The sequence below is a fragment of the Arthrobacter sp. NicSoilB4 genome, assembly GCF_019977335.1.
Taxonomy (GTDB): domain Bacteria; phylum Actinomycetota; class Actinomycetes; order Actinomycetales; family Micrococcaceae; genus Arthrobacter.
In genome coordinates this window covers 3,776,585-3,832,452 of record NZ_AP024653.1, presented here as the reverse complement: position 1 = coordinate 3,832,452, position 55,868 = coordinate 3,776,585, and the positions used below count along the sequence as shown (strand labels likewise).

The window sequence follows — 55,868 nt, the reverse complement described above, 5'->3', positions numbered from 1 at the left end:
GCCGATCCGGAGGCCCGGCGCGAAGATCTTCGAGAAGGACCCCATGTAGATCACGTCGTCCGGGTTGGCGGCCCGCAACGGGGTGAGGGGCTTGCCGTCGAACCGGAGGAGCCCGTAGGGGTTGTCCTCCAGCACCAAAATATTCGCATTTCGGCATATATCCACGACCTGCTGCCGCCGCTCGGCGGACAGGGTGATGCCGGACGGGTTGTTGAAGCTCGGGATCGTGTACAGGAACTTAACGTTCTTGCCGGCCGTCTGCAGGGCGGCGATCTTGGCCTCAAGGAGGTCCGGGACAATGCCGTCGCCGTCCATCGGCACGGTGGCGACCTCGACCTGGTAGGCCTCGAACGTATTCAGGGCGCCGACGTAGGTGGGGTCCTCGACCAGGACCACGTCGCCGGGGTTGCAGAAGACTTTGGTCGCGACGTCCTGGGCGGACTGTGAACCCGCGGTGATCACCACGTTTTCCGGTTTGGCGTCCAGGATCCCTTCGGCGGCCATGACTTCGCAGATCTGGGTCCGGAGCTCCTCGGTGCCCTGCCCGCCGCCGTACTGCAGTGCGGTCATGCCCTGTTCGGCGACGATCTTCGCGGCGGTCTGGCCGAGCCGTTCCAGCGGCAGTGACTGGAGGTACGGGCTTCCGCCGGCCAGGGAAACCAGGCCGGGGCGCATCGAGATGTCGAAGACATCGCGGACTGCCGATTGCTTGATATTTGCTGCGCGCTCCGAGAACAGGTCCTCGTGGCGGTGGGCGGACGTAGCCGCACGTTCGATTGCGTCAATTGCCTCGGCCGGAAGTACTTCTGCGGCGGCATCAAGTGTTTCGTGGGTCACATCTCCCAGAATACAACCCTTGTTGTTACAGGGGAAACTTTTGTTTCCAAGTCCGCCGGAAAGTCGAGCCGAAAGGCGTCCCGACGCGGAACACCCCCGCGCGGAGGACCGTGCGGGGGTGTCCGGTGTTTCCGGCAGTGCGCGAGGCTAGGCCGCGGCGACCGTGCGGGATTCTTCCAGCGCAGTGAAGACGCCCTTGATCTGTTCGACGACCTCGGCGTCGTCCTTCGGGTGGACTTCGGCGAAGCGGACCATGGAGCCCGGCACGGCCAGCTTGACGTTCTCCAGGACCTGGGCGCCGGCGATGCCGACGGCCTTGCGGGCCTCATCCTGGGCCCACACGCCGCCGAACTGGCCGAAGGCGGTGCCGACAACGGCGGTCGGCTTGCCGCTGAGGGCGCCCGCGCCGAAGGGGCGTGACAGCCAGTCGATGGCGTTCTTGAGCGAGGCGGGGACCGTGCCGTTGTGCTCCGGGGTGACCAGGAGCAGGGTGTCGGCGTCGCTCGCGGCGGCGCGCAGGGCGGCTGCGGCAGCCGGGACCTGGCCCTCGACGTCGATGTCCTCGTTGTAGAACGGGATGTTGCCGAGGCTGTCGTGAATCAGCACCTCAACCTGCTCCGGGGCGTTCAGCTGGATGGCTTCGGCCAGCTTCTGGTTGGTGGAATCGGCGCGCAGGCTGCCGACCAGGGTGAGTACGGTGGTCTTGGACATGTGAACTCCTAGGTGTCGCGCCGCGGGTGGTCCTGCGGTTGGCTGAATATGGAGGCTTTTTCGGCCTTCGCAGATCAAAACGGACTGCGGTCCGCTTCTATTCCCCGGGTCTAGAATGTGCGGTGTGAGCCTCATCCCAATCCGCCCGGGCCTGGAGCCTGAACGCCGCGACGCCGCACGGAACCGCGAACTGCTGCTCCGTGCCGCCCGCGAGCTAATCGAGGAATGCGGGGCCGACGGCCTCACCATGGGCACGCTGGCGCAGCGGGCCGGCGTGGGCAAGGGGACGGTGTTCCGGCGGTTCGGCAGCCGGGCGGGCCTCATGATGACGCTGCTGAGCGACGCGGAGGCCCAGTTCCAGGGGCGCTTTATGTTCGGCCCGCCGCCGCTCGGACCCGGCGCCCCGCCGCGGGAAAGGCTCATTGCCTTCGGTGAGGAGCGCATAGCCTGGGTGCTTGAATTTGGTGAGCTCGCCCGGGCCGCGGACGTGTCGGCCCACAACCGGTTCGACGTGCCGGCGGCAGTGCTCTGGCACCGGCACCTGGAGATGCTGCTGCGGGAAGCTGGCGTCACGACCGACCCCTGGCTGATGGCCACCTCGCTGAGCGCCGTCCTGGAGCCGGAGCGGATCCTGCATGCCGTCCGTGTGCACCAGATTGCCCCGCAGCGCCTCGCCGCGTCCTGGCGCGAGCTCGTCTCGCGCGTGGTGAGCGGAGCGTAGGCCACGCCGTCCCCGCCGGGCCGCGCCAAATCCATTCCCCTGAATTATTCATAACGATCTGATACCTGACTCGCGGAACGCCGGGGCGTGCGTCATTCGGCGGCAGTATCCATGTGATAGTTTCCTCTGGAATGTGACCTGCAACATAGTCCACAAGGACTCGCCGAAAGGCGCGCAGGCGGCCAGAAACCCGCTGGCCCAGATCCCGGATCGGCAGCGGTAATCCCCTGCCGGATGGGGACTACGGAAGGATCAAGTTGTGAATCTTGTCAAGAATCTTGCGCGCGCTGCGGCTGCATCAGCCGGTCCGGCAGGCACCGCACAGGCAACGGCGATCCAGAACTAGCCATCCCATGCTCCGATACCTCGCCAAGCGCGCCATCACGTATGTCTTCATGATCTTCCTGACCACCACTGCCGGGTATTTCCTGGCCGTGAACACCCTGCAGCCCGCGCTGTTGGAGCAGGAGCGGATCCCGCGGCCCACCCCCGAGCAGGTGGCCAACTCCTTCCGGCTGAAGGGCCTCGATCCGGAGCTCAGCGCCTGGGACCGCTATGTTGAGTGGCTCACGGCGATCGTCACCCGCTGGGACTGGGGACGCAGCCCGAACGGCGCGTTCATCAACGCCGAATTCGGCGACCGGGTGTGGATCTCCACGCGGCTGTTCCTAGCCTCCATCGTCCTGACCCTGATCATCGGCATCGCCCTGGGTGTCTACACGGCGGCCCGGCAGTACAAGGCCTCGGACCGGGTCATCACCTCCTACAGCTACCTCGTGTACATCGTGCCCGCGCCGATCGCCTACTTCCTGGTGCAGCTCGGTGCCATCAACATCAACGAGTCAGTCGGCGAACGCATCTTCTTTGTCACCGGCATTTCCACGCCGGGGCTTGAGGGCGACGGCTGGGCGCAATTCGTCGACATGCTGGCCCACTACGCAGTGCCGACCTTTGCCATCACGATCGTGGGCTGGGGCGCCTATCAGATCGCGCAGCGCCAATACCTACTGGACAACGTCAACGCCGACTTCGTCCGTACCGCGCGGGCCAAGGGGCTGACCCGCAACCAGGCCATCAGCCGGCACGCCCTGCGCGTGTCCTTCATCCCCGTAGCGCAAAGCATCGCCTTCACGATCCCGGCCATCTTCGCCGGCGGCTTCTTCGCCGAGAAGATCTTCGCCTGGCACGGCGTCGGATCCTGGAGCATCGATGCGATCGCCCTGCAGGACGTCAACGCCGCGACGGCGACCCTCGCCTACGGCTCCGTGATATTCGCGATCGGCGCCATCCTCGCGGACTTCGCCACCACCCTGGTCGACCCGAGAGTGCGGGTGCAGTAACCATGACAAACCTCAACACCATCGACCCGGCCGCCGTCGCCGGCGAGGCCAAGATCGAGAACAACGACGTCGTCATTGCGAAGTCCTCGATCATCCTCCGCCGCTTCCTGCGCAACAAAACAGCCGTCGTCGGCCTGGTCATCTTCCTGGCGCTGACCCTGTTCTCCTTCGTGGGCGGCTTCTTCACGAGCTGGGACAAGGAGACGATCGACCCCTTCAACATCGGCATGCCGCCGTCGTCCGAGCACCTGCTGGGCACCTCCCAGGCCGGAATCGACCTCTACGCCCTCACAGTCGAAGGCACCCGGATCTCGATCCTGATCGGCCTCGTCGTCGGCCTCGTCTCGGTCCTGATCGCCGCCGTGTACGGCTGCACCATGGCCTACTTCGGCGGGAAGGTGGACAAGGTGATGCTGTTTGCCCTCGAAGCCCTGATCATGATGCCGGCCCTGCTGGTCGTCGCCGTGGCCACGAGCGGCGGCGGCAACGGACTTCAGAAAAGCCTGCCCAGCTGGCTGCTACTGATCATCGTCCTGCTGGTCTTCAGCTGGATGGGCACAGCCCGCCTCATCCGCTCGCTCTCGATGTCCCTGATGTCGCGCGACTTCGTCAAGGCGGCCCAGTATATGGGGATCCCGCCGCGGCGCATCGTCTGGCGGCACCTCGTCCCGAACATCGGCTCGCTCCTCGTCCTCGACATCACCCGCGGCATCACCGGCGCGATCCTGGCCGAGGTGGCGTTCTCCTTCATCGGCATTGGCATCAAGGTCCCCGATGTCAGCCTGGGCGTGCTGATCGGCCAGGCCACCTCCCAGGTCTCCACCTTCCCGTGGATGTTCTGGGTCCCGCTGACCGTCATGTTCCTGCTGACCGGTTCGCTCGCCATGATGAACGACGGCTTGCGTGACGCGTTCGATCCGAGCTCCAGCTCCGTCGGCAGCGCCAAGAAGAAGGGCCTGACCGGCAAGACACAGAAGAGGGCCGCATGAGCCACGAAATGACCGCCAGCGCCGAATCGTCCGAACTCTCCGCTGTTGAGCGCCTGCACGTCGCCGGGCTGCACGCCCCAGGTGATGCCCCGGCGGATGCCGTACTCTCCGTCCGGGACCTGAACGTCCGCTTCAACACGGAGAACGGCGTGGTGCACGCAGTCCGCGGCATCGACTTCGACCTCCGCGCCGGCAAGACCCTGGGCATTGTGGGCGAGTCGGGCTCCGGGAAGTCCGTCACCTCCATGGCCATCCTGGGACTCCTGCCGGACACCGCCCAAGTCACCGGCTCCGTCCGGCTCCAGGGCAAGGAACTCCTGGGACTCAGCGACAAGGCCATGTGCCGGCACCGCGGCAACGACATCGCCATGGTCTTCCAGGATCCGCTGTCCTCCCTGACCCCCGTCTACACGGTGGGCACCCAGATCATCGAGGCGCTCACGGTCCACAACCCCACCATGAGCAAGCAGGCCAAGGAAGCGCGCGCTGCCGAGCTGCTCGGCATGGTGGGAATCCCCAGCCCCAAGGACCGGCTCAAGGCCTTCCCGCATGAGTTCTCCGGCGGCATGCGCCAGCGCGTCATGATCGCCATCGCGATCGCCAACAACCCGCGCGTGCTGATCGCCGATGAGCCGACGACGGCGCTCGACGTCACCATCCAGGCGCAGGTCCTCGAGGTGCTGCACACCGCCCAGGAGGAAACCGGCGCCGCCGTCGTGATGATCACCCATGATCTGGGTGTCGTCGCCGGCATGGCCGACGACATCATGGTGATGTACGCCGGCAAGCCGGTGGAGACCGGCAGCGTCGACGACATCTACTACAACCCGCGGATGCCCTACACGATGGGCCTGCTCGGCGCCGTGCCGCGCGTCGACGTGGCGGAGAAGTCCTCGCTGGTGCCGATCGAAGGCATCCCGCCGAACCTCATCCACACCCCCACGGGCTGTTCCTTCGCGCCGCGCTGCCCGCTGGTCAGCGACGCCTGCCTGCAGGGCGAACCGGAGCTGTGGCCCGTCGCCGGGGAGAACCTCGACGGCGGACTGCCGCACCAGGCCGCCTGCATCAAGACCGACTCCCTCGGCCTTGAAGTGGACGTCCGCGAGGTCTTCAAAGCCCCGGCCGTGCCGGTGTCCCGATTCGACGCGATCCCGCGCGCGGAACGCCGGACCGTGCTGGAGCTCCGGGACGTCAAGAAGCACTTCCCGCTGCTGAAGGGCGCCCTGATCAAGCGGCGGATCGGCACCGTCAAGGCGGTGGACGGGCTGAGCTTCGACATCCGCGAGGGCGAGTGCTTCTCGATCGTCGGCGAGTCCGGCTGCGGCAAGACCACCACCCTGCTGGAAATCATGGAGTTCCACAAGGACCAGGACGGCGAGGTTGTCATCGGCGGCCTCAGCAACAAGGAAGCCGCGGACGCCAGGACCAAGAGCGCCATGCGCAAGGAACTCCAGATGGTGTTCCAGGACCCCACCGGTGCCCTCGATCCGCGTTTCACCGTCTTTGAGGTGCTCTCGGAGCCGCTTGAGAACGCGGGCATGGCCAAGCCCCAGATCCGGAAACGGATCATGGAGCTGATGGAGCTCGTGGGCCTCCAGCCGGACCACGTCAACCGCTTCCCCAACCAGTTCTCCGGCGGCCAGCGCCAGCGCATCGGCATTGCCCGCGCCCTCGCCGTGAACCCCAAGCTCGTGGTCCTGGACGAGCCGGTGTCCGCCCTGGACGTGTCCGTCCAGGCCGGCGTGATCAACCTTTTGGACCAGCTCCGCGCGGAACTCGGGCTGAGCTACCTTATGGTGGCCCACGACCTGTCCGTGGTGCGGCACATCTCCAACCGGGTGGCCGTGATGTACCTCGGCAAGATCGTGGAGATCGGCGACGTGGACAGCGTCTTCGACAACCCGCGCCACCCCTACACCCGGGCCCTGCTCTCCGCGATTCCGGTCCCGGACCCCGTGCTGGAACGCACCCGCGAACGCATCATCCTGCAAGGGGACCTGCCGTCGCCGCTCGAAGCCCCCAAGGGCTGCAACTTCGCCACCCGCTGCCCGGTCTTCGCGGCACTGCCGCCGGCGCGGCAGGAGAAATGCCTGACCATGGAACCGCCGCTGCAGACAGCGGCTTCCGCCACACCGGCCCCCGGCCGTCGGGCCGCGCAGACGGCCCCCACAGACCAGCAATTCGCCTGTTTCTACCCGGACGGCGAACTGGACGCGGACATGCTCGTTGTCCACGAAACCATCTGACCTACCAGTCACACGCAGCACAAACTCGCACCAAAAATGGAATGAAGGGGAACACATGAAGAATCTGACCAAGATCGGCGGCGTTACCGCCGTCGTGGCAGCGCTTGCGCTCACCGCTTGTGGCGGTGGCGGCGGCGCCGCAACGGGTCCCGAGGCAGGCAAGGGCCAGGACGCAGGCAGCGACCTGGCCAAGCTCGTCAGCATCAACGCCAAGGACGCCAAGGACCTGCAGCCGGGCGGCACCATCACCCTGCCGCTGGGCAACATCGGTCCGGACTTCAACGGCTTCTCCAACAACGGCAACAGCGCGGACAACACCGCCCTGCACCGCCCCATCGACCAGGCAGGCACATGGGGCTGCTGGAACTTCGACTTCGACGGCACCGCCACGCCGAACAAGGATTTCTGCGAAGACGTCAAGAGCGAGGTCAAGGACGGCAAGCAGACCATCACCATCAAGGTGAACGAGAAGGCCACCTACAACGACGGCACGCCGATCGACGTCAAGGCTTTCGAGAACACCTGGAACATGCTCAAAGGTGAAAACAAGGACATCGACATCGTCAGCTCCGGCGCGTACGAGTTCGTTGAATCCGTCAAGGCCGGTTCCAGCAACAAAGAAGTCATTGTCACCACCACCCAGCCGGTCTACCCGCTGGACTCCCTCTTCACCGGCCTGATCCACCCGGCCGTGAACACCCCGGCGATCTTCAACGAAGGCTTCACCGGCGACATGCACCCGGAGTGGATGGCCGGCCCGTTCAAGGTGGGCCAGTACGACAGCGCCGCCAAGACGGTCACCCTCGCCCAGAACGACAAGTGGTGGGGCAACAAGCCCGTCCTGGAAAAGGTCGTCTTCCGCCAGCTTGAGAGCAGCGCCGCAATCGCCGCCTTCAAGAACGGTGAAATCGACGGCGTTTCCGCCAACACCATCACCCCGTACAAGCAGCTCGACGGCACGAAGAACTCCGAGATCCGCCGCGGCCAGCGCCTCTTCGCCGGCGGCCTAAACCTCAACGCCCAGAAGGCGCCGCTGACCGACGTCGCGATCCGCAAGGCGATCTTCACCGCCGTCGACCGCGAAGCGCTGCGCAAGGTCCGCTTCAACGGCCTGAACTGGGAAGAAACCAGCTCCGGATCGATGATGCTGCTGCCGTTCTCCAAGTACTACCAGGACAACTACCCGGTCAAGGAAACCGGCGCCGAGGCCGCCAAGAAGGTCCTCACCGACGCCGGCTACAAGGCCAACGCCGCAGGCATCATGGAGAAGGACGGCGTTCCCGCCGCCTTCAAGATCAGCAACTTCGGTGACGATCCCACCACCCTGGCCTTCGCGCAGACCCTGCAGAACCAGCTCAAGGCCGGCGGCATGGACGTCGGCATCGACCAGCGGGCTTCCGCCGACTTCGGCAAGGTCCTGGGCAGCCGCGACTTCTTCATGAGCGTCTCCGGCTACACCGTGGGCCCGGACGCGACCGACTCCGTGAAGCAGTTCTACGATTCCAAGACGAACGAGAACGAACTGGGCGACGCCGAGCTGGACGCCGAAATCAAGAAGCTCTCCACCATTGCCGACAACGCCGAGCGCAACAAGGCAGCCATGGAAGTTGAAAAGAAGCACATGGAGAAGTACTTCTCCATGGGTGTCGTTATGAACGGTCCGCAGATCTCCTTCGTGCGCACCGGCCTGGCCAACTACGGCCCGTCCCTGTTCAAGAGCCTGTCCCAGGTTCCGGACTGGACCACCATCGGCTGGGAAAAGAAGTAGTCCCAGCGAATAGGACCAGCTGAAACGGCAAGGCCGGCACCCCGTGGCTTCCAGGGGTGCCGGCCTTCGCCGCTTAATGCGGCGTGGGACGGGGCGCGCGGGAGTAGCGTTGGAGCCATGACAAATGACTCCCGGCCCATCCGAGCTGCCGTGGCCGGCTTCGGCCTCTCGGGCAGCGTCTTCCACGCCCCCCTCCTCGCGGCCAACCCCGCGTACTCGCTCGACGTGATCTCCACGTCCGACGCCGGCCGGCAGTCCGCCGCAACCGCCCGGTACCCCGGCGCCCGGATCGTGGACACCCCCGCGGACATTCTTGGGCTCGCCGGTGAACTGGACCTGCTGGTCCTCGGAACCCCGCCGGCCACGCACTACCCGCTCGCGAAGGCCGCGCTGGAAGCCGGGCTCGACGTCGTCGTCGACAAGCCCTTTACCGTGCGCAGCGCAGAAGGCGAGGAGCTCATCCGGCTCGCAGAGCGGCTGGGCCGGGTCCTCACGGTCTTCCAGAACCGGCGCTGGGACGGCGACTACTTGACCGTCCGCGGGCTGCTGGACAGCGGCGCCCTCGGCGCCGTCGCGCGGTTCGAATCCCGCTTTGAGCGCTGGTCCCCGACAGTCGCCAAGGCCTGGAAAGCAGAGGCGACGGCGGACGACGGCGGCGGCGTGCTGTTCGACCTCGGAACCCACCTGCTGGACCAGGCCCTAGAGCTCTTCGGACCCGCCACGGTCACGCACGCGGAACTGGCGGCGCGCCGGGAGGGCGAAAAGACAGACGACGACGTCTTCCTCGCCCTGCGGCACGAATCCGGCGTGACAAGCCATCTGTGGATGAACATGCTCTGCGCCCAGCAGGGACCGCGGTTCCGGCTGCTGGGCAGCGACGGCGCCTTCACCAAGCACGGGATCGACCCGCAGGAACCCTTCATCGTGGCCGGCGGCAGCCCGCTGGATGCCGATTACGGGATCGAGGACCGGGACTGGGCCGGGCTGCTCGGCCGGGACGGGCACCTGGACCGGCTGCCCACCGAGCGCGGCGCCTACCCGGAGTTCTACCGGATCCTGGCAGAGAAGATCAGCGGCGGCGGGGCGGGATCGGCACTGCCGGTCCCCGTGGACCCGGCCGGGCCCGTGGAGGTGCTGCGGCTGATCGAGCAGGCCCGGGCGCTGGTTTAAGGGGGGCAACAGCAGACTCATTTGCCCACAGGACTTCACAACTGTAACTTGCGTCACTATGGTCTAAGCCGTGGGTCTTCACCAATCTTGCTCGGGTGAACCCCGGAAGCGGCCCTCGGCAACGACGCCCTCGGCCGATTGGAAAGCGAACCCAGTGCGGCCGGCCGCTATCGTGTCCTGCTGCCCTGGCAGAAATGGAGCAGCATGATGCAAAAACTCAAAAGGCTCGTTGCACCGCTGAGCACAGTAACCCTTGCCGTGGGCTTGTTGGCCGGCGCGGCCTATCCTGCCGCGTCCGCCGAGACCCCCGCCGGCGCAATGCAGAACTACGTTGTCCTGTACAAGGCCAACGGTGTTTCGGAGTCCTCGCTGAAGTCGGTCGCCGCGGCCGGCGGAACCGTGGTCCACAGCTACCCGGAAATCGGAGTGGCGATCGTGAAGTCGGACCGAGCCGGCTTCGGCCCGGCCCTGAAGGCCCGGGACGGGTCGGTCCAGGGCGCCGCCTCCACGGCTGCCCTCGGCGTCGCCCTCGGCGACAGCGGCGCGGACGACGCCGCCCAGGCGCCTGTGGCACCGGGCGAGCCTGCCCCCGGAAACGACAATCTGTCAGCCCTGCAGTGGGACATGGACCAGATCCAGGCGCCCGCCGCCCGTGCCCTCAACGGCGGGAGTGCATCCGTGGTGGTCGGCGACATCGACACCGGCCTCGACTACACCCACCCCGACCTCGCCCCCAACGTCGACTTCGGCAAGAGTGTCTCCTGCGTCGGCGGCGTCCCCAACCAGTCCCCGTCCGCCTGGATGGACGACAACGGCCACGGCACGCACACCGCGGGAACCATCGCGGCCGCCAAGAACGGCATCGGCATGGTGGGCGTGGCGCCCAACGTGAAGATCGCCGGGATCAAGGCCGGCAACGCGGACGGCTTCTTCTACCCTGAAGCCATTGTCTGCTCCTTTATGTGGGCAGCCGCCCAGGGCATCCAAGTCACCAACAACAGCTACTTCGCGGACCCCTACCTCTTCAACTGCAAGAACGACCCCGAGCAGCGCGCGATCTGGGAAGCCGAACGCCGGGCCATCCGCTTCGCCCAGCAGAGCGGCACCACGGTGGTCGCTGCCCAGGGCAATTTCTCGGACGACCTCGCCCACCCCACCCGCGATGTCATGAGCCCGGACAACTACACGCCGGTTTCGCGTGAGATCAGCAACGCCTGCGCCGTGGTCCCGGTGGAGGTTGCCGGCGTGATCGGTGTGACGGCAAACGGCAACAAGGGCTTCAAGTCCTACTATTCAAGCTATGGCGTGGGCAGTGCCGACGTCGTGGCTCCCGGCGGCGACCGCCGCCTGCAGGTCACTCCGGCTGCCGTGAACGGGCGCGTCCTGTCCACCTGGCCGGCGTCCGCACCGTGCGCCGCATCGCTCAAGGTGGTCGACGCCGGCGCAGCCTACTGCTATCTCCAGGGCACCTCGATGGCCTCCCCGCACGTGGCGGGCATTGCGGCCCTGGTGGTCAGTACCGGCGTCACAAACCCGGGCGCGGTGTCGGCGCGGATCAGCGGCACTGCCGACGGCGTCGCCTGCCCGGACACCGCGATGTACGCCCCGTTCCCGTCGGCGTCCAACGGTGCACCGCAGGTATGCCAGGGCGGCACGGGCAACAACGGCTTCTACGGCAAGGGCCAGGTGAACGCCCTCCGCGCGATCGGGGGTTAAACAGCAATCGACTGCTCCCAAACCGCCCTTTTGGGGGTCCAAAAGGGCGGTAACGGAGCAGTCGATGCGGTTTTAGCGGCTGGTTACGCGGAGACGAGCTCGTGCCAGTCGGCCACGAGGGGCAGGTTGTGCGCCTCGGAAACCGAGCGGTGCGCCACCTTGCCGCCGGCGATGTTGAGCCCGGCGGCGAGGGCGGCGTCGCGTTCGAAAGCGGCCTTGACGCCGAGGTTGGCCAGGGCGACGGCGTAGCGCAGGGTGACGTTGGTCAGTGCATACGTGGAGGTGTTCGGGACCGCGCCCGGCATGTTGGCAACGCAGTAGAAGATCGTGTTGTGGACCTTGTACGTCGGCTCTTGGTGCGTGGTGGGGTGCGTGTCCTCGAAGCAGCCGCCCTGGTCCACGGCGATGTCCACCAGCACGGAGCCGGGCTTCATGCGGGAGACGAGCTCGTTGGTGACCAGCTTCGGGGCCTTCGCGCCCGGGATCAGCACGGAGCCGATCACGAGGTCGGCATCCACAACCGACTTCTCGATCTCGTAGGCGTTGGAGGCAACGGTCTTCAGGCGGCCCTGGTACTGGGCATCCAGTTCGCGCAGGCGGTTGATGTTGATGTCCAGGATGGTGACGTCGGCGCCGAGCCCCAGGGCCATGGCGGCGGCGTTGGTGCCGGCAACGCCGGCGCCGAGGACAACCACCTTGGCCGGGCGGACACCCGGTACGCCGCCGAGCAGCACGCCCTTGCCGCCGGCCGGAGCCATCAGCGACGTGGCGCCGACCTGGACGGACAGGCGGCCCGCGACCTCGGACATCGGGGCGAGCAGCGGCAGGGCGCGGCCTTCCTGGACGGTCTCGTAGGCGATGGCGGTGACGCCACTGTTGATCAGGGCCTGGGTCAGCTCGGGCTCGGCCGCGAGGTGCAGGTAGGTGAAGAGGACCAGGCCCTTGCGGAAGCGGTGGTATTCGGCCTTGACCGGCTCCTTGACCTTCAGGACCATGTCGGCGCGCGCCCAGACGTCGTCGGCGTCGACGACGATCTCGGCGCCGGCGATGGCGTATTCCTCATCCGTGATGCCCGAGCCCAGGCCGGCGCCGCGCTCCACCAGGACCGAGTGGCCGTGGGTGCGGAACTCGTGGACGCCGGCAGCCGTGATGGCGACGCGGAATTCGTTGTTCTTGATCTCTTTGGGGACACCGATGATCATTTGGGGGGCTCCATTGCTGGCGGCCTTGTGGGCCTGGGTGTGTGGGATGTCGTACTTCCAGAATAAATCCGGCCGTGAGGCACGCGACAGGTCCGCCCGGGCGGCAGGGCCGGGATTCCGCGGAATTCCGGGCTTTTGCAAATAGCCGGCTGGACATTTGTCGAACGGGCAGGCGTCAGGTGTCGCCTGCTGTCCGTTGGGGTGGTGTTCGCCTCCGTATTCCCAACCGGGAAGGAAACGGCAGTAATGTGGCAGGATGCAGCAGCAGGACGTCGAACAGCTCGTGGAGCAGGTCGCATTGAAACTGGGCCGCGGCCTCTCCCTTGAGGATCTCGACGGACTGCTGCTCGCCTACAGCTCCAACCAGTCGCAGGCGGACCGGGTCCGGGTTAACTTCCTGCTCACCAAGCGCGTTGCGGTGGACGTGAGTGCCTGGCAGCTCTCGCACGGGATCGCGACGGCGGTGCGGCCTGTGGTGGTGCCGGCCAATGAGGAGCTCGGGATGCTGGGCCGCGTCTGCGTTCCCCTGCTGCTGCGCGGCTTCCGGGTGGGCTACCTCTGGGTCCAGCTCGAAGCCGACGAACCAAATGCGACGTCTGTCCTCGCCCAGCTGCCCGAGGTGGCCCGGGAGCTTGAGCAGCTCTCCGCCCTGCTGCTGGAATCCAACACCGCCGAATCCGAGTTCCGCCGCCGCCGCGAGCAGGAATTCCTGGCCGCCTGCCGTGGCGAGTCCAACGCCGTCGCGGCCGTGGGGGGCTGGAAGGAGGTCCAGGGCCGCGGGCCCTGGCAGCTCGTGACGGTGCTGGACGCCGACGGCTGGGCGGAGGGATCGGACCCGATCGCCTCCACGCTGATCCACCGTTCCGCGGCGCTGCAGGCCACCATCGGGGTGGACGCCGCCCTTTTCAGTGCGGGGACGGAGACCCACTCGGTCGTCTTGTTCAAGGAGTCCACCGGCCGGGCGGACCACGCCCAGGTGCTGGTCCATTACCAGCTGGAGCTGGCCAAACGGTCCGGCAGGGCGGTGCATCGGATCATCCTCGGAACCTCCGAGGGCTTCGCGCGGCCGCGGGAACTGGCGGACGCCTACCGGCAGTCCCGCCAGGCCGCCCAGGCGGCGGCCGTGGATCCCCAGCTGGGGGAACTGGTGGACTGCCGTGCCACCGGCATCTACCAGCTGCTGGCCTCGGCGGGCGGCGGGGCAGGGGCCTGGGCGGATGCGGGCTCGGTCTACTTCCGCCTTCTGGAGGACCACGATCGGAATCATGAACTGCTGCCCGTGCTGGAACTCTTCTACGACAACGACGGTTCGGTCCAGGAAGTGGCGGACAAGCTGCATCTGCACCGGAGCAGCATCTACAACCGGCTGGGCCGGATCCGGCAGCTGCTTGGGGTGGATCCGCTCAAGGGGATGGCGCGGCTGGAACTCCATGCGGCCCTGAAAGCGCGGCGCTGGGCGGACCGGCCCCGGATCTAGTCCGTCGCGATCAAGCCCCAGCCGGCGGTTTCAGTTGCCGCGGCCCTCGCGGTTGGGAGGTTCGGCGCCCAACGGGCGGTCCGGCTCTGACCCGGCCGCCTCTCGGGCGGCCTCGCGCGCTGTCTCCCGCGCTCTTTCTCTCCGGTGGCGAGAGATCCGGCTGTCCATCCACAGTGAAACAGCCACAAACGCCACGCAGCTGGACATAAAGGCTGCCGTATTGGTCAGCCCCATTGCGGTCCCGAGGATGCCGGTGAGCACCATGGCGGCAATGCCTGCCACGATGTGCCACCCTCTGAACTTACCCACAATCCAAGCGTAACCCCGGCCTTCCCCGCGTCTCCGCGCAGGGCCGGGATCGTTGTTTGATCCTTATCACGCCGTCACGAAGCATCCGCGGCCCCGTCATCCCCGTGGTCCGGTACATCGTCGGCGGTATTGTTCTTTTTCTGCTTTTCCAGCCAGGCCATGATGTCGGCGAGCCGGATCCGTCGGTGCGTGCCCCGGTATTCCACCGGTATTTCGCCGCGGTCCGTCATGTTCCGCAGGTAGGTGTGCGAGATGCCCGCCAGCTCCGCGGCCCTGGACGTGGTCAGCATTTCCTCCACACTGCTGACCGTCACCGCCTCACCCCGGCTGAAGCGCGCCAGAAGGTCGACGACGGCGTCCCGCGCCTGGTCCGGCAGCCGGTGCACGGTACCGTCGACGAACACTGTGATGTCATCGCTGCCGTTGAGGGCGTACTGGAGTTTCTGCGCGTCCTGGGCCGCAAGGGCGGCGGCCACCCGGGGAGCAATCAGTGTCATGGAGTGCATCCTAGCGCCCCGGGCGGGGGTCCGTGCTTCGGTTACAGGCCCAGGTCCTCGAGGACCGGCAGCTTGGCCCGGACCCAGGCGCGGGCCTCGGTGGCACTCGGTGCGGAGAGGGCCAGTTTGGCCAGCTCCTGCGCGTCGGCCAGGGTGACGGTCTTCAGCACCGCGGCCACGGCGGCGAGCGACCGGGCCGTCATGGACAGTGTCGAGACGCCGAGCCCGGTCAGGACGACGGCGAGGGCCGGGTCCGCGGCGGCCTCGCCGCAGACGCCGACGGGTTTGTTGTGGCCCTCCGCGACGGAACCCTCCACGGTCAGGCCCACCAGCCGCAGGACGGCCGGCTGCCAGGGAGTGTTGAGGGCGGCAAGCGGGCCGAGCTGGCGGTCGGCAGCCATCGCGTACTGGGTAAGGTCGTTTGTGCCCAGGCTCGCGAACCCGACCTCCCGGAGGATGGCCTCGGCGGTGAGCGCCGCCGACGGGACTTCCACCATGACTCCGGGGGTTTTAATCCCGGCCTCGGCGCACATAGTGGCGAACCGGGCGGCTTCCTCCGCGGTGGAAATCATCGGCGCCATCACCCAGACGTCCGCCTCGGATTCCTGCTCCGCCCGCGCGATGGCCTGCAGCTGGCGTTCCAGCACCCCCGGCGTCGTGAAATCGGTGCGGTAACCGCGCACGCCCAGGGCGGGGTTGGGTTCGGTGGCATCGGTGAGGAAGGGCAGCGGCTTGTCCGCGCCGGCGTCGAGCGTCCGGAGCACCACCTTCTTGCCCGGGAAGGCGTCGAAGACGCCCTTGTACGCGGCGGCCTGTTCGTCGACGGTGGGCTCGGTGTCGCGTTCGAGGAAGCAGAATTCGGTCCGGAAAAGGCCCACGCCCTGCGCGTTCAGCTTCGCCGCGGCCACGGCGTCCTTGGCTCCGCCGACATTGGCGAGCAGCGGCACCAGATGCCCGTCCGCCGTCGCGCCGGTGCCGTCAAAGTCGGCCAGCAGCGAGGCTGTGGCGGCCCAGTGTTCAGCGGCGGCCCGCTGGGAGTCATCCGGGTCCACGGCGATCAGGCCTGCCGCGCCGTCCACGTACACCTCTGTGCCGTCAGGAAGCTGGTCCACGCCGACGGCGGCGACGACGGCGGGGAGCCCCAGTGACCGGGCAATGATGGCTGTGTGGGACTGCGGTCCGCCGCCGGCGGTGAGCAGCGCAAGGATCTTCTCCGGATCCAGGGTGGCGGTATCCGCCGGTGCCAGGTCTTCGGCGATCAGGATGAACGGGGTGGGGGAGGACGGAATTCCCGGGGCCGGGACGCCGCGCAGCTCGGCCACGATCCGGGCCCGGACGTCCAGGACGTCGGTGGCGCGCTCCGCCATGTAGCCGCCCAGGTTGTGCAGCATTTCCGAGACTGAACCGCCGGCTTCCCAGATGGCCCGCTGGCCGGACGTGCCGCGGCCGATCAGTTTGGCCGCGGACTTCAGGAGCATGGTGTCCGTCGCCATGAGTGCCGTGGCCTCCAGGACCGCCTTCCCGTCGCCGCTGACCGTCTCGGCCCGGGCCTTCAGCTCATCGTGGACGGCCTTGGCGGCGGCCTTCAGGGCTGCCGTCGCATCCTCGGCTGTGACGCCGGCCGGCAACTGCTCCCCGGCCGGCGGTTCGCTGACGGGTTTGGGCATCTGGCGGATCGTTCCGATGATGCGGCCGGGGCTGACGCCTACTCCTGGGAAGTTCTGCACTGAAGGTCCTCATTTTCTGCCGTGGGCCGGTAAGCCATTAAGTCAGGTGACGCCGGGGCAGTCCGAACCGGGCAGGAGGTTCCTTCCCGGATCGTCCGGCGGGCCGGCCGACGGCTACGTCGGCAAGCGGATCCGGCACCTGAAAAAATTGTATGTGATGCACTTCATATAGCGTTGCTATAGGTGCTAGGGTAGCGGTTATGAGTTTCGATGGCCAGCTTCCGCCTAAGACGCGGCTGCTCCGTGCAGCCGCCGAGTTGCTGGCCAACTCCGCCGGGGGTGCCGTTTCCACCCGCCAGATCACGCAGCTGGCCGGCGTCACCGCGCCGACCCTCTATCACCATTTCGGTGACAAGGAGGGGCTGTTCGACGCAGTCGTCGCGGCAGGGTTTGAAGAGTATGTGGCGGGAGAACGCGACTTCGCGCCGTCCGGGCAGCCGCTGGAAGACATCCGGCGGATGTGGGACAACCACGTCCAGTTCGGGCTCAATCAGCCGGAACTGTACCTGGTCATGTTTGGCAATATCCGCCCCGAGAGCCGCCCGGCCGTCGTCGCCGACGCCGAGGGCCTCATGGAGGAAATGCTGAACAAGGCCGCCGTCGCCGGCCAGCTGAACGTCCCTCCGCGCGAGGCGGCCAGGAGCATCCTGGCGGCCAACGTGGGCGTGACGCTGATGCTGATCACGGAGAAGGCGCCCGAGCGCAACCTCGAGCTGTCCACCATGACCCGGGACGCCATGATCTTTGCGGTGTCCTCGGACCAGGCCAAGAACAGCGGCCCGGAGGACTCCGGGAAATCCTCCGTGGTGGTGGCGGCCATCGCCCTGAACGCGGCGCTGCAGTCATCGCACTCGGACCAGCTCTCCAGTTCGGAACTCAAGCTTTTCCTCGAATGGCTCCACCGGATCTCCACCAGCTCCACCAGCTAGCTCGGCGAATGTATCGGACCATCCTGCGGTGCAGCAGGAACGACGGTTAGGAAATCACATGGCAACAGAGACAGTTGCGAAACCCCGCACCAGCGTGCGGGTGGGCGTCCAGAAGTTCGGGACGTTCCTGTCCGGAATGATCATGCCCAACATCGGCGCGTTTATCGCCTGGGGCATCATCACGGCGCTGTTCATCCCGGCGGGCTTCCTGCCGAACGAGGACCTGGCCAAACTTGTCGGGCCGATGATCACGTACCTGCTCCCGCTCCTGATCGGCTACACCGGCGGCCGGATGGTGTACGGGGTGCGCGGCGGGGTCGTCGGCGCGGTGGCCACCACGGGCGTCATTGTCGGCACGGACATCCCCATGTTCATCGGCGCCATGATGCTGGGCCCGCTCACGGCCTGGCTCATGAAGAAGCTGGACAAGATCTGGGAAGGCCGGGTCAAGCCGGGCTTCGAAATGCTCATCGACAACTTCTCGGCCGGCATCCTGGCCGCCGGCATGGCAGTAATTGGCATGCTCGTCGTCGGCCCGGTGGTGAAAGCCTTCAGCAACGGCGCCAGCGCCGTCGTCGAATTCCTGGTCATCAACGGCCTGTTGCCCTTCACGAGCATCTTCATCGAGCCCGCGAAGGTCCTGTTCCTGAACAACGCCATCAACCACGGCATCCTCACCCCGCTCGGCACGCAGCAGGTGCTCGAGCAGGGCAAGTCCATCCTGTTCCTCCTCGAAGCCAACCCAGGTCCGGGCTTCGGCATCCTGCTCGCCTACTCGATCTTCGGCACGGGACTGGCCAAGGCGTCCGCGCCGGGCGCCGCCCTGATCCAGTTCGTTGGCGGCATCCATGAGATCTACTTCCCGTACGTGCTCATGAAGCCCATCATGATCCTCGCCGCGATCGGCGGCGGCATGACCGGCATCTTCACCCTCGTGGTCACCGGCGCTGGGCTCCGGTCACCGGCCGCCCCCGGCAGCATCATCGCCGTCTACGCCGCCACCGCGCGCGACAGCTACGTCGGCGTGACACTCTCCGTACTCTTTGCCACTACCGTGTCCTTCCTGATCGCCTCGGTGATCCTGAAGGCCAGCAAGACCCCGGTGGGGGCCAGCGAGGAAGAGGCCCTCGGCGCCGCCACCGCCCGGATGGAGGAAATGAAGGGCAAGAAGAGCTCGGTGTCCTCCATGCTCACGGGCTCCGGTGCAGCCGCAGGCGGCGTCGCCGTCCTCGCCGGACCGGTCAAGAACATCGTCTTTGCGTGCGACGCCGGCATGGGCTCCAGCGCGATGGGCGCCTCGGTGCTGCGGAACAAGATCAAAGCTGCCGGCTTCCCGGACGTGAAGGTCACCAACTCCGCGATCGCCAACCTCAGCGACACCTACGACGTCGTCATCACGCACCAGGACCTGACGGAGCGCGCCAAGCCGGTGACCGCAAGCGCCGTGCATGTTTCGGTCGATAACTTCATGAACAGCCCGAGGTACGACGAGATCGTGGAACTGGTCAGGTCAAGCAACACGGACGGGGGAACCGACGCTGCCGCTCCCGCCGCCGCCGCGGCTACGGAAGCGGCCGAGGAGGCCGGTCCCGCGGGCATCCTGGTCGCAGAGAGCGTCGTCCTCAACGGCACGGCAACCACCCGTGACGCAGCCATCGACGAGGCCGGCCGGCTCCTGCTGGACCGCGGCGCCGTCGACTCCGGCTACCTGGACGCCATGCACGAACGCGAGGAATCCGTCTCTACGTACATGGGCAGCTTCCTCGCCATCCCGCACGGCACCAACGCCGCGAAGGACCACATCATGAAGTCCGCGGTCTCCGTGGTGCGCTACCCGAACGGAATCGACTGGAACGGCAAGGAAGTGAAGTTCGTGGTCGGCGTCGCCGGCATTAACAACGAGCACCTGCAGATCCTTTCCTCGATCGCCAAGGTCTTCACCAACAAGGCCCAGGTGGCGCAGCTTGAGGCGGCCACGACGGTCGAGGAAGTCCTGGACCTGTTCGGAAAGGTCAACTCATAGTGAAGGCGGTCCATTTCGGAGCCGGAAACATCGGGCGCGGGTTCGTGGGCCTGCTGCTGCACGAGGCGGGGTATGAGGTGGTTTTCGCGGACGTTGCGGAGGCCCTGATCAACCAGCTTGCCGCCGCGGACTCCTACCGGGTCCACGAGGTGGGGGACAACCCCGCCGTCCGCACCGTGGAGAACTTCCGCGCGCTGAACTCCAGCACCCAGGAAGCGGACGTCATCGCGGAAATCGCGACGGCGGACATCGTCACCACGGCCGTGGGGCCGCACATCCTCAAGTTCGTGGCGCCGGTGATCGCGAGGGGGATCGCGGCCCGGGCCGCCGGACTGGCTCCGTTGCAGGTGATGGCGTGCGAGAACGCCATCAACGCGACCGACATCCTGAAGTCCGAGGTGGCCGCGCAGTGGGATCCGGCCGCCGGATCCCTGGATGAAGCCGCAGTGTTCGCCAACACGGCGGTGGACCGGATTGTGCCCAACCAGGAAGCCGGGCAGGGCCTGGACGTCACGGTGGAGACCTTCTACGAATGGGTCATCGACCGGACCCCGTTCGCAGGGAAGGAACCGGTGATTCCGGGAGCGACCTTCGTGGACGACCTGGAACCGTACATCGAGCGCAAACTGTTCACCGTGAACACAGGGCATGCCGCGGCGGCCTATTTCGGTTTCGAGGCGGGCCTCGGCAAGATTTCCGAGGCCATGGCCGATCAGGATGTAGCCGCCGACGTGCGGGCCGTCCTGGACGAAACCAAGGAGCTCCTGGTGGCCAAGCATGGGTTCAACCGTGAGGAGCAGGAGGCGTACGTCCAGAAGATCCTGGGCCGCTTCTCCAACCCGCACCTGCCGGACACCGTGCACCGGGTGGGCCGGGCGCCGCTGCGCAAACTCAGCCGGCACGAACGCTTCATCGGCCCCGCCGCGGAGCTGGCCGAACGCGGGATCGTTCCGGAGGCGCTGCTCGGGGCGATCGCCGCAGCCCTGCGCTTCAACGACCCGGCCGACGACGAGGCCGTGGAGCTCGGGAAGATCCTGGTTTCCTCGGGCGCGGACGAGGCAACGTCGAAGATCACGGGCCTGGCCCCGGACCACCCGCTGTTCCGGGCTGTCTCCACCCTCGTCGAGGAGGCCAAGGCCGCCGTCTAGTCTGTTGTCATTCGCCGAAGCATGCCGCCGACGCCGGATCTCACCCGAGTTCCGGCGTCGGCGTCTGCGTTGGCCGCCCCCGTTGCGCTATCACTTTTGGTGCCCGTCCGCGGGCCTTAGCAATCAGGACTGGTAGGGCATTGTCGCCGGGGTCCTCGCTGAACGCGGGGCGGTAGGGCAAGCTGGACTGGTGACTTCGAACCCCGGTGACCGGACCGCATTGCTGACCCTCGGCGTCGACGGCGGGACCTTCCGCCTGCGCCCCGCCGAACGCCCCGATCTGCCGGGCATTCTCCGGCTCCTGGCGGACGACCAGCTCGGGTCGAGCCGCGAGGACGCATCCGATCCGGCCCCCTACGAGGAGGCGTTCGCAGCGATCGACGCCGATCCGGCGCACCTCCTGCTCGTGGGGGAGGTGGCGCCCGCCGACGCGTCCGGAACCCGCCTGGTGGCGACGTTCCAGCTCAGCTTCCTGCCGGGACTGTCCCGCCGGGGTTCATGGCGTGCCCAGCTGGAGGCCGTGCGGGTCTCAGAGGACCTGCGGGGCCAGGGCGTGGGAGCCGCCATGGTGGAATGGGCCATCGAGGAGTCCCGCCGCCGCGGCTGCTCCCTGGTCCAGCTGACTACCGACAAATCCCGCACGGCCGCCCACCGCTTCTATGACCGGCTCGGCTTCGCGGCAAGCCACGAGGGCATGAAGCTCGTTCTCTAGGGGGCGCGCCGGCTCAGGCCTTCGCGGGTTCCTTCGCGGAGCCCTTGGGCACGAACAGTGTCTCGGCCTGTTCCAGGGACATTCCGTTGGTCTCCGGCACCTTGAACTTCACAAAGAAGAACGACGCCGCCGCGAACATCGCGTACATGGCGTACGTCAGCGGCAGGGAGGCCGCGGCCATGACCGGGAAGCTCAGGGTGATGGCGAAGTTGGCGATCCACTGCGCGGCCGCGGCGAGGCCCAGGGCGCGGGCACGGATCCGGGACGGGAAGATCTCGCCCAGCAGCACCCAGACCAGCGGGCCCCAGGAGGCGCCGAAGCTGATCACAAAGACGTTGGCGGCCACCAGGGCGGCCGGCCCCCACGCGCCGGGCAGCGAAATCGAGTCACCGGTCCCGGTGGCGGATCCGAAGGCCAGGGCCATGGTGCCCAGCGAGAGGGCCATGCCGATGGAACCCGCGAGCATGATGGGCCGGCGGCCGATCCGGTCCACGAGGGCGATCGCCACGAGCGTAACCAGGATGTTGGTGACCGCGGTGGCCACGGAGATGGTCAGGGAGTCCTTCTCCTGGAAGCCGACAGCCTTCCACAGGGTGGTGGAGTAGTAGAAGATCACGTTGATGCCGACGAACTGCTGCAGCACGGACAGGATGATGCCGATCCACACCACGGGCTGCAGCCCGAAGGCCTTGCCCCGCAGGGACCCCTTCTGGCCGGCGACCTTGTCCTCGTCGATGGCCCGCTTGATGTCGCGCAGGTGACGGTCCGTGTCCTCGTCCGGGGCGATGGACTGGAAGATCTTGAGGGCTTCCTCGTCCTTGCCCTTGAACACCAGGAACCGCGGCGACTCGGGCAGCGTGTAGGCAATCCAGCCGTACACGACGGCGGGCACGGCGCCGGCGAGGAACATCCAGCGCCAGGCCTCAATGCCGAACCAGAGAACCTGGTCGGCGCCGCCGGCGAAGTTCGCGAACAGGGCGTCCGAGAGCAGGGCGGCAAAGATACCGGTGGTAATGGCGAGCTGCTGGAGCGAGGCCAGGCGTCCGCGCACCTGGCGCGGGGAGATTTCGGAGATGTAGGCCGGGGCGATCACGGAGGCCAGGCCGATGCCCAGGCCGCCGACGAGGCGCCAGAAGATGAGGTCCCACACACTGAAGGCGAAACCTGTTCCGATCGCGCTGACCAGGAACAGCAGCGCACCGATCTTCATGGCGGGGATGCGGCCGTAGCGGTCCGCGACCTTGCCGGCCAGGTAGGCGCCTGCAGCGCAGCCGAGGAGGGCGACGGCCACGGCAAAGCCGGTCACGGCCTCGCTGAGCGCGAACTCGTCCTTGATGGCATCGACGGCGCCGTTGACCACCGAGGAGTCGAAGCCGAAGAGGAAGCCGCCGACGGCGCCCGCCACGGCCAGCCAAATGACCCGCTGGGGGATCCTGGCTGCGGTCTGGTCTTGGGTGGTTGTCATCTGGCTCCCTCGGCATTTCGCGTTCCACGGCCTGCGCCGCAGCTACCAAGTCTTACACCAGAGCCGGAGCGACGCCTGTCACACGCGGCAAAAAGTGAGAGGAAACATACGGTTCCCGGGCGTGGCGGGCGGGCTCCGCCGTCGTCCGCCCTGTGCCGGGCCCGGAACGTCACGCGGCGCACTCTTTTGGCCGTTCGGCCCCTCATTTTCCCCGGGATTCCGCGGATCCGCACCGGCAGGCACCTCGAAAAACTGCCTGCCGTGACGGCGCGGACCGCCGGGAGCAAAACTTACCGCTCGACCAGGATCCCGTCCGGATCGCACCAGATCATCGCGCCGGTCCGGAGGACGACGCCGTCGATCTCCAGGTCCACGCCGCTCTCGCCGGCGCCGGTCTTGGCGCTCTTGCGCGGGTTGCTGCCCAGCGCCTTGACCCCCAGCGGCAGCCCCGCGATGGCCGTCCGGTCCCGGATGGCGCCGTTAATGACGACGCCGGCCCAGCCGTTCGCGACGGCGCTGGCCGCGATCAGGTCGCCCATGAGCGCCGTGCGCAGTGAGCCGCCGCCATCCACCACCAGGACGGCGCCGTCGCCGGGTGTTGCGAGGGTGGACTTCACCAGGGCGTTGTCCTCGAAGCAGCGGATGGTCCGCACCGGCCCGCTGAAGTGCGTATGGCCCCCGAGCGACTGGAACTGCAGGGCCACGGAGTCAAGCTCCTCGCCGCGTTCGTCATAGAGGTCGGCGGTATTAACGGCGGATGCGGCCATCGGTTCTCCCATGCAGTGGAAATAGGGGGGGCGGATCGTGATCCCCACGATAGTCTGGCTGCACACTGATCTTCAGTCTGCGTCATCCGTTTCCGGGGGGAACCGAATTCCATGAGCCTGTCCGATATGCCCGGAGCAGCTCCGGACCCTGCCCGTGCCAGCCTCGCCGCAGAAGGCCCGACAGCGGTGGCGCTCGCCGAACCCGAACGTGCCGTCCGCCCGGTCTGGATCGCCGGCGTCGTCCTCGTCAACCTGGGCATCAACGCGGCATTCTTCGGCCCGATCCAGGTGCTCCTCGGCCAGCAGGCCGCAGCGTTCAGCGAGGGCGACAAGGAAGCGATCCTCGCCCTCGTGACCGGGGCCGGTGCAGCGGTCTCACTCGTGGCCAACCCCCTGTTCGGCGCCTTCAGCGACCGCACCACCTCGCGCCGGGGCCGCCGGGTCCCGTGGGTCCTCTTCGGGGCCATCCTCGGCGCCGCGGCGCTGATTGCCCTGGCGGGGGCGCCCAACGTTGCCGTCATGACGCTGCTCTGGTGCCTCGTGCAGGCCGGCTGCAACGGCGCCTATGCCGCCATCACCGCCGCCATCCCGGACCGTGTTCCGGTGGCCCAGCGCGGCACGGTGGGTGGCCTGGCCGCAATGGGACAGACCGTCGGCATCCTGGTCGGCGCGGTGATCGCCGCAGCGGTGACTGGGAACTTCGCCGTCGGGTATCTGGTCTGCGCGCTGGCGCTGCTCGCCGGCGTCGTGCTGTATTACTTCAGGAACGACGACGTCCCGCTCCCCGCGGGGGCGCGTCCCCCGTTCAGCCTGGCCGGCTTCGCCAAAGGTTTCTGGATCTCCCCGGCGCTCTACCCGGACTTCGCCTGGGCCTGGCTGACCCGGCTCCTGGTGAACATCGGCAACCACATGGTCACCCTCTACCTGCTCTTCTTCCTCAAGGACGCGGTCCACCTTGAACAGACGCAGGGCATCGCTCCGGAGCTCGGCGTGCTGATCCTGACAGGGCTTTATGCGGTAATGGTGATCATCACCAGTGTGATCGGAGGCCGGCTGAGCGACCGGATGGGAAAGCGGAAGCCGCTCGTGATCATCTCCTCGGTGGTCATTGCGGTGGCCTCCCTGATCCTGGCCTTCGCGCCGAACTGGGCCGGCGCCCTGCTGGGGGCCTCGGTGCTGGGCATCGGCTTCGGCTGCTATCTGGCGGTGGACTTCGCCCTCATCACCCAGGTGCTCCCGGCTGCGCTGAGCCGCGGAAAGGACCTGGGCGTCCTTAACATCGCCAATTCCCTGCCCCAGGTGCTGGCGCCGCTCATCGCCTTCCCTTTCGTGACGATGTGGGGCGGCTACGTGTCGTTGTACGTCGCGGCCGCGGTGATCGGGCTGCTGGGGGCCGTGTTCGTGGTCAAAATCAAGGGCGTCGAGTAGGCCCTGACCCGCGGCAGGGAAGGCCACGTCCGGGCACTTTCGGCACCGCCTGTGACTGGCTCAGGGCCCGGGAGCGTGGCGTATAGTTGACGGGAATTGCCGCGGCAGCGCTGTGGGGAATCCCTCATGTCTGCCGAGAAAAACCGACCCGGAACGCTGCTGATGCCTGAATTCCACTCAGAACTTCCACCGATGGCCCCGCCTCCCACCCTGCCCCGGCAACGGCTCCGCTACACCCGGATCCTCGACGTGGCCGCAGGGTTTGCCCGCAAGGGCCTGGACTCCGTGGTCCTCTCAGAAGTCGCTGCCAAGGCCGACGTTCCGCTGGGCACCCTCTACCGGTACTTTCCCTCCGCCACCCAGCTGGTGCTGGCGCTCTACCGCAAGCAGCTTACGGAACTGCACGCGGCAAACTCACCGGCCGTCCCGGGATCCGGCGCAGGAACCGGTGCCCCGTCAGCCGCCGGCGCTTCCGCGGCATCGGCGAAGAAAACTGCGGGACGCTCCGCGAAGCCGGCCGCGGGGAGTACCAGCGGCGACGTTCCGGCCCACGCGCTCGTCGGCGTCGTGATGGAAATCTTCCACATGCGCCTGATGCAGCCGGCCGTGGAGCAGTGCCTGAACAAGGCTGTCTACACCAAGGACACTGACACGACGAAGCTGCTCCGGGAGATCGACGCCATGGCCGAGAAGGCCGTCACGGCCGTGAGCGGTGACGCCGCCATCTCCCGCGTCCTGCTGTTGACCGTCACTGGGCTGGTCCAGTCGGTCCGTTGCCGCCGCCTGTCGCTCTTCGAAGCCGAGGAAGACCTCAAGAAGGCCTGCGTCCTGCTGACATCCACCCGCCCCGCCGCGTAACTGGTCTAGACCAATCTGATTTTTTACCCGCCAGTAACGGCACTTTTCGGTGATCCGGTTCACTAAAACGGCTGGATAAACGTTTCACCAGCTGCCCGGGTGTGTCGTGTGACACCTTGAGCCCGGGATGTTTTGTTTACCATTGCAGAACCGGAGCGGCCCGTCCGCCTGCAGTATCCGGAGCTTCACCGCAGACCCACCAACCTCGGGTCCCTGCCGACGTTCCCCAGACCATCTTGAGCACGCCTGTGCTTGAGCTTCCATGAGCCGTACGCCCACGGTGAGCCCCAGGAGACAACGACGTGTCCACTGAAACGATCATCCCCACCGACTCCACTTCCCCCGCAGAGACCGTAGCCGCGCTCAGCGACGAGGAAATTTTCGCATCCCACCACGGCGGCAAGCTTTCCATCGCCAGCACCGTGCCGCTGGCCAGCAAGCGCGACCTTTCCATCGCCTACACGCCGGGTGTTGCCCAGGTCAGCCGCGCCATCGCCGCCGACCCGGAGCTCGCCAAGACCCTCACCTGGGCCCAGCGCCTGGTCGTCGTCGTCAGCGACGGCACCGCCGTCCTCGGCCTGGGCGACATTGGCGCCAGCGCCTCGCTGCCCGTGATGGAGGGCAAGTCGGCCCTGTTCAAGGCCTTCGGCCAGCTCGACTCCATCCCGCTGGTGCTCAACACCACCAACGTCGACGAGATTGTGGAGACCCTCGTCCGGCTGCGCCCGAGCTTCGGCGCCGTCAACCTCGAAGACGTCTCGGCGCCGCGCTGCTTCGAACTCGAGGACAAGCTCATCGAGGCCCTCGATTGCCCCGTCATGCACGATGACCAGCACGGCACCGCCGTCGTGGTCCTCGCCGCGCTGACCGGCGCCGCCAAGGTGACCGGCCGTGACATTGAGACGCTGCGCGTGGTCGTCTCGGGCGCCGGCGCCGCCGGGATTGCCGTCGCGCAGATGCTGCTCACCGCCGGGATCACCGACGTAGTGCTGCTGGACTCCCGCGGGGTTCTCAACAGCGAGCGGGCGGACATCGCCGCCGATCCCGCCAGCAAGAAGGCCCAGCTGGCCGCCAGCGGCAACCCGCGCGGCGTCTCCGGCGGCCCCGCCGAAGCCCTGCTGGACGCCGACGTGTTCATCGGCGTCTCCTCGTCCAAGCTGGCCGAGGAGCACCTCAAGCTCATGAGCCAGGACTCGATCGTGTTCGCCCTGTCCAACCCGGACCCGGAGGTCCTTCCGGAGGTCGCACGCCGGTACGCCGCCGTCGTGGCCACCGGCCGCAGCGATTTCCCGAACCAGATCAACAACGTCCTCGCGTTCCCCGGCATCTTCCGCGGAGCCCTCGACGCCGGCGCCCGCCGGATCACGCCGGCCATGAAGCTGGCTGCGGCCCGCGCCATCGCCGCGCTGGCCGACGAGGACCTCTCGGCCGACTACATCGTCCCCAGCCCGCTGGACCCGCGGGTGGCGCCGGCAGTGTCCGCCGCCGTCGCCGCGGCGGTCGAAGCCGAATAGCCACAGCTGAACACACGACGACGGCGCCGCTTCCCTGGGGGATGCGGCGCCGTCGCCGCTTCATGGCTTCTTCGCTTCCGGCGGCCGTCGCAGTGCCATCCGAACCATAGACTGGGGCGATGAACCCCGAGACTGTTGTGACGACCCTGTGCGGCCTCGCCATCCTGGTGGGCGTGGCCGGGACCGTCATCCCCGTGCTTCCCGGCAGCATCCTGATCGGGCTGAGCCTGCTGTCGTGGGCCATCTGGGGAGGCGCCGGGACCACCGGCTGGGTGGTGTTCGGGATCGGTATGGTCTTCGTCCTGGCCGGGATGGCCGCCAGCGCGGTCCTGACCGGCCGGAAACTCAAGGAGCACAACATTCCCAGCCGCTCGGTGGTGGCCGGACTGGTCTTCGGGGTTGTGGGGATGTTCATCATCCCCGTGGTGGGACTGTTCATCGGTTTCGCCGCCGGCCTGCTGCTGAGCGAACTGCACCGCACCCGGGCTTTCGGCACCGCAGTGGCCTCCAGCGGGGCCGCGCTGAAGGCCACGGGCCTGGGAATGATCGTCGAGTTCGGGCTCGCGTGCCTCGCCGGCAGCACCTGGGTGATCGGCGTATGGATTTCGGCCGCCGCCTAGTCTGCCCGCCGCCTCCCCGCGCCCATTAGCATGGACGTATGAGCTCCGAACCAGGAGAATCCGCACCGCGCCCGGCCCTGTACCGGGACCACCGCGACCTCACACCGTTCCGCACACCGGTCATCCGGACGCCTGTCCGCGATCTCGCCGAAGGGGTGGGAGTGGCGGTGACCGGTGTCCTGGCGGGGCGGATCCGCGGCACCCTGCCCGTGGAGGGTGGTGCGCCGCGGCTCGGCAAAGTGGCGGGCAGGTCGCCATCCAAGGCCACCAAGGCCGTGCATGCCGCCATCTTCGGCAACTCGGACCCGGACCGGCTCATCGCTCTGGCACACTCACAGCCCGGGTGGGCCGGGCTGTGCTACCTGACGGCCGGATTGCTGAGCTATGTCCAGGGCGGCCACCTGCGCGCCTCCGAACTGCTCCAGCGCGGCCTGCTCACCAGGAACGACGACGACGCGAACCGGTACGCTTTCACCTACCTGGCCCGTGTTGTAACCCGGGTAACCGTCGCCGAGCGGGTCGAAGTTCCGGTCCTGTTCAGTGAGGAGGCGGTGTTCCTGGCCTGGTCCCACGCGCTGCGCGAGACCGGACAGCGGGAGGCCGCCCTCGCGGCGCTGACCGGATTGCCGCCGTCGTTGCCGCTGGCCTTGGCGCGCTGCTCACTGGCCGCTTCGCTGGGGCGGGATGCGGACGTCGTGGAGGACACTGAGGGACTGCTCAACGGGGATGACCTCTCGGCCGCCCTGCTCCTGATCCGGGCGCGCTCGCTGCGCAAACTTGGTGCCAATGCGGCCGCCCGTGCCGCCCTGCAGGAAGTCCTGCGCCGCCGGAAGACCGACTTCACGCTCCGCGGTGATGCCCTGACGGACAGGGCCCTCCTGCTCCTGGACGACGGGCGGAGGGCCCTGAACCGGCGGGACTGGCAGCACCGCCCGCCTGCCGATCTGGAGACGGTCAAGGCCATCCGGAAGGATGCCGAACTGCACGAGCTCTGGGACCGCGAGTACGGCCGGGCCGACGGCGAATGAATCCTTGGCGAACTCGTTTCGATCCGGCTCCATGACCCTTGCGGGCCCGCGGAAGCAGGGAGTAAAAACGAGGGATGAGAGATGCGTCAGCGCGCTGGGTGCAGCACTACATCGCCGCCTGGACGTCGAACGATCCGGTTGACATCAGGGCCCTCTTCACCGAGGACGCCGTGTATGCCACGAGACCTGATGATCCCGAGCCGTGGACCGGGCGGGAGCAGATCGTGGAGCGCTGGATCGCCGCGGGCGATGTGCCGGGGGACTGGACCTTTGAGTGGACCCTGCTGGGGGTCGACGGCGGGAGGGCCTTCGTGCAGGGCCGCACCGACTACCGCGGGGACAGCCGCAGCTATGACAACCTCTGGATCATCCAGCTCACGGTCGACGGCCGTGCCACGGCATTTACCGAGTGGTACATGCCGCGCAAGTGACCCGATGGGTTCCGGCGGGCGGCGCGGCCTCAGCCGAGTGACAGGGCGTGGCCCAGGAGCGGCAGCAGCTGCTCCGACAGCAGGACGGCGCCGAGCGCGACCATGATGATGCCGCTGGAAAGCGTCACTTTCCGCGCCGCTCCCGGCCGGGAGTGCAGCAGTTTGCGGGCCAGCAGTGCAACGCAGGTGTAGACCACGGCAACCAGCAGGACAAACGTCAGGCCCAGGAGCCCGGACTGCACCGGGACGGGGAGGGACGCCTCCGGGCTGACAAACTGCGGCACCAGGGCCACATAGAACAGCAACCCCTTCGGGTTGATGCCGCTCGTGCCCATGCCCTGCAGGAACGTCCGGAACTGATTCGCCGGCGCCCGCACCTCTGCGCTGCCGAAACTCGCGCCGCGCCAGGACCGGATGGTGGTGAGTCCGAGCCAGAGAAGGTAGGCCGCGCCGGCCACCGTCAGCCACCCCAGCACCCCGGGAATGCCTGTCAGCAGGGCCGCCAGACCAGCGACCAGGAGCGCCGTGTGCAGCACGTAGCCGCCGCAGAGCCCCGCGACCGCGGGCACGAAGCTGCGCTGCTTCAGTCCTGCGGTGATGGAGTACGCCCAGTCCACCCCCGGCGTGCACGCGAGGGCGCCGGCGACCACCAGAAAGGCGACAAACAGTTGGGGGTTCATGGCGCTCTCCTGACGCTTGGCTACAGGAAAAGTCTAGGAAATATTGCGCCGGAAGTGTTCCCTCTTTTCGCGGAAAAATGCCCTGAACGGGTAAGATTATTGCGTGGTTGACCATTTGGACAGAAGTATTTTGCGCTACCTCAAAGAGGACGGCCGTATGACGGCCACGGCACTCGCCGCCAAGGTGGGATTGACCGTGGCGCCCTGCCACCGGCGGCTCCGCGACCTGGAGGCATCCGGCGTCATCCGCGGCTACCGGGCGGACATCGATCCTGCCGCCGTCGGGCTGGGGTTTGAGGCGATCGTGTTCGTTACGCTGCGCCAGGTGGACCGGGCAACGATGGAGATCTTCGAGAACCGCGTGGCGGACAACCCGAATATCGTGGAGGCACAGCGATTGTTCGGTTCCCCCGACTACTTGCTGAAAGTCATCGCCGAGGACCTGCCCGCCTACCAGCGCTTCTACGACAGCGAGCTGACCTCGCTGCCCGGCGTCGAGCGGCTCACCTCGACCCTGGTGATGAAGAACCTGAAGACCAATATCGGCCCGCCCGTCTAGCCGAGGAACCGCGGAGGCTTCAGGAACCCAGCAGCCCCGTGGTCCGGTAGGGGATGACCTCGCGGAGGAACATGCTGGTGGAGGTCCGCACAATTCCCGGGCAGAGCCGGATTTCCTCGGAAACGCGGTACAGATCGTCCGGGCTCTTCGCCACCACCCGAATGAGCAGGTCAGTCTCGCCAGCGGGGGCGTGGCACTCGAGGACCTCCGGGATGTTCCGCAGCGCGGCGATCGCCTCATTCAGGTGGCTCTGGTCCAGTTCGGCGCTGACTGACGCCGCCACGCCCCGGCCCAGCGCCGAGGGCAGCACCCGGCTGCTGTTGGCACGCAGGGCGCCTGACGCCGTCATCCGCTCCAGGCGCGACTGCACCGTGCCGCGCGCCAGCCCCAGTTTCTGGGCCAGCACCATGATCGGCAGCCGGGGATCTTCGTCGAGGGCGAGGAGAATTCGCCGGTCCGTCGAATCAAGTTCCTGCAATGTGACTACTCCCTGTACGTCGCTGCGGCCAGACTTGATCAGATTGACCAGTTCAACCTAAGTCCATTGCGCCTACTGTATGGCTTCTGTTGAAATAGTGACAACAAAGGGACGCCGGCCACCGCCGGATCCCGACAGGCTACAAGTACCCCGGCACACCACCCGGACCTTGGATGAGGCTTCCCGCAAGGAACCCGCCCGCTGATTGACTCTTGTTCACACCATCGTCTTTCTGCACAAAGTGCCGCAACAGCAGTTCCCCCGATTCGCAGTGCCATGGCCCGGAGCAACGCCCCGGGCCCGGCACGGCAAGAGCCCCTGAGCCACCGACGTCGGTTTTCCCGAAGTCATCGGTAGCTGAGGGGCTCTTGTGTTGCTGCGCATAGGCTGGTGGCATGACGTCTGCCGGCCGCTTCGCCCCCAGCCCCTCCGGTGAACTCCATGTCGGCAACCTCCGCACGGCGATCCTCGCCTGGCTCTTCGCCCGGTCCACCGGCCGGCGGTTCCTGATGCGCGTCGAGGACCTGGACCGGGCCCGGGCCGGCGCGGAGGCGGAGCAGCTCCGCGATCTCGCCGCCGTCGGCGTGACGTGGGACGGGGGAGTGGTCCGCCAGACCGACCGCGGACCCCTCTACGCGGACGCGATCGCCCGGCTGGAAGCGGCGGGTCTCACGTACGAGTGCTACTGCACACGGCGCGAAATCCAGGAGGCTCCCTCCGCGCCGCATGCCCCACAGGGGGCTTACCCCGGCACATGCCGCGACCTGTCCGCGGCCGAACGTGAGGCGAAGCGTTCCGTCAGGCCTGCGGCGGTCCGGCTCCGGTCGGCCGTCACGGAGGCGGCGGTGCAGGACGTGCTGCACGGCAGCTACACCGGTATGGTGGATGACTTTGTGCTCCGCCGCAACGACGGCGTGACGGCCTACAACCTCGCCGTAGTCGTGGACGACGCCGCCCAGGGCATCGACCAGGTGGTCCGCGGCGACGACCTGCTGCCCTCCACGCCCCGACAGGCCTACCTTGCCTCCCTCTTGAATATGCCCGTTCCGGAATATGCGCATGTTCCCTTGGTGCTGAACGCCGACGGCGCCCGGCTGGCCAAACGCGACGGTGCCGTCACGCTCACCGACCTCGCGGCGGCCGGGATTCCTGCGGATGAGGTGCGGGACGCGCTGCTCGCCTCCCTGGGGTTGCCCGACGGGCCGCTCGAGCACGCACTTGCTGTGTTCGACCCCGCCGCGCTGCCCCGGGATCCGTGGGTATGGCCCGGGCTGGGCGGGCCGCACGCGTAGGCTGGAAGCATGTCAGAACCAGAGTTCATCGAAGCGCGCAGCCCGCAGCCGAGTTTTACCGTCGAGACGGCCAAGGTCCTCGCCGAGGTGGCCCACAACCGGCAGAAGGACAAGCTCAAGCGCCCCTACCGTGACCACGTGATCGCCGTCGGGGATGCCCTGGCGGACTTCGACGACGACATCCGGATCGCCGGGTACCTGCACGACATTGCCGAGGACACTCCAATGACCCGGCAGGCGCTGCTGGACATGGGTGTCTCCGAGCGGGCCGTGGACATCATCGAGCGCGTCACCAAGCGCCTGCACGAGAACCCGGACGATTACCAGGCCGGCATCCGCTACATCGCCGAGGACCACGACGCCACCCTGGTGAAGATCGCCGACAACGCGCACAATTCCCTCCCGGAGCGCGTCAAGGCGCTGGCCGAGAAGTGGCCGGACAAGCCGCCGGTCACCCGCTACAACGACGCCCGCCCGGTGCTGTACGCCGCGGTTCCGGTGGAGGAAACCCGGAAGATCCTGGCCCGGATCAACCCGTGGCTGCTGGAGGAACTCGACGACATGCTCGACGAAGCGGACGACACTGACTACGAGAACCTCTCCTACGACGACGCCCCGGCAGGAGCGGGGGCGGCTGCACCCGGCGGGAGTCCTGCCGACGAAACTGAGCCCGCCCCGGACTGAGCATGCGTGCCTATGTCCTTACTCGTTACGGCGGGCCGGGCGCCATGGAGCTCCGGGACGTTCCGGCTCCCCGGCCCGGCCCGGGCGATGTCAGGATCAGGGTCGCCGCGGCGGGCCTGAACCCCGTCGACTTCAAGCTCCGTCAGGGCGCGCTCCGTCCCATCAGCCACTTCCGGCTGCCGATCGTCGCTGGCTGTGAACTTGCCGGAACGGTCGAGGCAGTCGGGCCCGGGCCCAGCCGCTTCGCCATCGGGGACCGCGTCTACGCCCGCGTGGACAAGCGCAGGCTGGGTGCCTTCGCCGAGCTGGTGTGCGTGCAGCAGGAATTGGTGGCCGCCATGCCGGCCTCACTTGGCTTCGCCGATGCCGCGGGCCTGCCGCTGGCCGGGCTGACCGCGCTGCAGGCCCTCCGCGACGAACTCGCCGTCGGACCCGGTACCAGGCTCTTCATCTCCGGCGGTGCAGGGGGCGTGGGGACCCTGGCCATCCAGCTCGCCAAGCATTTGGGCGCCGTGGTCACGGCTACGGCCTCGGCCCGAGGGGAGGCCCTGGTGCGGCGGCTGGGCGCGGACCGAGTCATCGACTACACCCGGGAGGACTTCGCCGGGGTGCTGCGCGATTTCGACGCCGTGCTGGACCTGGTAGGCGGCGCAACGCTCAAGAAATCCTTCCGCATCCTCCGTCCGGGCGGGCGGGTGGTCTCCATCGCCGGGGTTCCGGAGCCACTCACCGCGACGAAGGACCTTGACGCGCCGCCTTGGATCACTGCAGTGTTCTGGGTCATGAGCCTGGGCATCCGCGGGCGTGCCCGCAAGGCGAAGGCCAGCTACCGCTACCTGTTTATGCACCCAAGCGGGGACGGCCTGCGCTACCTGGCAGCGCTCGTCGACGCCGGCCAGCTGCAGCCGGTCGTGGACAGTAGCTATCCGTTCGCCCGGATCGCCGAGGCCTTTGCCGCGCTGGAGCAGGGCCACGCCAAGGGCAAGATCGTCGTCACCCTCTGACAACAACGCGGGGTCACTTAGCGCCCATCCCGGGCCCCATCATGGGCGCTACCTGACCCCGCGTTGCCTTAGGGCTTTTACACCCGGCCCAGGGCGTCGATGTCCTCGAGGAACTGCTGGTGGACCTCGTCGCTGACGGTCGTCCGGGTGTCCGCGATCGCGTCGAGGTAGTCCTGCGTCGCGGGGCCTTTCCGGACGGCCTCGCGGATGGAGGCGTTGCCGCTGGAAGCGAGCCCGCCGTCGTCGTACACCGCTTTCTCCAGGGCTCGCTGGGACGCGCTCCGGGCAGCGAATTCGATGTCCGCGGGGGAGAAGCCCTCGGTCCGGTCCACCAGCAGCTCCACGTCCACGTCGTCCACGACCGTGGCGGGAATGAAGCGCTGCCACATGGCTTCGCGGGCCTGGCGGTCGGGCAGGCCGATGGGGATGACATAGTCAAAGCGGCCGTGGCGCAGGAACGCGGTGTCGAGGGCGCGGATGAAGTTGGTGGCGCACACCAGCAGGCGGCCGGGCTGCTCGCGGAAGGCCGGGATGATCTTGAGCAGCTCGTTGGTGACGCCCTGCAGCGGCGACGGCGGTTCCCCCGAACGCTGCGACGCGATCTCCTCCACCTCGTCGATGAAGACCACCGCGTGCTCCAGCTCGGCGATCTCCAGGAAAGTCTCCCGCAGCGCGCCCGCGAGGCCCTTGGGATCGGAGGCCAGCCGGGAGGGGAAAACCTCCACGAACGGCCACTCGAGGCGGGAAGCGATGGCTTTCGCGAAGGTGGTCTTGCCGGTGCCGGGCGGACCGAAGAGCACGACGGCGCGCGGCGGCACCACACCGTACTCGTCGGCGAGGTCGGCCTCGGCCAGGGGCAGGACCAGGCGGCGCTCCAGGAGCTCCTTCTCGTTCCGCATGCCGGCGACGTTTTCCCAGAGATCGCGGGCCAGGATCCGGCCGCCAAGCAGGCTGAGCGGCTCGAGTTCCTGGCGCTGCACCGGGATTCGCCGCTCGAAATAGCGCAGGTTCTTCTTCAGTACAAAGCCGCGGCCCAGGAACGCCTCCACACGCGTCTCGGATTCCGGCATGAGGGCAGAGAGCTTGTTCAGCCCGTGCGGCGCCATCCGGTTCTCGACGGCGGCCAGCAGCGAGGTGCCGATCCCGCGGCCGCGGTACTCGGGGAGGGTGGCCAGGAAAACGATCCAGCCCTGGTCGTGGGCGGCACGTCCGACGGCGGCGCCCACCACCTGGTCGCCCAGGACCGCGACGACGGCGTGGTCCTTCTCGCAGGAGGCCAGCACCTCGGAGAGCGCATAGACCGGTTCGACGTTGGTGGCCTTGAGGGTTTCCCAGAGGTGCAGGATGCCGTCAAGATCGGCGGAGTGGAAATCCCTGATTCGCCAGTTGGTCATGAGGTGTCTCCCGGGTGGTTCGTCGCTGAGCCAGTGTGAGCCTGTCTGCTGAGCATATGCGAACCGGCACCACGAGGAGTCGCGGGGACGTTGCGTTACGGCGCCCCCGCGACCGGCCAGCGGACGGCTACAGGGCGGCGAGCAGGTTTTTCATTTCCTGGATCTCGCCCGTCTGGGATGCCGCGATGTCCTTGCCCAGCCGGACAGCGTCCGCGTTCTGGCCGGAGCGGACCTCGGCGTTCGCCATCTCGACGGCGCCTTCGTGGTGCGCAACCATCTGGCTCAGGAAGAGCTTCGCGGCTTCGGTGCCCGTGGCTGCGTCGAGTTTTGTGAGGTCGTCACCGCTCATCATGCCCGTCATTGAGTGGCCGCCGGGCGCCTGGGTGGGCTCGTTCCAGTCCTTGAGCCAGCCGGTCATCTTTTCGATCTCGGGCGCCTGGGCGGCCTTGATCTTCGTTGCCAGCGCGGTGACCCTGGCGTCGATGCCCTGCTTCTTCAGGATCATGTCGCTCATCTCTACGGCCTGGGCATGGTGCGGAATCATGGCCTGGGCGAACATCGCGTCCGAGCCGTTGTGGTCCTCGGCCGCAGTTGCTGCACTCGAGCCCGGAGTGGCATGGCCCGTGCTGTGGTCCATGCCGGGCATAGTGCTGCCGCCGGAAGCGGGGCCGGTGGAGCAGCCGGCCAGTGCAATGGCGGCGGCGACGGCAGCGGCGGAAAGCGTGAGGGTCTTCTTCATGGAAAATCGTGTCCTTCGTGGGTCCGGCAGCGGAGCCGGGTGGCTGGCGCGCGGGAGCCAGGGAGCGGCCGCCGGGCGCGGGGCGGATGGTGTGCCGGCGTCATCACGGCGCAGGCCCGCTCCTACGTCCGGCTGATGGACAAGTCGCGGGGCGTGGGCGTCCCGGGCAGATACGCGTAGGCGGCCAGATGATCCGGCCGCGCCGCGGTCCAGGACCCGCCGTCAAGGAACGTGCTTCCGGGCTGCGGGGCGCTCAAGGAAGCGCCGGCGGGCGACGGTGTGCAGCCGGCGTGAACTGACTGTTTCTCCGCGCAGCCGCCCTGGCAGGCGCACGACGGCGGCACGTCGGTGCCGCCGTCCGTCACCGAAGCTGGCGCTTGTGTAGTCGGCGCCGGCGCGGAAGCCGCCTGGCCGGCGTGCACCTGGGCATCGGAATGCAAAACTGTCGACGCTGCCGTGCTGCCTGAAGGCGCCGTCTGGGCATGCATCCCGTGGGAGCCGGCGAGGACATGCATGCCCAGCAGGCCAAGAATCACGGCGAGGATCCCGGCCAGCAGGAAGGCGCCACGGAGCAAGGCGGCGGGACGGGCCGCGGTGGCTGTGGGCATCGCCGTTCTCCTTCCCTGCGGTGGTGCAGTCATGTCTCCGGGCAGCTTCACGAAGCTTCAGGCTACCTGCTGTCAACGCCTGCGGCCGCAATTGTGTTCCGGCGGCGCAGGGCGGGAATTTACCGGCAGAGGCGACACGTGTGGCATTATCTGCATATGAATGCAGATATGCAGGTTGAGATTGAGGGCCCGCACGTGGAACTGGCAGTGGAAGTCTTCTCACTGCTGGCCGATGCCACCCGTGTCCGGCTGATTCTGGCGCTGGGGAACGGTGAGCTGCCGGTCAATGCGCTCGCCGAAAGGGTGGGGAAACCAGCTGCCGCAGTGTCGCAGCACCTGGCCAAGATGCGGCTGGGCGGCATGGTCGCCACCCGGCAGGAAGGCACCAAGGTCTATTACCGGCTGAGGGACAGCCACGCCAGCCAGCTCGTCATGGACGCAATCCACCAGGCGGAGCACGCGCTCGGCACAGCCCCACGGCACGGCGCATGAACCGGCCGGCGGAGTCCGTGGAGAAGCACGATCACGCGCATGACCACCCGCATGACCATGACCACCCGCATGACCACAGCCACCCCCACACCCACGCCATGGGACTGAAAGGGTGGCTGCAGTCCGTCTTTGTCCCGCACTCGCACGACGCCGCCGATTCCATCGACGAGGCCCTCGAAGCCAGTGCGCAGGGTATCCGGGCAGTCAAGCTCTCGCTGCTCGGCCTCGGTGCCACCGCACTGTTCCAGCTGGTGATTGTCCTGGTCAGCGGCTCCGTGGCGCTCCTGGCCGACACCGTGCACAACTTTTCGGATGCCCTGACGGCCGTGCCGCTATGGATTGCGTTCCTGCTGGGCCGCCGCCGGGCCACCCGGACGTACACCTATGGCTACGGCCGGGCTGAGGACCTCGCCGGGCTGTTCATTGTGGCGATGATTGCACTTTCGGCCGTTGTGGCCGCCGTCGAATCCATCCGCCGCTTCTTCGAACCCCAGCCGGTCAGCAACCTGGGCTGGGTGCTCGCCGCCGGCCTGGTGGGCTTCGCCGGCAACGAACTCGTCGCGATTTATCGGATCCGGATCGGCCGGCGGATCGGCTCCGCCGCCCTGGTGGCGGACGGGGTCCACGCCAGGACGGACGGCTTCACGTCGCTCGCCGTCGTGGCCGGCGTGATTGGCATCTGGCTCGGTTTCCCGCTGGCGGACCCGATCGTGGGCCTCCTGATTTCCGTCGCCATTGGCGTCTTGCTCTGGGGTACCGTGCGCGACGTCGGGCGGCGGCTGATGGACGGCGTCGACCCGGAACTGACGGAGCGGGTCGAGGCACTCGTCGCGGAACACTCGAGGGCCGGCGGCACCCCGCGGCTGCGCTGGTCCGGCCACCGGCTGCAGGTTGAGATCACGGTGCCGATCCCGACGGATGCGCACCTGGTTGAGCTCGCGTCGGTGACGTCCAATCTGGAAAGCCGCATCCGGCGGGCCCTGCCGCACGTCGGGTCGGTGACGATTGTGCCCGCCTTCGCCGCGGCCGAGGCGCCCCACCCCGCCTAGATCCGGAGGGTCGCCAGACTCTGCCGCAGTGTCTCGGCCGAGTGCTGCAGGGCGGCGAGTTCGCCGTCGTCCATGGGCGTATCCAGAACCGTGCGGACCCCGCCGTTCCCCACGATGCTGGGCAGTGACAGCGCCACCCCGGAGATCCCGTACTGGCCGTCCAGGACCGTGGAAACGGGCAGGACGGCGTTTTCCGAGCGCAGCAGGGCCTCCACGATCCGGGCGCCGGAAAGGCCGATCGCGTAGTTGGTGGCGCCTTTGCCGGCAATCACCTTGTAGGCGGCCTGCGTCACCTCCCGCGCGGTATCGGCGAGGTACTCGGGCGTGAAGACACGCTCGCCGTCGACCGTCCACTGGCGGATCGGCACCGGGCCGATCGTGGCGCCGGACCAGATGGGGAACTCGGTGTCGCCGTGCTCGCCCACCATGCTGGCGTGGACGCTGGTGAGGGAGACGCCCGCCTTGTGCGCCAGCAGCCAGCGCAGCCGGGACGTGTCCAGGACCGTGCCCGAGGAGAAAACGCGCGACGACGGCAGCCCGGAGATCTTCTTCGCCGCGACGGTCAGAACGTCGCAGGGGTTGGTCACCAGCACATAGACGGCGTCCGGAGCGTGCCTGAGCAGTTGCGGCATGAGTTGCTCGAGGATGCGGACGTTAGTGCTGGCCAGGTCGAGGCGCGTCTGGCCCTGCGCCTGTTTGGCCCCGGCGGTGATGACGACGACGTCGGCCCCCTCCATCGCGGTGATGTCCCCGCCGCCGGTGATGGTCGCGGCTGCGGCGGCGAACTGGGTGCCGTGCGCGAGGTCGAGTACCTCGGCTTCGGCCTTGGCGGTGTTGACGTCGAAGAGGGCGACGCTGCTGGCGGAGCCGCGGATCAGGGCGGCGTAGGCGAGGGACGAGCCCACGCTGCCAGCGCCGACAATCGCCAGTTTGGAGCCTGGATTCTGCGACATGGGCTTCTGCTTTCGTGTCAGGGCGCGGAGGGTGCCACTGTGCCGGCCGTTTCGCCGCCGTCGATCACGAACTCGGCTCCTGTGACAAACGAGGACTCGTCGGCTGCCAGGTACACCGCCAGGTCCGCGATCTCCGTGGGTTGTCCGGTCCGGTGCAGGGGGACATGCCCGGTGTCGAAGGTCATGCCCGCGGTCATGGGAGTTTCGATGACGCCGGGGTGCACCGAGTTCACCCGGATTCCGGACCCGCCGAGATCCAGGGCGGCACTTTTGGTCAGGCCGCGGACGCCGAACTTCGACGCAGTGTAGCCGGAGAGGTTCTCGTAACCCCGGAGTCCCGCAATCGAGGAGATGTTGATGATGGAGGCGCCGCCGGCGCGCGCCGTCTCCGGGGCCGCTGCCTTGATGCCGTTGAAGACACCGGTGAGGTTCACGTCGATGATCCGGGCCCAGTCCTCGTGCGGGTACTCGTCAATCCGGCCGAAGTTCACAATGCCGGCGTTGTTGACCAGGATGCTGAGGCTGCCGAAGGCCGTGACCGCTTCGCTCACTGCCGCATCCCAGTCGGCCGGTTTCGTCACGTCGAGGTGGGCGTAGCGGACGCCGTCCCCGAGTTGGGCGGCCAATTGCCGTCCGTCCTCGTCCAGCACATCGCCGGCCACCACTTTGGCGCCTTCGTCGAGGAACCGTTGGGTGATGGCCGCGCCGATGCCCCGGGCGCCGCCGCTGACCAGTGCCACTTTGCCGTCCAACCGTCCCATTGCCGGGTCCTTTTCGGGAGCGAGCCGCCCAAGGGACGTGGCCGTCCGGGCTCCGCTCCAAGCTCACCAAGGACCGCGGGGCTTGGGCAGGGCCGTTGGACCCTACGCGGACAGTCGACCGGACAGCACTAAAACCGGACAGCGCGACGGCGGCAGGCGGCCGCCGCCGTCGTACAGTCCGTGCGGTGTCAGGTCAGAGGTGCTGGATTCCGGCCCGCTGCATGGCGTCCTGGTAGACCTCGACGTTCTTGGCCAGCAGTTCTTCCTGCTTGGCCGCCGAGACGGCGAAGGCACGGCCGCCAAGGGCGGTGGCCTTGTAGATCTTGACGCCGCGGTTCTTCAGGGACGAGTGGTACGTCTTCTCGAACAGCGTCAGGAAGGCGTGGGCGTCGGCGCCGTGGGCGATGACGGCGGAGACGCGCCTGTTGATCTTCAGGAACTGGCGGAAGGGCCGCAGGCCGTCGGTCTTCTCCTGGACGTTGAGCGCGGACGGCAGTTCGGGGTCACGGACCCAGGGGTAGGCGTTCCAAGGCATGACGTAGCGGGGGTCGAGCTCGACGGCCTCGTAGATGGAGGTGGCGCGGCGGGCAGCCTCGTCGTCGTTGAAGTGGGAAACGAAGCCCGATTCGGTGCCCTTGCCCGGTGCGATGTGAAGGCTGACGATCCGGCACTCGTCCTCGTCGTGGACGGGATCGATGTACGGGACGACCGACCCCGGCTTCTTTTCCATCAGTTCGTCGCAAAGCTGCGTTACGGCCGCGATGTTCGGTTCCTGCAGCAGGGTCTTCTTTTCGTCCCAGTCAATCGTCACGATTTCTCCCTCAGCACTCGGCGTCCAGAATCAGGCGTCTTGTTCCACTCTACGCTTCTGGCCGGGACGGCGTTTTTTGGCGTCGGATTGCGGCGCCGCCGGGCAGCCTGCTGGCCGCAGGTCGGACCGCGGTTCGCGGTCCAGGGCAAAGGTCACGGAACCCGGGACCTTTGCCCTACCCATGCCCGCGGCCCGGGCGTACGCTTAAAGCGCCTGCAGGTAGCCATCTGATTACGCCGGGTCGTTCAGGACATGAAAATGTCCGAGCCATCTCATAGCGAGATCGCGAAGGTACCTGCAGGCCTTGTGTTTAAGGTGAACGTTCAGTCGCCGTGGTGGTACCGGGACGCTGCGACGTTCCGCATGATCGTCGTTGACACAATGCCAAGTCCACGACGTCCACGTGCCAATGCTGCCCCCATCCAGTCTCATCCCAGTCGCCGACTTAGGCTGCCCGGGGGCGGAAAATCCTGCGTATTGCGGTCGTCGACCATTCGAATGTCGCAGCCCTGCGGCAAACTGGTCCAAGCGCGGAAGGAAGTCTTGTCCGCGGACAAACAACAGTCAGCTGGGGGAAAAGATGAATGCAGGATTCGCCGTGGTGGACGTCGAAACGACCGGCCTCTTTCCGGGCAGTCACCGCATTGCCGAGATCGCCGTCGTGCACGTCGAACCGGACGGCACTGTCAGCAACCGCTGGGAGACGCTGATCAATCCGCAGCGGGACCTGGGCCCGCAGCACATCCATGGCATCCGCGCAGCAGACATCCTCCACGCCCCTGTCTTCGGGGACATTGCGCATGACGTCATGGAGTTGCTGGCCGGACGCGTGTTAGTTGCGCACAACGTTCACTTCGACTACCGGTTTGTCTCGCATGAACTGGGGCGCGCCGGCCTGGAACTGCCGTTCGAGGTCCATGATTGCCTGTGCACGATGAAGCTCGCACGCCGCTACCTGCCCGGGGCTGGCCGCTCCTTAAAGGACTGCTGCGACAGCTTCGGACTCAATCTGGAGAACGCACACAGCGCCGGGGACGACGCTGAAGCCGCAGCCCAAGTGCTAAGCAACTACCTCCGGATGGACGCCGAAAACCCTGAGTGGTTTAGCGCCCTGGACCGGGCCTACTTTGCGTCCTGGCCAGCCGTGGAGCCGAAGCGAAGTCAACCGGCCCTCCGCCGCTCTGCAGCTGAGCCGCAGCCACATTTCCTGGAACGATTGGTGAACCGCCTGCCCGAAGTCGCGGGCCCGGACGAGCACAATGCCTACCTGGCCATGCTTGACCGCGCACTTATGGACCGGCAGATTTCCGTGTCCGAGGCAGACGGGCTTGTGACGCTCGCCGATTCTCTGGGGATCAGCCGAAGCACCGCTGAAGAACTCCACATCAAGTACATGATTGCCATGCTCGCAGCAGCCTGGGACGACGGAGTGGTTACTGCAGAGGAGGAGACTGACCTCCGGATCGTCGGTGCCCTCCTCGACATCAGCCAGGACTCCATTACCCGCGGGCTTGCTGGTCCTGTCTCCGGGCAGGATGCGGAAACCGGTGCCGCAGTCCAGTCGCTGGTCCTCTCTGCCGGCGACAAGGTCGTGCTCACCGGCGACATGTCGCGGGATCGGAGCGACATTGAGGCGGATCTGCGAGCTGCCGGGTTTGTCCCGCATCCGGCGATCACCAAGGCGGTGAAACTGCTGGTCGCGGCAGATCCCGACAGCTTGTCCGGCAAAGCCAAGAAGGCTCGAAGCTACGGGATTCCTGTCGTCGGCGAGCCGTACCTGACCACTCTGCTGGGCAGCTAGCAGATGGCCATGGATGAAAAAGTGCTCCGGGCGGACGGCTTTATCGGCTTCAAGTCGTTTGCGGAGCTAGATCTTGACGACGTCCCACGCATACCGGGAATTTACGCGGTCCTGAAGCCTGCGGGGCATCAGCACGCGTTTCTGCAACAAAGCACCGGCGGCTGGTTCAAACAGAAGAATCCGTCGATCCTTGAAGACGCTCTGGCAGCCCGATGGGTGGATGAAGCAGACGTCCTTTACATCGGCAAGGCCGGTGCGGGAGCCGCGGGCACACGTGGACTCCGCAAACGTATTCAGGAGTTTGCAGACTTTGGCAGGGGGAAGCCCGTCGGTCACTGGGGTGGACGACTGATCTGGCAGTTGGCTGAGTCGCAGTCCCTCGTCATTGCATGGAAATCCCTGCCGGGGTCAGAGGTTAATGAGGCGGAAGCGCGGTACCACGCTGAGTTCCGCCAGCACTACGGCCGCCTCCCATTCGCCAACCTGGTCCAAGCGCGCTCGACAGATACTTAACCGCCGGCGTCCTTGAATCCCGCTGCCCCGCATCAAAACCACCAGAATCCCTAGCCCCTCCGTAAAGCCACGGGCATGATGGAACCCATCCGCAGGTCCCCAACCCGGCGCGGCGCCCATACGCCCGCGGGCTAACCCCGAAGGCAGGCAAAGCGTGAACCCAGAAGCGATGGAACGGGCCCGGGAAGTCGAGGCGCAGCTGACCGATGAGGAGCGCTTCTCACTCCTCATCAGCGTCATGGGCACCAACGCGACGCTCACGGAGAAGGATCCGCGCATCCCGGACGGCGTCCCGATGAGCGCCGGCTACACCCCCGGGATCCCGCGGCTGGGCATCCCCGCGCTGCTCATGAGCGACGCGAGCCTGGGCGTCACCAACCCCGGCTACCGCGAGGGCGACACCGCCACGGCGCTGCCGGCGTCGATCGCCCTGGGCGCCACCTTCAACCCCGAACTCGCCCGCCGATCCGGGCAAATGGTGGGCAGGGAGGCCCGGAGCAAAGGGCTCAACGTCCAGCTCGCCGGCGGCCTCAACCTGCACCGCGACCCGCGCAACGGCCGGAACTTCGAGTACCTGTCCGAGGACCCGTGGCTCACCGGTGTGCTGGGCGCGGAGTCGGTCAAGGGCATCCAGGGCGAGCAGGTGATCTCCACGGTCAAGCACTTCTCCCTGAACTGCAACGAAACCAACCGGCACTGGCTGGACGCCGTCATCGACCCGGCCGCGCACCGGGAATCCGACCTGCTCGCGTTCGAGATCGCCATCGAGCGCGCCCGGCCCGGCTCAGTCATGACGGGCTACAACAAGGTCAACGGCACCTACGCGGGCGGCAACAAAACGCTGCTTCAGGGCATCCTGAAAGGCGCCTGGGGCTTCCCCGGCTGGGTGATGTCCGACTGGGGCGCGACGCCGAGCTGGGACTTCGCGCTGCAGGGCCAGGACCAGGAATCCGGCGTGCAGATCGACGTCATGATGTGGGGGAAGGAGCCCTTCACCGCCCCGCTGCGCGAGGCCTACGCGGCGGGAGATTTCCCCAAGGAACGCCTGTCCGAGATGGTGCAGCGCATCCTCTACGCCATCTTCGACGTCGGCATCGACCGCTGGGAGGGCACGCCCGACGTCGACCTCGCCGCCCACGCCGACATCGCGCTGGAGACGGCGCGGCAGGGGATCGTCCTGCTGAAGAACGACGGCGTGCTCCCGCTGACGGTGCCGTCAGCGGGTGGCGTGCCCCTCAAGATCGCGGTGATCGGGGGACATGCCCAGCTCGGAGTTCCGATCGGCGCCGGTTCGAGTGCCGTGGTGCCGCCCGGCGGCTACGCCGAAAGCCACACCATCGGCGGCCCCGGCATCATGGGCAGCATGCGGAACCTGTACCTGCTGCCTTCCTCGCCGCTGGCGGAACTGCAGAAGCTGCTGCCCGACGCCGAGATCGAATACGACCCCGGGATGAGCCCCGCCGAGGCCGCACTGCTGGCCCGACGATCCGACATCGCGATTGTCTTCGGTATCCGGGTGGAGGGCGAGGGGTACGACAATGCTGACCTGTCCCTGCCGTGGGGGCAGGACGCCGTCATCGAAGCCGTCGCGGACGCCAACACGGCCACCGTCGTCGTCCTCGAAACCGGCAACCCGGTGGCAATGCCCTGGCTGCCGAGGGTCAAGGCAGTCCTGGCGGCTTGGTATCCCGGCCAGTGCGGCGGGCAGGCCATCGCCGAAATCCTCGCCGGCGTGACCAACCCCTCTGGCAAACTCCCGCTGACCTTTCCGACCGGCCTGGACCAGACTCCGCGGCCGGACCTTCCGGGCCTCGGAACGCCGTGGGGGACCCCGACGACGGTCAACTACAACGAGGGATCCGACGTCGGGTACCGCTGGTTCGCGAGGACCGGGCAACAGCCCCTGTTCCGCTTCGGCCATGGGCTCAGCTACACGAACTTCGACTATGCAGACCTCTCAGTTCAGGACAGCGATGGAGTGCGCGCCGAGTTTACTGTCACCAATGCCGGGCCGCGGCGCGGGGCCGACGTGCCCCAGCTCTACGTCCTTGAAGGTCCGGAGGGACCCCGGATGCGGCTGCTTGGTTTTGAGCGGGTGGACCTTGAACCCGGTGAATCACGGACCGTCTCGCTGGAGGTTGATCCGCGGCTGTTGGCGTCCTACAACACGGATCGCGGGCAGTGGCACACCGCCGGCGGCAGCTACCGGCTGGTGCTCGGACACTCGGCCGGTGACTACACGCTGGAAGCTGACGTGTCCGTGACGGAGGCCTGGTTCGGCCGCTAGCTGTACTGACCGGAGAGGTTGATTGAGTGACTCACTCGCCCCGACCGTGCACCGGTCTGGCGTTCGCTGGGGGTTCTCCGACCTCGTGGACGGTATGGCCGCCGCAAGCCGTCTTGGTTACGCTGGCTTGCTCAATTCGCGACACGGTGAACCATCGCATTGCGTTGCGCAGTTGACACCACCCAACGAGGTACCACTGGCCGTTCGTGGAGGCGAACAGCACGGGCTCAACATGGCGGGTGGTCGTGGTCTCGTCTCTCGATGTATAGCGAATGCGGACCACTCGCTGCTCGGCCATCGCCTCCTCCAGTGCCGACTTGATGGCGCGCGAAGAGGAGGGACGCGCGTTGACCCAGACGCGGTGGGCCAGTTCGTCGGCTCGTGCCCGGGTTTTGGGATCGAGGACGTCCAGGATCTTCTGGATACCTGCTGCTGCCAGATCGGCGTAGGGGGCATCGGGTGCAGCAGAGATGGCTGCCATGAGCGCCACGGCCTGCGCTGGGGACAGGCTGACAGGCGGCAGGGACGCGCCTAAAGCCAATCCGTAACCACCGCCAGGACCTGGACGAGACCATATAGGCGTACCGCTGTTCTCTAACGCATCGAGGTCTCGCTTAATTGTGCGCACGGATACCTCAAACTCTCTCGCCAACCGTTCGGCGGAAACCCCCCGCGCGCCGCTGCGGCGCAACAACTCGGATAGAGCATGGAGCCGTTCGACTCGCTTCACAGTCCAGACCCCGACAAAATCATGACATAAATAGTGACATACCCTTGTCCGTAGTGCCTGCGAGGGTAGTGGCATGACAACTACCACAAGCAGTCCGACCATCATTCTCATCGCCGGCCACTGGCTGGGCGCTTGGGCTTGGGATGAAGTCCTTGAACACCTGACAACCGACCACTCTCGTGCAATCGCGATGACACTGCCCGGTCTCGACGGGGACGATTCCGAGCGTGCGGCGAAGACCCTCGACGATCAAGTCGCAGCGGTCCTCGACGTCATCACTCAACTCGGAGTCTCCGAGGATCAGCCCGCAACTCTCGTCGCTCACAGTGGGGCAAACGGCCCCGTCAGCCTTGTCCTCGACCGACACCCTGAGCTTGTCCATCGAGTGGTGTGGGTCGACTCCGGCCCTGTGGCAACGGGAAGCGCCTTCGCCCCAGACTTCCCGGAGGAGTTGGAGGAGCTTCCGCTGCCGCCCCTCGACGTCCTCGCACAGCAGGCGAGCCTCGAAGGCCTGAGCGCAGAGGTCCTCGAGCGTTTTCGGGCCCGGGCCGTCCCCGAGCCCGGCCCCGTGCTTCGTGAGCCAGTCGAGCTCACAAACGATGCCCGCCGCAAGGTCCGGACCACCCTGGTGTGCTGCTCGATCCCAAGCGCGCAGGTGCTGGAGCTGGCCCGCTCAGGCCATGCCATGTTTGCCGAAGTCGCGAACATCGAGTACCTCGACGTCATTGACCTCCCGACGGGGCATTGGCCCATGTGGAGCCGTCCCCGCGACCTCGCCAGGGCCATCCAGTCAGCGTCTTCTCGAACCAACTGAACTGCACGTACAACTTGAAGGGGTCAGCCGAATCCGGCTGGCCCCTTTCCGTCTCCGAGGGAATTGATGACACACCCAAACGCTGCTCTAGCACCACGCCACCGGTTGCCCGCTGCTATACCGCCGAGGCTAAGCGTCGTGGGCAGCTACATGGCTGGCTGCACCAATACAACCATCACCGGCCCCACACCGCAGGTGGCAGCCAGCCGCCCTTCTCACGACTGATCAAGGTGTCCGGTCAGTCCAGCTAGCCAGGTGGCTGCTTCAACAGGTTTCAGGACGGATTCAGGCAGCGGCCGATGCCGTAGACGACCGGTTGTCGGCCCTTGATCTGCCCCGAATAAGGATTTTGGCGTGGTGCCGGATATAGCGGCGGTGGTGGCTGGTGTTTGCGCCCGGCGGCGAGGTGCCCGGCAATGGTGGTGCGGTGGATTGGTGGGTGTGGCCGGTGGGGGTCGTGATTTCGATAGTGTGTCGTGGTCCTGGCCGGGGTTTGACGGTCCAGCCGGGGGTTTCTTTGGTGTGGTTGCAGGCTTCGCAGAGTCCGGCGCCGTTGGTGTGGGTGGTTTGGCCGCCGTGGTGCCAGGGGATGATGTGGTCCAGGTGGCGGATGGGGGCGTCGCAGTACGGGGTGCGGCAGGTGTTGTCCCGGACTTTGATGAGGCTGCGGAGTCCGGGCGGGAAGAGTCTGGCGCGGGAGTCCATCGCGATCAGTTCCCCGGTGCCGGGGGCGGTGTAGAGCCGCCGGAGCCAGACGTTCAGGGCTTGGTCCTCGTCTTGGCCGGCGTTGTGGAGCAGTTCGCGGGCCCAGCCGGCGGGGACGATGCCGTAGCCGGGGAGGCGGGCGGGTTCACTGTCGCCGTGGTTGAGGGTGCGGTCGGTCAGAACGAGCTGGATTTCGATGCCGGTGATCCCGCCGGGGGTGCCGGTGGTGCGTTCGACGAGGGCATCGGCCATGAGCTGCCCGCGGTTCCGGGGGTCCCCGGCGGAGCGCAGGGTGTCGGCGTGCCGGGTGAGGGCGGCGTGCATGGCGACGCCGGCCGAGACGGGGAGCAGGGCGGTGAGGTAGCACATGGTGTCCGGGGCCGGGCGGAGACTGACGTGCCGTTCGGTGGCGGCGTGGCTGGCCCGCTGCGTGACCGTGCGGGGGTCCCGGCGGTACGCGGCGGCGCGGGCGGCGGCGATGATGCGGCGGTCCCCGGCGCCGTCGAACGTTCCGGTGTTGGGGGCGAGTTCCTCGTCGACGGCGGTCCGGTCCTCCGGCGACAGGCAGGCGGTTTCCCGGACGAGCAGGGTGGCGCGCCATTCGGTAAGCTGCCCGGCCTCCAACGCAGCTAAAGCGTGCGGCATCTCGGTCACCAGGGCCTTCGCCAACCCCAGGAGCCGGCCGCCCTTGGCAGGGGATTCCCGCCGGGCGAGGGCGATCTGCGCGGCGACCCCGGCCCCCAGGTCTGCCGCGGGCATCCCGGCGTCGACCTGCTCCCGGCGCTGCAGCAGGTCAAAGGCGACGGACAGACGTGCCTGACGGGCAGCCAGGGCAGCCTTGAGATCCTCCAGGGCCCGGATTTCAGCAATCAGCCCGGCGCTCCCACCCGCAGGCCGTGCAGCCGCCTTCGACCTGGCCATCTCCGCGACCGTCACGCCTGCTGGCCACACTGCGTCGGGCCCCTGATTGCCGTCCATGAATCCAAACTATCGGGCACCTCCGACATTTAAGGCGGCCGCGGAACCGGCGCTTCCGTAAGCTTTGAAGGAACGCCCCCGCCCGATCCAAGGAACCCATGCCGATCAACAGACAGTCATTGAAGCAGGACGGATTCACCGGCTTCCGGGCGCTCGGGGACCTCGAGATCAACCGGATCCCGCAGAAACCGGGGATCTTCGTGGTGCTGCGGCCCGAGGGTTTCCGGCCGCAGTTCCTGGCCAAGAGCACGGCTGGCATCTTCAAGAAGAAGGACCCCACCCTGATATCGGACGCAATCGACGCCGAATGGGTCGACGGCGCGGACGTCCTATACGTGGGGAAGGCAGGGCCCGGCAGCAAGGGCAACCGCGGGCTCCGCCGGCAGATCCAGGAGTTCGTCGACTTCGGCAAAGGCAAACCGCCCGGCCACTGGGACGGCCGGCTGATCTGGCAGCTCGGCGCCGCCAATCAGCTTCTCATCGCGTGGAAAGAGCTCCCAGTGGAGCAACTGAACACGGCCGAAGCCGGTTACCACGCTGCTTTCGTGGAGGAGTTCGGCCAATTGCCGTTCGCCAACCTCGTCCAGTCGCGGGTCAAGGGCGGCTAGGCCGGCTACACCCCGCCCCGGAACGTAAACCGCCCCGCCACGAGCGTCGCGGACACCGGCATCGCCGCGAAAACAGCGTCCGATACGGCCAGCGGGTCGCCGTCGAGCACCACCAGATCTGCCGGGTCCCCGGCCCGGACCGTCCCCCGCCCCCGCGTTGACGCGGTCAGGGCCTCCTGCCGGGTGAGGGCCTGCTCCGGGTGCCAGGGCCCGCGCCCGTCCTGCCGCGCCCGGGTAGTCGCCGCCGACATTGCGGTCCACGGCTCCAGCGGCGCCACCGGAGCATCGGAGCCCAGCGCCAGCGTTGCCCCGGCAGCCAGCAAGGAGCGCAGCGGGAACGCCCGGTCCGTGCGGCCGGCCCAGTTGGAATCGGCGGCATCACGGTCATCCAAGGCGTGGGCGGGCTGGACGCTCGCTGTCAGGCCCAGTTCGCCGAAGCGGGCGAAATCCTGGCTGCGGACAAACTGGGCATGCTCAATCCGCCCGGCGATCCCGGCCGCCGCGAACGTATCCAGCGCCACCTCGTTGGCGGCGTCGCCGATCGCATGCACCGCCGGGACAAAGCCCGACTCCCGTGCACGGACCAGCAGGTCGAGCAGCTTCGCCTCGCTCACAGTAAGCATTCCGCGGCCGCCGTGTGGGTACGGGTCCACACAGTACGCCGTGCGGGTGTTCAGCGAGCCGTCGATCAGCACTTTAAGCGGGCCGACCCGCAGCAGCCCCGCCCCGCCGGGCACCTTCAGGCCGGTCCGCATCCCCGCCTCAACGGCCCTGTCCAGGTCCTGCGGATAGACGCCGGCGTCCACCCGGAAGGAGTCGAACCCGACTGCCAGACGGCGCAGCCACACGCCGCTGTTCCACGTCATTTCGAAGTCGACAATGCCCACGATCCCGCGTGCGGCCGCCGCCTGCGCCGACTCCCGCACCCACGCGTCCACCACGGCGTCCGGCAGTTTGCCCAGCTCGCGGGTCACTTCGAAGGCCTGCTCCTCGCGCAGCAGCCCGGACGAGTCCACCGCTACGCCGTACCGGGAAGCCGACGCTGTGTTGAGCCAGACGCAGTGCAGGTCATGGCTCAGCAGCGCGGTTGGCCGGCCGCGGGTGACGCCGTCGAGCAGTTCAAGGCTGGGAACATCCGCCCAGACGGCGTCCCGGAAACCGACGCCCACCGCTGTCAGGCCGTTGCCTGCTTCTTCAGCAAGGCCGGGACCGGACAGATGGGAACGCACGACGTCGGCTGCCTCACGCGCCGATGCGGCGCCGGAGAGGTCAATCCGGTTGGCGGCGAGGGCCCACTGTGTCATGTGGACATGCTCATCCCACAGCCCAGGGATGACGTACCGGCCGTCCAGGTCAACCACCAGGGTTCCAGGGTTGCCCGGCGTCCCGGCGGGAGCGAGCCGCGAGACCACACCGCCGGCCACGTGCACGTCGTACAGCGCAGTCCCGCCGGGGATCCGCGCAGAGGCGAGCACGAGGTCATTCACGGGGCCGGCAATAGTCTCAGACATATAAAACAGGCTAGGTGCCGGAGCGCGCAGCGCCAATCCGGACCCGCCGCGGCGCCGGTTCGGGCCGGGGAATACTGGCGGGCTCCGGGGCGGCCGCCGGACAAGGGACTTTCGCCCCTTGCACCCGAAACATGCACCCACCATGCTGGATTTGGGGCGGTTCCTGCACGGCCATTGGGGGATGAACCGCCTGCTACAACAGTTGTACGGTCTCGCTCGAACCTTGGGGAAGGAAAAGGCATCCTGCGCTGGCCCGCGTCTGCGGATCAGGGCAGGAGACCGCAGCAAACATGACTGTTAACAGCGCTTCTTACACCTTTCTAGCCGCTCGCGGACAGCGCGGGAGCTCTGATGCACCGTGACCCACCGGCACCACGGAACCCGGAGCAGCGCCTACTACGCCCACCCCTCGCACGGTGATCCCAAAATCAAAGTGCTCATCCGAATCGACGCCTTAGCGGAGTCTGCGCGGGTCGACGTGCGGGGCGTCGTTACGCCCGCGAACATCCGCGCCCTTTATGTCGTCTGCCGGCGCGTGGCAGCCAAGCTGCCCGGGTACGAAATCGTGGTGGACCTGGCCCATGCCCGCGTGACGGCGGACGCCATCGAGGAACTCCACGAGCACGCCCGCCAGTCAGTCGTGTCATCCGGTATCGACGCCTCAGTGACGCCGTGCCGGCTGCGTATCGTCGATCCGCCGACCATCCTCAGAATCAAGGAGAACGCGTGAAAGCCCTCGTCTACGGCGGTCCCGGAGAGAAATCCTGGACGGAGGTCCCCGATCCGAAGATCCAGAATCCCAGCGACGTGATCGTCAAAGTGGACACCACCACGATCTGCGGCACGGATCTCCATATTCTCAAGGGAGATGTTCCCGCCGTGACGAAGGGACGGATCCTGGGCCATGAAGGGGTGGGGACCATCACCGAGGTCGGTTCCTCGGTCACCAGCCTGAAGGTCGGCGACCGCGTCATCATTTCCTGTATTAAGTCCTGCGGCCACTGCGCCAACTGCAAGACCGGACTCTATTCGCACTGCATGGGCGAGGAAGGGGCATCGGGCATCGGCTGGGTCTTCGGCCACCTGATCGACGGCACCCAGGCCGAGTACGTCCGCGTCCCCTACGCCGAGAACTCCCTCCATCTGCTCCCTGCGGGCGTCACCGACGAACGTGCCGTGATGCTCTCCGACATCCTTCCCACCGGCTTCGAGATCGGCGTGCAGTACGGCCGCGTCAAGCCCGGCGACACGGTCGCCGTCGTCGGTGCCGGCCCGGTGGGCCTTGCCGCGATCGCCACCGCTGGACTTTACGGGGCCGCCACCATCATCGCCGTCGACCTTGACGGGAACCGGCTGGAGAAGTCCCGCGAATTCGGCGCCACCGACGTCGTCCTCTCCAGCGACGCCGACTGGAAGGAACAGGTGCTCGCGCTGACCGACGGGCAGGGCGTGGACGTGGCCATCGAGGCGGTCGGCATTCCGGCGACCTTCAGCATGTGCACGGATATCGTGCGTCCCGGCGGCAACGTGGCCAACGTAGGCGTGCACGGCAAGTCCGTGGAGCTGCATGTGGAGAACCTCTGGATCCAGAACATCAACATCAGCATGGGCCTGGTCAATGCCAATACCACCCCGATGCTGCTCAAACTCGTGGCGCAGAACAAGGTGCCGGCGGAGAAGTTCGCCACCCACCACTTCAGCTTCGACCAGTTCCTGGAGGCCTACGACACCTTCGCCCGGGCCGCGGAAACGAAGGCCCTCAAGGTAGTGATCACGGCGTGAAAGCCCTGGTTGTCTACGACTCGGCCTACGGCAACACCAGATCGGTCGCGGAGGCGATCGCCGGCTCACTCGAGGGGCTGCAGGCGACGTCGGTCCCGGTCGGCGACTTCAAGCCCGACACGCTCGCCGCGGGGGACCTGCTCGTGGTGGGCAGCCCCATCAACGGATGGCGCCCGACGCCGAAAATCACCTCGCTGCTCTCGGCCCTGGGCGGCGGGTCCCTCAAGGGCGTGAACGCCGCGGCGTTCGACACCCGCGTGCGGATGTTTATACATGGCGATGCCGCCAAGAAGATAACCCATGCGCTGAAAGCAGGCGGAGCTGACATCATCGCCGAACCCATGCCGTTCTACGTGAAAGGAAGCGAAGGGCCGTTGCGCGACGGCGAAATCGAGAAGGCCGAGAGCTGGGCGCGCAGCCTGCTTAAGTCGCTGGGGCGCTAATACGGCGTCCATGCGGAACCGGAGGTCCTGACAAGGACTATGTGAAAGGACGGCGCTCATGCGACCAGGCCGGATTGTCATGCTCGTGCTGGGCACGCTCAGCGCACTCCTTGGCTTGGGGCTGCTGGCCGGCTCCGGTGCCGTCGGGTGGGCCAACTATCAACAGCGCGACAACGGGTTCTTCACCACGCCCGTGCAACGCTTCGGCGCCAATTCCTACGCCCTCACGTCCCCGCGCCTCGACATCATGACGGAAAGCAGCTTCCCCGAAACGGCTCCCGTCGTAGTGCCGGGCAGCATCCTGCTCCGTGGTTCGGCAGCCGATCCGACCAAGGCGGTCTTCATTGGGATCGCCCCGCAGGCCGAGGTGGCGGCCTACATGGCCGGTGTCCACCACTCCGAAATCGTTGATGTCAGATTCCGGCCGTTCCGGACCCTGTACCGCGATGTGGCCGGTCCCGGGGTTCCGGCGCCGCCTGCGGACCAGAGCTTCTGGACGGCGTTGGCCACCGGGCAGGGAACCCAGGAGCTCCGGTGGGACCTGCGGCCGGGGTCCTGGGCAGTGGTCATCATGAATGCCGACGCCACGACACCGGTTGCCGTGGACCTTCAGGCCGGCGCCCGCTCTGACCTGCTGTGGCCCGTTTTCATCGGCCTGCTGGTCGGTGGAATCGTGCTCTTGCTCATCGGTTTGCCCCTGATCATTTTCGGCGCCGCCGGGCTGGGCCGCGGCAAGGGCGGACCGCCGGCCGGACCCGGCCAGCCTTCCCAGCCTTATGCCGGCCAGTCCGCCCCGGGACAGCGGTCCTACGCCGCTCAGCCGTATACCGCGGGCGCGGTGCCGGGCATTCCGCCGGGCGCGGGGCCGGGCACCCTGCCGGGCGCAGCGCCGGTTGCCGCCGCCGGCATTCCGCCGGGTGCCGGCGTCGTGTATCCGGCCCGGCTCAGTGGCTACCTGGACCCGGACCTGTCCCGCTGGATGTGGCTGGTCAAATGGTTCCTGGCCATCCCGCACTTCATCGTGCTCTTCTTCCTCTGGTTTGCCTTCGGCGTGGTCACCATCGTGGCGTGGTTCGCGATCCTCTTCACGGGGCACTACCCGCGCTCGCTGTTCAACTTCAACGTCGGGGTGATCCGCTGGAGCTGGCGGGTGGCCTTCTACTGCTACGCGGCGCTCGGCACCGACCGCTACCCGCCCTTCACCTTGGAGCGCACCGACTACCCGGCCGATTTCGACGTCGACTATCCCGAGAAGCTCTCCCATGGCCTGGTGCTTGTGAAGTCCTGGCTGCTGGCCCTCCCGCACCTCCTGATCATCGCGCTGCTCACCGGCACGGCCCAGACCTGGGTTTACAGCGAGGGTGAGTGGTCGCAGGTGGGCGCGGGTATGTCCCTCTTCGGGTTGCTGGTCTTCATCGCCGGGGTCATCCTGCTGTTCACCGGGGTGTATTCCCGCGGGCTGTTCGACTTCCTGATGGGCCTGAACCGCTGGATCTACCGCGTCACTGCCTACGTCGCGCTGATGCGGGACGAATATCCGCCGTTTCATCTGGATATGGGCCCCCGGGATCCCGGAGACGCCGCCATGATTCCTCCCGCTATGGCTCCTGCCGGTCCCGGGTATGCGCCGCTCCCCGACGGACCCGGCGGGACGCCTAATGCCGGTCAGCCGCCCTATTCCGGTCAGCCGGGCCCCGGCGGAACAGCTCCGGCCACTCCCGGGCCCGGCGCTGGGCAGGCAGGCTTCTACGGTATCGGCGGCCCGGCTGCTGCAGGTCCGGACAGGTCGGCGGCCGGCGCAGGCCCGGGGACACCGGAGCCCCCAGCAGGCCCGGAGGGCACAGCGGGTCCGGACAACCCGGCCGGCCCGAACGGCACCTCCGTGCCGCCGCGCGCCTAGCGCCCAGGACGCAGAGTCCATCGCCGCCAGTTGCGGGAAGGAGCCTGGCGTGGCACCTTTCGATCAGGCCCCTTCGGCCTGGGACGCGGGACTGAATGAGTCCTTCGCTGCCGGAGACGAAACGGCGCTGGCCGAGGCGTACCGGCAGTTCGCCCCTTTGGTGCACACGCTGGCCCTGCGCTCGCTGCGCGACAACGCCGCGGCTGACGACGTCACGCAGGAGGTGTTCATCCGGGTGTGGCGCTCGCGGGCGGCGTTCGACCCGGGGAAAGCGCGGCTTCCGGCATGGATCGTCGGCATCACCCGGAATGTGATCACGGACGCGCAGGCGGCCTCGATGCGGGAAACCCGGAAGGTGCTGGCCGCCGTCGAGCTCTCTCCAAACCCGGAACAGGCCGCCGGACACGCAGCCGCGGAGGTCCTGGCCGACCGCCTGCTGTTGGACGGGGAACTGGAACGGCTGGGGGAGCCGCAGGGATCGATCCTTAAGCTGGCCTTCTATGATGACCTGACGCATTCGCAGATCTCTCAAAAACTTGACCTGCCGCTTGGTACCGTCAAGAGCCACATCCGCCGCAGCCTGTACCAGCTCAGAAGCCGATTGGAGGTAGACCGTGCAGCATCTTGATCCTGAATCCCTCAGCCTGCTGGCCCTCGGC

54 protein-coding genes and 1 pseudogene (2 of these 55 running past the window's edge) are annotated in these 55,868 nt (G+C 67.2%); 36 read left to right on the top strand and 19 right to left on the bottom strand.

What is annotated here, in order from left to right; genetic code table 11:
• Both LDO13_RS17585 and LDO13_RS17580 read right to left on the bottom strand, forming a co-directional pair.
• Window positions 1–837: the 5' portion of a PLP-dependent aminotransferase family protein gene (locus tag LDO13_RS17585; RefSeq protein ID WP_224047943.1), read on the bottom strand. 456 nt of this gene lie to the left of the window's left edge; only the first 837 of its 1,293 coding nucleotides appear in the window; its start codon is at window positions 835–837; its stop codon lies off the left edge, out of view.
• Between the two features lie 147 nt (window positions 838–984).
• A complete protein-coding gene (locus LDO13_RS17580; RefSeq protein ID WP_224047942.1) occupies window positions 985–1,548 on the bottom strand; it encodes an NADPH-dependent FMN reductase in 564 nt (187 codons plus the stop codon).
• A 124-nt stretch (window positions 1,549–1,672) separates the two neighbouring features.
• Between LDO13_RS17580 and LDO13_RS17575 the strand changes: the two genes are divergently transcribed.
• The 7 genes from LDO13_RS17575 to LDO13_RS17545 all read left to right on the top strand — a co-directional run bounded on the left by LDO13_RS17575 (window position 1,673) and on the right by LDO13_RS17545 (window position 11,498).
• Window positions 1,673–2,269 carry a TetR/AcrR family transcriptional regulator gene (locus tag LDO13_RS17575; protein ID WP_224047941.1) on the top strand — a complete coding sequence of 199 codons (597 nt, stop codon included), beginning with the start codon at window positions 1,673–1,675 and terminating at the stop codon, window positions 2,267–2,269.
• Between the two features lie 353 nt (window positions 2,270–2,622).
• Complete coding sequence (locus LDO13_RS17570) at window positions 2,623–3,609, top strand: ABC transporter permease (protein ID WP_224047940.1); 987 nt, start codon at window positions 2,623–2,625, stop codon at window positions 3,607–3,609.
• 2 nt (window positions 3,610–3,611) lie between these two features.
• Window positions 3,612–4,598, top strand: coding sequence for an ABC transporter permease (locus LDO13_RS17565; protein ID WP_224047939.1), 987 nt, complete (start codon window positions 3,612–3,614; stop codon window positions 4,596–4,598).
• A complete protein-coding gene (locus LDO13_RS17560) occupies window positions 4,595–6,844 on the top strand; it encodes an ABC transporter ATP-binding protein (protein WP_224047938.1) in 2,250 nt (749 codons plus the stop codon). The genes LDO13_RS17565 and LDO13_RS17560 overlap by 4 nt, the downstream gene beginning before the upstream one ends.
• A 55-nt stretch (window positions 6,845–6,899) precedes the next feature.
• Entirely contained in the window at window positions 6,900–8,612 is a 1,713-nt protein-coding gene (locus LDO13_RS17555) for an ABC transporter family substrate-binding protein (RefSeq protein WP_224047937.1), read from the top strand.
• A 117-nt stretch (window positions 8,613–8,729) separates the two neighbouring features.
• A complete protein-coding gene (locus tag LDO13_RS17550) occupies window positions 8,730–9,782 on the top strand; it encodes a Gfo/Idh/MocA family oxidoreductase (RefSeq protein ID WP_224047936.1) in 1,053 nt (350 codons plus the stop codon).
• A gap of 204 nt (window positions 9,783–9,986) precedes the next feature.
• Entirely contained in the window at window positions 9,987–11,498 is a 1,512-nt protein-coding gene (locus LDO13_RS17545; RefSeq protein WP_224047935.1) for a S8 family serine peptidase, read from the top strand.
• Between the two features lie 83 nt (window positions 11,499–11,581).
• Here the strand turns inward: LDO13_RS17545 and ald are convergent, their stop codons facing one another.
• Window positions 11,582–12,700, bottom strand: coding sequence for an alanine dehydrogenase (gene ald, locus LDO13_RS17540; RefSeq protein WP_224047934.1), 1,119 nt, complete (start codon window positions 12,698–12,700; stop codon window positions 11,582–11,584).
• A gap of 256 nt (window positions 12,701–12,956) precedes the next feature.
• Between ald and LDO13_RS17535 the strand changes: the two genes are divergently transcribed.
• On the top strand, window positions 12,957–14,177 hold the full coding sequence (locus LDO13_RS17535) for a PucR family transcriptional regulator (protein WP_224047933.1): 1,221 nt from the start codon (window positions 12,957–12,959) through the stop codon (window positions 14,175–14,177).
• Window positions 14,178–14,207: 30 nt separating this feature from the next.
• On the opposite strand, the gene LDO13_RS17530 is transcribed toward LDO13_RS17535, so the two are convergent.
• The 3 genes from LDO13_RS17530 to ptsP all read right to left on the bottom strand — a co-directional run bounded on the left by LDO13_RS17530 (window position 14,208) and on the right by ptsP (window position 16,710).
• The gene (locus LDO13_RS17530; RefSeq protein WP_224047932.1) at window positions 14,208–14,486 is read right to left on the bottom strand and encodes a hypothetical protein; all 279 of its coding nucleotides are present in this window, start codon (window positions 14,484–14,486) and stop codon (window positions 14,208–14,210) included.
• A gap of 74 nt (window positions 14,487–14,560) precedes the next feature.
• The gene (locus LDO13_RS17525) at window positions 14,561–14,983 is read right to left on the bottom strand and encodes a helix-turn-helix domain-containing protein (protein WP_224047931.1); all 423 of its coding nucleotides are present in this window, start codon (window positions 14,981–14,983) and stop codon (window positions 14,561–14,563) included.
• Between the two features lie 41 nt (window positions 14,984–15,024).
• Window positions 15,025–16,710: a phosphoenolpyruvate--protein phosphotransferase gene (gene ptsP, locus LDO13_RS17520; RefSeq protein ID WP_224047930.1), complete on the bottom strand. Its 1,686-nt coding sequence runs from the start codon at window positions 16,708–16,710 to the stop codon at window positions 15,025–15,027.
• Window positions 16,711–16,910: 200 nt separating this feature from the next.
• Here ptsP and LDO13_RS17515 point away from each other — a divergent pair, with 200 nt between their 5' ends.
• The 4 genes from LDO13_RS17515 to LDO13_RS17500 all read left to right on the top strand — a co-directional run bounded on the left by LDO13_RS17515 (window position 16,911) and on the right by LDO13_RS17500 (window position 21,522).
• Window positions 16,911–17,639, top strand: a complete 729-nt coding sequence (locus tag LDO13_RS17515; protein WP_224047929.1) for a TetR/AcrR family transcriptional regulator — start codon at window positions 16,911–16,913, stop codon at window positions 17,637–17,639.
• Between the two features lie 58 nt (window positions 17,640–17,697).
• The gene (locus tag LDO13_RS17510) at window positions 17,698–19,662 is read left to right on the top strand and encodes a PTS mannitol transporter subunit IICBA (protein WP_224047928.1); all 1,965 of its coding nucleotides are present in this window, start codon (window positions 17,698–17,700) and stop codon (window positions 19,660–19,662) included.
• Window positions 19,662–20,810 carry a mannitol-1-phosphate 5-dehydrogenase gene (locus tag LDO13_RS17505; protein ID WP_224047927.1) on the top strand — a complete coding sequence of 383 codons (1,149 nt, stop codon included), beginning with the start codon at window positions 19,662–19,664 and terminating at the stop codon, window positions 20,808–20,810. The genes LDO13_RS17510 and LDO13_RS17505 overlap by 1 nt, the downstream gene beginning before the upstream one ends.
• A 190-nt stretch (window positions 20,811–21,000) precedes the next feature.
• Window positions 21,001–21,522 (top strand): GNAT family N-acetyltransferase, encoded by a 522-nt coding sequence (locus LDO13_RS17500; RefSeq protein WP_224047926.1) that lies wholly within the window; start codon window positions 21,001–21,003, stop codon window positions 21,520–21,522.
• Window positions 21,523–21,535: 13 nt separating this feature from the next.
• On the opposite strand, the gene LDO13_RS17495 is transcribed toward LDO13_RS17500, so the two are convergent.
• Both LDO13_RS17495 and rraA read right to left on the bottom strand, forming a co-directional pair.
• A complete protein-coding gene (locus LDO13_RS17495) occupies window positions 21,536–22,987 on the bottom strand; it encodes a sugar porter family MFS transporter (protein WP_224047925.1) in 1,452 nt (483 codons plus the stop codon).
• Window positions 22,988–23,277: 290 nt separating this feature from the next.
• Window positions 23,278–23,754: a ribonuclease E activity regulator RraA gene (rraA, locus tag LDO13_RS17490; protein ID WP_224049832.1), complete on the bottom strand. Its 477-nt coding sequence runs from the start codon at window positions 23,752–23,754 to the stop codon at window positions 23,278–23,280.
• A gap of 111 nt (window positions 23,755–23,865) precedes the next feature.
• On the opposite strand from rraA, the gene LDO13_RS17485 reads away from it, so the two are divergent.
• The 6 genes from LDO13_RS17485 to LDO13_RS17460 all read left to right on the top strand — a co-directional run bounded on the left by LDO13_RS17485 (window position 23,866) and on the right by LDO13_RS17460 (window position 29,633).
• On the top strand, window positions 23,866–25,182 hold the full coding sequence (locus LDO13_RS17485) for an MFS transporter (RefSeq protein WP_224047924.1): 1,317 nt from the start codon (window positions 23,866–23,868) through the stop codon (window positions 25,180–25,182).
• A 192-nt stretch (window positions 25,183–25,374) separates the two neighbouring features.
• Window positions 25,375–26,040 (top strand): TetR/AcrR family transcriptional regulator, encoded by a 666-nt coding sequence (locus tag LDO13_RS17480; protein WP_346347025.1) that lies wholly within the window; start codon window positions 25,375–25,377, stop codon window positions 26,038–26,040.
• A gap of 302 nt (window positions 26,041–26,342) precedes the next feature.
• The gene (locus LDO13_RS17475) at window positions 26,343–27,554 is read left to right on the top strand and encodes an NADP-dependent malic enzyme (protein WP_224047923.1); all 1,212 of its coding nucleotides are present in this window, start codon (window positions 26,343–26,345) and stop codon (window positions 27,552–27,554) included.
• 119 nt (window positions 27,555–27,673) lie between these two features.
• Window positions 27,674–28,174: a DUF456 domain-containing protein gene (locus tag LDO13_RS17470; RefSeq protein WP_224047922.1), complete on the top strand. Its 501-nt coding sequence runs from the start codon at window positions 27,674–27,676 to the stop codon at window positions 28,172–28,174.
• Between the two features lie 38 nt (window positions 28,175–28,212).
• Window positions 28,213–29,202 (top strand): hypothetical protein, encoded by a 990-nt coding sequence (locus LDO13_RS17465; RefSeq protein WP_224047921.1) that lies wholly within the window; start codon window positions 28,213–28,215, stop codon window positions 29,200–29,202.
• 74 nt (window positions 29,203–29,276) lie between these two features.
• Window positions 29,277–29,633 carry a nuclear transport factor 2 family protein gene (locus LDO13_RS17460; RefSeq protein WP_224047920.1) on the top strand — a complete coding sequence of 119 codons (357 nt, stop codon included), beginning with the start codon at window positions 29,277–29,279 and terminating at the stop codon, window positions 29,631–29,633.
• A gap of 29 nt (window positions 29,634–29,662) precedes the next feature.
• Here LDO13_RS17460 and LDO13_RS17455 read toward each other — a convergent pair whose 3' ends face one another.
• A complete protein-coding gene (locus tag LDO13_RS17455; RefSeq protein WP_224047919.1) occupies window positions 29,663–30,313 on the bottom strand; it encodes a LysE family translocator in 651 nt (216 codons plus the stop codon).
• A gap of 103 nt (window positions 30,314–30,416) precedes the next feature.
• On the opposite strand from LDO13_RS17455, the gene LDO13_RS17450 reads away from it, so the two are divergent.
• Entirely contained in the window at window positions 30,417–30,872 is a 456-nt protein-coding gene (locus LDO13_RS17450; RefSeq protein WP_224047918.1) for an Lrp/AsnC family transcriptional regulator, read from the top strand.
• Window positions 30,873–30,891: 19 nt separating this feature from the next.
• Here LDO13_RS17450 and LDO13_RS17445 read toward each other — a convergent pair whose 3' ends face one another.
• Window positions 30,892–31,350, bottom strand: coding sequence for an Lrp/AsnC family transcriptional regulator (locus LDO13_RS17445; RefSeq protein WP_224047917.1), 459 nt, complete (start codon window positions 31,348–31,350; stop codon window positions 30,892–30,894).
• Window positions 31,351–31,745: 395 nt separating this feature from the next.
• On the opposite strand from LDO13_RS17445, the gene gluQRS reads away from it, so the two are divergent.
• From gluQRS to LDO13_RS17430, 3 genes are read left to right on the top strand one after another with little or no spacing between them, the layout of a single operon-like run.
• Complete coding sequence (gluQRS, locus tag LDO13_RS17440) at window positions 31,746–32,642, top strand: tRNA glutamyl-Q(34) synthetase GluQRS (RefSeq protein WP_224047916.1); 897 nt, start codon at window positions 31,746–31,748, stop codon at window positions 32,640–32,642.
• Window positions 32,643–32,651: 9 nt separating this feature from the next.
• Complete coding sequence (locus tag LDO13_RS17435; protein WP_224047915.1) at window positions 32,652–33,326, top strand: HD domain-containing protein; 675 nt, start codon at window positions 32,652–32,654, stop codon at window positions 33,324–33,326.
• A gap of 2 nt (window positions 33,327–33,328) precedes the next feature.
• Entirely contained in the window at window positions 33,329–34,330 is a 1,002-nt protein-coding gene (locus LDO13_RS17430; protein ID WP_224047914.1) for an NADP-dependent oxidoreductase, read from the top strand.
• 77 nt (window positions 34,331–34,407) lie between these two features.
• Here the strand turns inward: LDO13_RS17430 and LDO13_RS17425 are convergent, their stop codons facing one another.
• The 3 genes from LDO13_RS17425 to LDO13_RS17415 form a co-directional block, all read right to left on the bottom strand.
• On the bottom strand, window positions 34,408–35,724 hold the full coding sequence (locus tag LDO13_RS17425) for a GNAT family N-acetyltransferase (protein ID WP_224047913.1): 1,317 nt from the start codon (window positions 35,722–35,724) through the stop codon (window positions 34,408–34,410).
• A gap of 127 nt (window positions 35,725–35,851) precedes the next feature.
• The gene (locus LDO13_RS17420) at window positions 35,852–36,463 is read right to left on the bottom strand and encodes a DUF305 domain-containing protein (protein ID WP_224047912.1); all 612 of its coding nucleotides are present in this window, start codon (window positions 36,461–36,463) and stop codon (window positions 35,852–35,854) included.
• A 122-nt stretch (window positions 36,464–36,585) separates the two neighbouring features.
• Window positions 36,586–37,071: a hypothetical protein gene (locus tag LDO13_RS17415; protein WP_224047911.1), complete on the bottom strand. Its 486-nt coding sequence runs from the start codon at window positions 37,069–37,071 to the stop codon at window positions 36,586–36,588.
• Window positions 37,072–37,227: 156 nt separating this feature from the next.
• On the opposite strand from LDO13_RS17415, the gene LDO13_RS17410 reads away from it, so the two are divergent.
• A complete protein-coding gene (locus LDO13_RS17410; protein ID WP_224047910.1) occupies window positions 37,228–37,563 on the top strand; it encodes a metalloregulator ArsR/SmtB family transcription factor in 336 nt (111 codons plus the stop codon).
• The gene (locus LDO13_RS17405; RefSeq protein WP_224047909.1) at window positions 37,560–38,612 is read left to right on the top strand and encodes a cation diffusion facilitator family transporter; all 1,053 of its coding nucleotides are present in this window, start codon (window positions 37,560–37,562) and stop codon (window positions 38,610–38,612) included. Before LDO13_RS17410 ends, LDO13_RS17405 begins: the two co-directional genes overlap by 4 nt.
• Here the strand turns inward: LDO13_RS17405 and LDO13_RS17400 are convergent.
• The 3 genes from LDO13_RS17400 to LDO13_RS17390 all read right to left on the bottom strand — a co-directional run bounded on the left by LDO13_RS17400 (window position 38,609) and on the right by LDO13_RS17390 (window position 41,137).
• Window positions 38,609–39,565, bottom strand: coding sequence for an L-lactate dehydrogenase (locus tag LDO13_RS17400; protein ID WP_224047908.1), 957 nt, complete (start codon window positions 39,563–39,565; stop codon window positions 38,609–38,611). The genes LDO13_RS17405 and LDO13_RS17400 overlap by 4 nt on opposite strands.
• Window positions 39,566–39,582: 17 nt before the next feature.
• Window positions 39,583–40,326, bottom strand: a complete 744-nt coding sequence (locus tag LDO13_RS17395) for a glucose 1-dehydrogenase (RefSeq protein WP_224047907.1) — start codon at window positions 40,324–40,326, stop codon at window positions 39,583–39,585.
• A gap of 193 nt (window positions 40,327–40,519) precedes the next feature.
• Window positions 40,520–41,137: a uracil-DNA glycosylase gene (locus LDO13_RS17390; RefSeq protein WP_224047906.1), complete on the bottom strand. Its 618-nt coding sequence runs from the start codon at window positions 41,135–41,137 to the stop codon at window positions 40,520–40,522.
• Window positions 41,138–41,717: 580 nt separating this feature from the next.
• On the opposite strand from LDO13_RS17390, the gene LDO13_RS17385 reads away from it, so the two are divergent.
• The 3 genes from LDO13_RS17385 (at window position 41,718) to LDO13_RS17375 (ending at window position 45,738) form a co-directional block, all read left to right on the top strand.
• A complete protein-coding gene (locus LDO13_RS17385) occupies window positions 41,718–42,938 on the top strand; it encodes an exonuclease domain-containing protein (protein WP_224047905.1) in 1,221 nt (406 codons plus the stop codon).
• Window positions 42,939–42,941: 3 nt separating this feature from the next.
• Entirely contained in the window at window positions 42,942–43,451 is a 510-nt protein-coding gene (locus tag LDO13_RS17380; protein ID WP_224047904.1) for a hypothetical protein, read from the top strand.
• A gap of 154 nt (window positions 43,452–43,605) precedes the next feature.
• Window positions 43,606–45,738 (top strand): beta-glucosidase, encoded by a 2,133-nt coding sequence (locus tag LDO13_RS17375; protein ID WP_224047903.1) that lies wholly within the window; start codon window positions 43,606–43,608, stop codon window positions 45,736–45,738.
• Between the two features lie 31 nt (window positions 45,739–45,769).
• Here LDO13_RS17375 and LDO13_RS17370 read toward each other — a convergent pair whose 3' ends face one another.
• Window positions 45,770–46,468, bottom strand: coding sequence for a WYL domain-containing protein (locus LDO13_RS17370; protein WP_224047902.1), 699 nt, complete (start codon window positions 46,466–46,468; stop codon window positions 45,770–45,772).
• Between the two features lie 73 nt (window positions 46,469–46,541).
• Between LDO13_RS17370 and LDO13_RS17365 the strand changes: the two genes are divergently transcribed.
• Together LDO13_RS17365 and LDO13_RS17360 are read left to right on the top strand one after the other, a co-directional pair.
• The gene (locus LDO13_RS17365; protein WP_224047901.1) at window positions 46,542–47,282 is read left to right on the top strand and encodes an alpha/beta hydrolase; all 741 of its coding nucleotides are present in this window, start codon (window positions 46,542–46,544) and stop codon (window positions 47,280–47,282) included.
• Between the two features lie 107 nt (window positions 47,283–47,389).
• A pseudogene (locus LDO13_RS17360) lies at window positions 47,390–47,533 on the top strand (IS481 family transposase); the annotation flags it as partial.
• A 34-nt stretch (window positions 47,534–47,567) separates the two neighbouring features.
• Here the strand turns inward: LDO13_RS17360 and LDO13_RS17355 are convergent.
• Complete coding sequence (locus tag LDO13_RS17355; protein ID WP_224049830.1) at window positions 47,568–48,908, bottom strand: HNH endonuclease signature motif containing protein; 1,341 nt, start codon at window positions 48,906–48,908, stop codon at window positions 47,568–47,570.
• Window positions 48,909–49,063: 155 nt separating this feature from the next.
• Here LDO13_RS17355 and LDO13_RS17350 point away from each other — a divergent pair, with 155 nt between their 5' ends.
• Complete coding sequence (locus LDO13_RS17350) at window positions 49,064–49,573, top strand: hypothetical protein (protein WP_224047900.1); 510 nt, start codon at window positions 49,064–49,066, stop codon at window positions 49,571–49,573.
• A gap of 5 nt (window positions 49,574–49,578) precedes the next feature.
• On the opposite strand, the gene LDO13_RS17345 is transcribed toward LDO13_RS17350, so the two are convergent.
• Window positions 49,579–51,084 (bottom strand): amidohydrolase family protein, encoded by a 1,506-nt coding sequence (locus tag LDO13_RS17345; RefSeq protein ID WP_224047899.1) that lies wholly within the window; start codon window positions 51,082–51,084, stop codon window positions 49,579–49,581.
• 358 nt (window positions 51,085–51,442) lie between these two features.
• Here LDO13_RS17345 and LDO13_RS17340 point away from each other — a divergent pair, with 358 nt between their 5' ends.
• The 6 genes in view from LDO13_RS17340 to LDO13_RS17315 are tightly spaced (at most 58 nt apart) and all read left to right on the top strand, a layout consistent with a single transcriptional unit that may run on beyond the window.
• Window positions 51,443–51,814 carry a hypothetical protein gene (locus LDO13_RS17340; RefSeq protein WP_224047898.1) on the top strand — a complete coding sequence of 124 codons (372 nt, stop codon included), beginning with the start codon at window positions 51,443–51,445 and terminating at the stop codon, window positions 51,812–51,814.
• Window positions 51,811–52,866, top strand: coding sequence for a zinc-dependent alcohol dehydrogenase family protein (locus tag LDO13_RS17335; protein ID WP_224047897.1), 1,056 nt, complete (start codon window positions 51,811–51,813; stop codon window positions 52,864–52,866). Before LDO13_RS17340 ends, LDO13_RS17335 begins: the two co-directional genes overlap by 4 nt.
• Window positions 52,863–53,309 (top strand): flavodoxin family protein, encoded by a 447-nt coding sequence (locus LDO13_RS17330; protein WP_224047896.1) that lies wholly within the window; start codon window positions 52,863–52,865, stop codon window positions 53,307–53,309. Before LDO13_RS17335 ends, LDO13_RS17330 begins: the two co-directional genes overlap by 4 nt.
• 58 nt (window positions 53,310–53,367) lie before the next feature.
• Window positions 53,368–55,209: a DUF4389 domain-containing protein gene (locus tag LDO13_RS17325; RefSeq protein WP_224047895.1), complete on the top strand. Its 1,842-nt coding sequence runs from the start codon at window positions 53,368–53,370 to the stop codon at window positions 55,207–55,209.
• Window positions 55,210–55,258: 49 nt separating this feature from the next.
• Window positions 55,259–55,837 carry a sigma-70 family RNA polymerase sigma factor gene (locus tag LDO13_RS17320; protein ID WP_224047894.1) on the top strand — a complete coding sequence of 193 codons (579 nt, stop codon included), beginning with the start codon at window positions 55,259–55,261 and terminating at the stop codon, window positions 55,835–55,837.
• Window positions 55,824–55,868, top strand: partial view of an anti-sigma factor gene (locus LDO13_RS17315; protein WP_224047893.1) — the 5' portion only. It continues 759 nt past the right edge of the window; the window shows 45 of its 804 coding nt (coding positions 1–45); the start codon lies at window positions 55,824–55,826; the stop codon falls past the right edge of the window. The genes LDO13_RS17320 and LDO13_RS17315 overlap by 14 nt, the downstream gene beginning before the upstream one ends.

What these genes read in the sequence shown, in the direction of transcription:
- LDO13_RS17580 (WP_224047942.1), bottom strand. Translation starts at nt 1,548, where the DNA reads ATGTCCAAGACCACCGTACTCACCCTGGTCGGCAGCCTGCGCGCCGAT.
- LDO13_RS17570 (WP_224047940.1), top strand. Translation starts at nt 2,623, where the DNA reads ATGCTCCGATACCTCGCCAAGCGCGCCATCACGTATGTCTTCATGATC.
- LDO13_RS17565 (WP_224047939.1), top strand. Translation starts at nt 3,612, where the DNA reads ATGACAAACCTCAACACCATCGACCCGGCCGCCGTCGCCGGCGAGGCC.
- LDO13_RS17560 (WP_224047938.1), top strand. Translation starts at nt 4,595, where the DNA reads ATGAGCCACGAAATGACCGCCAGCGCCGAATCGTCCGAACTCTCCGCT.
- LDO13_RS17555 (WP_224047937.1), top strand. Translation starts at nt 6,900, where the DNA reads ATGAAGAATCTGACCAAGATCGGCGGCGTTACCGCCGTCGTGGCAGCG.
- LDO13_RS17550 (WP_224047936.1), top strand. Translation starts at nt 8,730, where the DNA reads ATGACAAATGACTCCCGGCCCATCCGAGCTGCCGTGGCCGGCTTCGGC.
- LDO13_RS17545 (WP_224047935.1), top strand. Translation starts at nt 9,987, where the DNA reads ATGATGCAAAAACTCAAAAGGCTCGTTGCACCGCTGAGCACAGTAACC.
- ald (WP_224047934.1), bottom strand. Translation starts at nt 12,700, where the DNA reads ATGATCATCGGTGTCCCCAAAGAGATCAAGAACAACGAATTCCGCGTC.
- LDO13_RS17535 (WP_224047933.1), top strand. Translation starts at nt 12,957, where the DNA reads ATGCAGCAGCAGGACGTCGAACAGCTCGTGGAGCAGGTCGCATTGAAA.
- LDO13_RS17525 (WP_224047931.1), bottom strand. Translation starts at nt 14,983, where the DNA reads ATGACACTGATTGCTCCCCGGGTGGCCGCCGCCCTTGCGGCCCAGGAC.
- LDO13_RS17515 (WP_224047929.1), top strand. Translation starts at nt 16,911, where the DNA reads ATGAGTTTCGATGGCCAGCTTCCGCCTAAGACGCGGCTGCTCCGTGCA.
- LDO13_RS17510 (WP_224047928.1), top strand. Translation starts at nt 17,698, where the DNA reads ATGGCAACAGAGACAGTTGCGAAACCCCGCACCAGCGTGCGGGTGGGC.
- LDO13_RS17495 (WP_224047925.1), bottom strand. Translation starts at nt 22,987, where the DNA reads ATGACAACCACCCAAGACCAGACCGCAGCCAGGATCCCCCAGCGGGTC.
- rraA (WP_224049832.1), bottom strand. Translation starts at nt 23,754, where the DNA reads ATGGCCGCATCCGCCGTTAATACCGCCGACCTCTATGACGAACGCGGC.
- LDO13_RS17485 (WP_224047924.1), top strand. Translation starts at nt 23,866, where the DNA reads ATGAGCCTGTCCGATATGCCCGGAGCAGCTCCGGACCCTGCCCGTGCC.
- LDO13_RS17480 (WP_346347025.1), top strand. Translation starts at nt 25,375, where the DNA reads ATGGCCCCGCCTCCCACCCTGCCCCGGCAACGGCTCCGCTACACCCGG.
- LDO13_RS17470 (WP_224047922.1), top strand. Translation starts at nt 27,674, where the DNA reads ATGAACCCCGAGACTGTTGTGACGACCCTGTGCGGCCTCGCCATCCTG.
- LDO13_RS17465 (WP_224047921.1), top strand. Translation starts at nt 28,213, where the DNA reads ATGAGCTCCGAACCAGGAGAATCCGCACCGCGCCCGGCCCTGTACCGG.
- LDO13_RS17460 (WP_224047920.1), top strand. Translation starts at nt 29,277, where the DNA reads ATGAGAGATGCGTCAGCGCGCTGGGTGCAGCACTACATCGCCGCCTGG.
- LDO13_RS17455 (WP_224047919.1), bottom strand. Translation starts at nt 30,313, where the DNA reads ATGAACCCCCAACTGTTTGTCGCCTTTCTGGTGGTCGCCGGCGCCCTC.
- gluQRS (WP_224047916.1), top strand. Translation starts at nt 31,746, where the DNA reads ATGACGTCTGCCGGCCGCTTCGCCCCCAGCCCCTCCGGTGAACTCCAT.
- LDO13_RS17435 (WP_224047915.1), top strand. Translation starts at nt 32,652, where the DNA reads ATGTCAGAACCAGAGTTCATCGAAGCGCGCAGCCCGCAGCCGAGTTTT.
- LDO13_RS17430 (WP_224047914.1), top strand. Translation starts at nt 33,329, where the DNA reads ATGCGTGCCTATGTCCTTACTCGTTACGGCGGGCCGGGCGCCATGGAG.
- LDO13_RS17425 (WP_224047913.1), bottom strand. Translation starts at nt 35,724, where the DNA reads ATGACCAACTGGCGAATCAGGGATTTCCACTCCGCCGATCTTGACGGC.
- LDO13_RS17420 (WP_224047912.1), bottom strand. Translation starts at nt 36,463, where the DNA reads ATGAAGAAGACCCTCACGCTTTCCGCCGCTGCCGTCGCCGCCGCCATT.
- LDO13_RS17415 (WP_224047911.1), bottom strand. Translation starts at nt 37,071, where the DNA reads ATGCCCACAGCCACCGCGGCCCGTCCCGCCGCCTTGCTCCGTGGCGCC.
- LDO13_RS17410 (WP_224047910.1), top strand. Translation starts at nt 37,228, where the DNA reads ATGAATGCAGATATGCAGGTTGAGATTGAGGGCCCGCACGTGGAACTG.
- LDO13_RS17405 (WP_224047909.1), top strand. Translation starts at nt 37,560, where the DNA reads ATGAACCGGCCGGCGGAGTCCGTGGAGAAGCACGATCACGCGCATGAC.
- LDO13_RS17400 (WP_224047908.1), bottom strand. Translation starts at nt 39,565, where the DNA reads ATGTCGCAGAATCCAGGCTCCAAACTGGCGATTGTCGGCGCTGGCAGC.
- LDO13_RS17395 (WP_224047907.1), bottom strand. Translation starts at nt 40,326, where the DNA reads ATGGGACGGTTGGACGGCAAAGTGGCACTGGTCAGCGGCGGCGCCCGG.
- LDO13_RS17385 (WP_224047905.1), top strand. Translation starts at nt 41,718, where the DNA reads ATGAATGCAGGATTCGCCGTGGTGGACGTCGAAACGACCGGCCTCTTT.
- LDO13_RS17380 (WP_224047904.1), top strand. Translation starts at nt 42,942, where the DNA reads ATGGCCATGGATGAAAAAGTGCTCCGGGCGGACGGCTTTATCGGCTTC.
- LDO13_RS17365 (WP_224047901.1), top strand. Translation starts at nt 46,542, where the DNA reads ATGACAACTACCACAAGCAGTCCGACCATCATTCTCATCGCCGGCCAC.
- LDO13_RS17355 (WP_224049830.1), bottom strand. Translation starts at nt 48,908, where the DNA reads ATGGCCAGGTCGAAGGCGGCTGCACGGCCTGCGGGTGGGAGCGCCGGG.
- LDO13_RS17350 (WP_224047900.1), top strand. Translation starts at nt 49,064, where the DNA reads ATGCCGATCAACAGACAGTCATTGAAGCAGGACGGATTCACCGGCTTC.
- LDO13_RS17345 (WP_224047899.1), bottom strand. Translation starts at nt 51,084, where the DNA reads ATGTCTGAGACTATTGCCGGCCCCGTGAATGACCTCGTGCTCGCCTCT.
- LDO13_RS17325 (WP_224047895.1), top strand. Translation starts at nt 53,368, where the DNA reads ATGCGACCAGGCCGGATTGTCATGCTCGTGCTGGGCACGCTCAGCGCA.